Origin of the sequence: Haloquadratum walsbyi J07HQW2 (assembly GCF_000415985.1) — an archaeon.
Classification (GTDB): Archaea; Halobacteriota; Halobacteria; order Halobacteriales; family Haloferacaceae; genus Haloquadratum; species Haloquadratum walsbyi_B.
This window is the reverse complement of the sequence record NZ_KE356561.1, coordinates 3,381,457-3,439,127: the sequence shown is the minus strand read 5'-3', so window position 1 is coordinate 3,439,127 and position 57,671 is coordinate 3,381,457. Positions and strand designations below refer to the sequence as shown.

Here is a 57,671-nt window from a genome sequence, read left to right as displayed (position 1 = left end):
CTATCCAGCAGTCAAAGACTGCCCGATACGATACCATCGTGTATCTCCGAGACGAACTTGACGGATTACGTGACGTGTACGGTAAAAATGTCGGGATATCGACAGGATCCTCTATGAACCACCATAATACCGGACTGAATGAAGCTTCACAGGCGGTCTCTGAGACAAGGTCAGCGGCGACAGATACCACCCAACACGACCAATCTAATGATGAATCCGCTGCCGACCGCGCCGATAGTGTCGGATCATGGGAGAAGACTCGCGAGCGACTCGATGAACGAAAAAACCGGAGAACCTACGCTATTTGTCCGGATTTTCTACGGGGGCTGTTCTTTGCCACACTCGAAGCCGATATCGAGTCAGCTGAGACTCGCCGCGACGATTGTAAATCTCAGTTCGATGAACTGCGGACAGAAGCCCGCGAACAGCGCCATCTCATTGAAGAGGAGGCCTACAACGCCCAGTTGCTCGGTGAAGCATTCGCCGACGACGCTAACGAGACCGCTCGGAGGCTCGAACGGTTACAGACTGATCTGGGCGGGCTATTGGGGGAAAGCCGGGACTACCTACGGGCGAGCGAACAGCGGACCATTGAGACACTCTGTGCAGATCTTCACGAGTATGAACAGTACCTTCGTTCGAAATATAAGCTCACTCAAGCGGTCGAGACAATCGGTCCAAAACTCGAGTCAGCGACAGAGAGTGTCGATACTACTCTCTCTGAGGGTCAGTTGCTCACCACAGATCAAGAAGACGAGATGATGTCGTCTCTAAATGAAATCAGCCAGTCATTGCGAACCGTGCGACAGCAGCTTCGCACGGAGCCGCTCTCAGATGCTGATCTCCGTCAGCTCGACACCATGGTAGAGACGGAAGCCTCGTTGCGCTCTCAGGTGACAGACAACAACCCGAATATTGCACAATCTCGGGTAGCGACGCTGATTGCAGACATCGAGCCGATTATCGAGCGAGTGAACGCCGCTCTCCAAGACGCTCGACAGGAGGGTGCTCCACTTCCGGTTAATTTAGATGAACTCCAGTCGGAAATCGAGAGAGGTCAGTCTCGTCTCGCCGAGTTCCAGGAGACACGTGCACCCGAGTATCTCACTGACCCTCAGAGGGAACAGATTACCACGTTTCAGAGTGAATTACAGGCAGCTGAAACGTTCATCAGAGCTAAGTCTGATTTTGAAGGGGTTTATGAGCGGCTAGAGACAGAGCTGAGAGAGTGTTCTGTGACGATTGATGACACGCTAGATATGGATCACTACCTCACGGACGCCGAAGCTAGGCAATGTCTCGAATCCATCGAGACCGTTCGAACCTCGTTCGAAAACACCTCGCCACGACTGGAACCGCTCGCGGAAGTTGATAAAGCGGCATATGCCGAAATCGATACAACTCTCGATTCGCTCGAATCGCGTGTTCACGAGTATAACGAGCAGTTCCTCAATCAGGAACTCGATCGATTTAATAACACGTTCTCAGGGCTGGGAAATGAAGAGCTGACGCTCAACGATTCACAAAACGTGGCTGTGATGACGAACGAAGTACATAACCGGGTAATTGCAGGTCCAGGGACAGGTAAAACATTTTCACTGGCCTGCCGGGCAAAGTACCTCGTCGACAAGGGGACGCCACCAGACCGAATTTTGGCTCTGTCGTTCAATCGAGACGCTGCAAGTGAGATCTCATCGCGAATCAATGACCTCTTCGGAATCACAAATATCGACGCTCGGACACTCCACTCGATGGGAGGGAAGATAACGCGGAAAGCAAATCCTGACCACACAACGCTGGTGAATGTGCAGCGGATGCGGGAGATTGGGCGATACCGACGCCAGCTTCTGGATGAGGATCCAACGTTCCGACATCACTATGAGCAGTTCCAAGAGGCCTGGCAGAGCGAGCAACTTTCCATGGATCATCAGGAACAGAAGCAGTACGTCGAATCGCTCAAATACAGTTCCTCAAAGACCCGACGTGGAGAAACCCTCGATCCAACAGCTCATCAGGAGCGTGATGCGCATAGAAAGATTGCTGATATGTTATTTGAGTATGGCATCGAGTATAGATACCGACAGTTCGACGCAGCGGTTCGAGAGATGTCCGATGAAACCGTCATCCCCGATTTTACACTCCCAGATCAGAATGTCACGATCGAGTACTATCCATCCTCAAGAGTTCAATCTCAAAAAGATCAGTATAATAAAAAGCAAACGCTGAAATTAAGCCGGCAGGCCCAACAACAGGCACATCCTGACCGGAAAGTGATAGCCATACACGGTGATGATCACAGTCTTGAGACGATTCCGAAGTTGATTCGAGCGAAACTTGACACCCAGGGAGTCGATATGTCTTCTCGCAGAAGTGAGCGCGACCAGATCAACGCTGCGTACACACATGTCAAGACTATAACAGAGGTAGAAGAGGCGTTGAGTGAGTTCGTTAAGAAAGCCAAGAGCACTGGGTTTGAGCCCTCTGATCTCGAACGACTCGACAAAGAGGAAGACCCGATGGTGTATCACTTCAGCCACGCGGCAGCTATTCTCTTGAATGTGTATCAGGATACGTATGATCGATACGATGCACTAGACTATGAGGACATGATTCTTGAAGCCGTGGACCTACTAACCGAAGGAGTGGTTTCTACAGAGTTCAATTATGACCACTTCTTGATTGACGAGTTCCAAGATCTCGATAGGGCGCAAATCCGGATGGTTCAGGAACTACTGAATATAAACGACCGCCCACATCTGTATGCCGTTGGCGACGACTGGCAGAGTATAAATGGGTTCAGAGGAGCTCGACCAGAATATTTCACTGACTTCGAAGACAACTTTAGTCCCGCGGAAACCACAGAGTTGACTGTCAACTATCGGTGCCCTCCGGCGGTCGTCGATGCAAGTAACAGATTAATGTCCGAACGCTCAGGCGTAGTGCCGAAATCACTGGAGGCTGAATCGTCGGCAGAAACAATCCCAACGGTCCACCGCGTCGGTGGGCAAGACGAGTTCCAGTATGTTACCAACGGAGTCCATTGTATTTGTCAGTTAGTCGGTGAGTCGGTGTCTAAAGCCGGGCGCTCTCCCGATGAAATTCTGGTAATCGCACGTAACGAGCGTGGATCACGGTTTATGAGAGAGATTCGGGAAGGTCTAGAGGACCGTGGGATTCCTATCGGAGATTCGGATGGTGTCCGGGTAACAACTGCCCACAGTGCAAAAGGAACTGAGGCGGAACACGTGATCATTGCCAACGCAGCAGCCAATCGGTCCGACGGGTTTCCCAGCACCGGGAACGGCAATCAGCTGACGAAAGTCGTCGATCCACAAGAAACGAAACTAGCTGAGGAACGCCGTCTTTTCTACGTGGCAATTACGCGAACGAAAGATCGACTTGATATCCAGACCGACTCAGCCGCTGTGTCGCCGTTCATCACTGATATCGAGGAATTCATCGAGACAGTTCATGTCCCGTTCAACACAGACTGCGATAGGGTCAATATCGAGTGTGTCGCCAAGAGCACGGCACAACGGAGTAGATGGGAAATCGAACAACTCGGGACTCTGCGACTGAAAAACGGCTATGAATTCAACTACGTTGTCTCAGGTGACGGTGAAAGCGAGTCTGTAGAAACACTCACTCAGGGGACAGCATACCAGCTGAGCGGAATCAAGGTCGACGAATATGACAACCGTCCGCAACTCAAGATAGATGCCGATACCAAGGTGTCCCGTGAGTAGTTGTCCATTCTGTTATTTTGTGTTCGAGGAGAGAATAAACAGAGCAGAATAATATACTTCCGACTGATCACTGTGTTTATAAATTCCTACTATTACTCGTTAGGCTCCAAACTAACCCTTGAGGCTCGACTCATGTAATTCCGCGTGGAGACGTCATCAAAAAGAGGACTATCACCAGTATCAGTCAGTTTCTATCTCACCGCGTGGACTATTATGTAGGATCAGGTGATTTAATATTTACAGGCTGAGTTCCTTCCCCCCGATGAACGGAATGAAATGCAATCAGTAGGCGTACTCAACGCGGATTGTAAGGAGTATTATTCATCGAAGTGAATTAAAATAGAATAATAACAACGATCAGTTCATTATATTGCCGTCACTGCTGAGTCTGGCTGGGATGGTCCAAATCATATCCTCTGTGGAGACTGGCATCATCGATGGTGAGGATCGTGGTGATTCTCTGCTTTACTTTCAAATTCCGTCATGGAGGCGGAACATCCGATGCGAGAGCATAGCAAGTCCGTCCTTGGAGAGCGACCCGACGTAGTGATTTCGGTGGGCGAGTATGTCGAGGAATTTACTTGCGGGCGTAAAGATTCTCAACACGAGCGGCAATCAGTTCCAACTCATTTTGCCGTTCTTCGTCCAAGTCACTCCCACTCAATGGTCCACTGATTTTCGCATTCAGCTGGTCACGCGTGGTTCGGAGCTCAGTCAAGATCTTATCATAGTCGGGGTCAGTGCGTGTGTTGTTTTCGACAAAGTTCTGAATTTCAGTAACCCATTTTTGTGCTTCTGTAACAGAGGTTTGGCTTGCCTGTCGAAGATTTGTCGCCAGTGAAGAGGCGTGAGCCGCCGGTTCGACACCTCGCATCACTCCACCATCTGCCTCCATGTCGAGGAGATCAGCAAGTTGGTCTCTCGAAAGCGTGTCACAATCACGCTCGGCAGTGGCACGGACATCAGTCGTGATACCGAGTGAGACGACACAACTGTTCTCTACAACCAGTTGTTCGCCATTCGTGAGGTCTATGTCACGACTGCGCTGTCGGACCGTCACTGGGTTCGTACTGGTCTGATTATTTATTCGAATCCCTTCATCTATAGACTCGAACTGTACTGGGGCTTCTCCATCGTGCTTTCGAGAGACAGCCGCATCACGAACTCCTAAGTCGATTACCTCCTCACTTGTCTCTGCGACGATACTGTGCGTCCCATCGGCGATCCTGTAGACACCAACTGTCTCGTCGATCGGTACTTGCTGAACAGCGTCGCTCACCGAGGCATCTTGCTTCAATGTCAGATACCGTCTCATGTGTCATCCCAAGCATCTAGACTTGATGCCGTCTCAGCTATTGCAGTCTCGAGATGCGACTGACTAATCGGCACGATGTCATCTGAATCACGAGCCTGCTGAAGTGCCTTTCGTGCCGCTTTCGATGCAATCAGCTCGAGATCGCTCGCCGAGTATCCCTCGGTCTGATCTTTGATTTCCGTCCAATCGATGCTATCGGTGAGTACGGGTCGCTCCCGAAGATGTACTCGAAGGATTGCTGCGCGGGCAGTCGCATCCGGCGGTGGGACCTCAATTCGCTCGTCGAACCGCCGCCACGCTGCCCCATCGATATCGTCCGGGAGATTGGTCGCACCAACAATCACCACATCTTCACCTTTCATTTCAGACATCTCTGTGAGAAACTGCGTGATCATCTGGCTTTCACTCATCGTCTTTTGTGACCCACCACTCCGCTCGCTAGCGATCGCCTCAATCTCGTCAAAAAAGAGTAGACACGGCTGATTATCTCGAGCAACGCGAAACAGTTCTGCCATATTTTCGGCTGCTTCACCGACGAGCGAACTCGTGACTTCCGAGGCTTGCACATTGACATAATTGTATGATAATTCGCCAGCCAGCGCTTCGGTGACATATGTCTTGCCCGTCCCTGGAGGTCCGTGCAATAGAAGTCCGTTCACTATACCCAATTCGTATTCTTCATACAACTCCGGTCGTTCCAGCGGATCGATCACCTGGTCTCGAAGCGTTTGCTTGAGTTCGGTCATCCCGCCGACGTCGCCAAACCCCATCTCCGGCGGCGCCTCAAGATACATATCTGCATCTGTCTCGGACTCTTCATTACCAGCATCCGGAGAGCGTCCCGAGTGTGTTCCCGTCTGGCTGTCGGTCATACCGGGGTTTTCAGTCTCGTCGTCTGCAGATCGTAGGCTTCCGTCCCGACTCAGTTTCTTTGCAGCTTTTGTCAGATTCGACGCGAGGTTGCGTCGCTCTTGAGCCAGCGTGTCTGTCGTTTCGAGCTCCGCTAACTCTTTGAGGGCATCAGCACACTGCTCGTAGTATGTCGCCGCGGTACTGGCTTTGCCATTCTGCCGAGCCGCTTCAGCCTGCTTACGATATCGTTTGTATTCGGATTCAAAATACTCTTTCTGTGCGCTACGCTCTAAAGACATGATAGACTAGTTCAGACATCTGGAGTGCCTTCGAAATCATCTTCAATATCTACCAGCTCCTCTGTCTCGTCGGCTTCCATTGAATTGGCATCCAGTTCGTCTTCAATGTCGACTTGCTCGTCAGAGACACTGCCGGCTGCCATTCGTTCCATCATCTCTAGTTCCTCGCTTGCACCGTCTTCGAGATCATCGTCGAGAATTGGTACGTCGAGTGCCTCCTCAACTTGCTGCATATCTTCCATCTCTAGCCCAAATTCCGCCATCTGATCCATGATTCGTCCCTGTAGCTGGGAAGTATCGGCATCTCGGATGTGTTCGGAGAGGTTGACCTCAGAGTCTGCCGTGTCGAGCACGTCTCGCATTCCTTCGACCGAAATGATCGTTCCAAGCTTGACACTGTTTGCCTTGTACTCTCGCTTCTTCATTTCGTACTTCTTTTTTTCCAGCTTTGCCTTCTTAGCGTATACCCGGCGACGCATCTCGTCGGCCTCAGCACCTTCTCTAAGTAATTTCTGGTACTGCTGATTGTGTTCTTCGAGCTTTTGCTCTGTCTGTCTGAGACCCTGCTCGAGCTTTGCTTTGTCTTTCCGGAGTTCTCTATCGCTATACACGCTCTCGTCCAGCAGTGTCGTCGTACTGTCTGAGCCGAATCGGTCGTTGATCCAATCTGTTATTGACATGTGTTGATGATTGCCCGCCTACATTGACGTGTTGGAAAATGTGACTTCAGCTAGATATCTTTCGCCGGTAGTATAAATATTTCTACCAACTGACTGTCTAGAATTCTCTCCAAAATGGACGAATCACTATACTAGTATTTTGACGAGTTAGTAGATATGCCACTGTCCCCACTCGGATATCCTGGGGACTTGGAGGTAGTTATTTGTAGCTTGGCACTAAATCCAGGGTTGTGTCAAAGATCGACACCCGATACGGTACGATGTGGAGACTAACTCCCTCCCGGGGAGTCGATATGGACAAGAGCGATGGGATCTGATCGATATCTCTACGCAGTCGAATACGAGAGTGATGCAGAGCGCAAGCGAGTCGAGTATCTATTTGATAATTGGGTCGACGGGACTGTCGACCGACCAGAGGGACTCGTTCGCGTCGCAGAGGGCGCAGCTCATGATGAGTTATATAAGCAATTAATCAACAAAGTCCCAGCAGAGCGCGTATCTGCGTACGAACTTGAGTCAGCCGACACCAGCGTCGAACCAATGACGGTCCGGGTGAGTCAGACCATTGCCGCCCCGGTTGAGGCGATTGAGTCGTTCATCCAGTACATGTTTTCCAAAAAAAAGGCTGGACTACAGTCGGCAAAACACAACGAATATGAGGTGTATACTAAGAAGGGGCGCGCCACTGTGTCGTACACGCTCACCGAGGCTGAGGGTAACGTGACTGTTGAGATTAGTATCATCGGTCACGACCCGGCACCAACGTTCCTCAGAGACTTTTTCGAGACCGAACTGACGAATTACGCTGAGAGCCAATCACAACAGCCATGACCGATTGCCAGAGTTACCTCACAGAGCTCACATATACCGCTCAACAGATTCTTGACGAGGACCTCGCTGCACTAGGGCGGATGCCAGAACGCGCACGTATCGAGCGGTACAATGATATCAAGGCGAATGAACAGGAATTGATCTACGAGTATGGGCGGGACTGCCCGGATTTCCTCACCACATCAGAGGAAGACCGCGTTCGTGGTGACTGCCGATTAGCACGGCTATTGATCGCTGCGAGTTTCTATGCCGACGCGACAGTCCCACAGTCACTTGATAATGACTTCATTGAGGCCGAGCTGCAAGCTGTCGTCGACTTCGATCGGTACAAACAGTTTGACATACTTGATCAGGAACAGATCAACAAGCAAATACGTCGCATGGAAGGAGAAGTGTACGAACTCGTTCAGGAGTATACATCGACCCAGATTGGCGACATGGATCAGCTCATCCAGAACCCCAATGTCCAACAAGATGTCATTGATCGGCTCGTTGAGCGGTATGAAGACCGTCACGAGCGAATCCGACAGGGTTTTTTCACTTATGTTGAGGCTCATGGATTAGAGCACATGGTCGAACAGATTGAGTCGGCTGTGGAAGCCGTCGCAGACGCGACCGAAACTCGTGAACAGGTAACCACGGATGTTACCAAAGAGGTCAAGCGACTATCAGAGTCAATTGGAGACGAGTATCTTCAACGAAAAAGTCAAATCGACGCCGAACTCCGTGATATCGAAGCAGAACTCGCAGGGGGAACAGCTGAGGCGACAGAACTCAAAGACCGACTCGATTCGACTGAAGAATTAGGGAGTGTGCCGGTCGACGAACTTGACGCAGGAATCGAACGGGTTCAAGAACTCACAGATAAACTCAATGAGACGAGGCAGGCGCTTGAGACCGCCCGTAAAGAAAGTTCACGCGCAGAGCGACCAGCCACGCGAAAAGAAGCCACACAAATGCTTGATGCCGAGCTAGAAAGAATTGATAATAAGCGAAACGAACTTTATGAGCAAGTTAATCAGCTTCAGCGTGGACGTGAAGAGATGACGGCGTCACGGGACCGGGTTCAACGACGGCAGGCAGAGCTGGAACGACGGATCGACAATCTGAATACTTCTGCCGGTGATATTAACGGGATTCGTGGAGAAAATGTGGTCACTGCGAGCACAGCTGCGCTGTTCGAGATGGATTATATCGGTCGATTTGACACCTCAATTCGGGAAGCCGATTGTATCACGCTCCCAGAGAGAGAGTTTACCGTGCCAGAGGGATACTGGAGTAGTCGAAATGTCCGGCAGAATCAGGAACCACAGATGAAATCGCTGTTAGACGACAAGGAGGAGGAAGACGTGGGTGCGTATCCGACAAACCAGACCTCACGATACGAAGTAACGAAGAGTGCTTACATGGGTCTCAGTCGAACGCGTGAGTTGGTTATCCATGCAAGTGTGTACTCTCACCTCGAAGCGTACGCGACGAATGGATTCGACGGGTTGCCGACTGGTCTCGACGACGTATTAGACATTGTGGGTGAGATTGTTCGAGAAGCAGAGCGTCAACAGGTCCACCATATCGTAGGGATCGCTTCACCAACTGGTTGGACAGACCGGGTTCATGAGCACGTCGATGATACTGAGTTCGCCCGGACACATTACAGCCAGTACGTGAGTGTTTGTTTCGTCGACCTTCGAGACGGGAGTCTGATTTATAATAAATCTGACCCGCTGCTGACCGATAACATTGAGCTGTTTGAGCGGGCGATATCCGCAGAAAAACTTCACAAGTGTGTATCGATAGTCCGGAATGAATATCTTGATTCACTTGGTCGGGATACGGTGTTTGCAGAGGAAATCACGACAGACCACGATTTCGAGTCACACATCGTCAAGCGGGCATTCGATCGTCTGGAGTCGACTGACGCTGCTGAGCAGTTGTACATCGAAGAAGACGGTCTTGCACTCCACAGCACGTAATGGAATCGTGATCTAAGATGTACATAGTCTGAATGTTACCGTATTCCAATTATATATTTTTGAAACTTGATCAAGAATCACATATGGACTGCTGTTCAAGGACAAATTCGGACTATGGTTGATGATATATCGGATTGATTTATTACTCATACTGGTGGCGATTGTCGATCCTGGAAGGGCTGTCACAGAGCGACTGATGATATAATATAGGTACGGTTGTTATTACATTTTGATGAAATAATCATAAATACTATCATTATATCAATTGAAAATTATAATGCAAACCTACTGATATTTCAGACATAGTTATTATTTTCATGATGATTGTATTTATACGGATGTTCTTACGTGATAGAGTCGTTATATCCACATTCAAACATTTCGTTAGCATATGAGACGTAAATTTGCGCACATGCAGGTAGACAGACACGAAAATCGAAAAAAGTAGTTATGAATCGTGCACATGAAAAAGAAATACAAAACCGACTGAGTGCTATCCCGAACAACGTGTATGGAACAACGGTAATTGCGGTCAAGTGAGTCAGCGGTAATCGAATTACTGGTATTAGACAAAACGGCGGGGCGGACTCCAAATACAAAACCAAGATCAACACAGATAGGTGAACTCGAATAGTCGGACACCCCCCGTTTTCGAGTTGTAAATACATATCAGACTCTCATAACACTAGTTTTGTTGAGCAACTGATTCAATTACTTGGATAGTCGGACTGATAGTCGACTCTTCGCAGCCTGGGTTCTCAGAATCACAACTCATTACGAATCCTCGTCACGATCGTCTCTGTATCCTCGGGAAGGGGAGGATACATACACACTCATGACTCTACCATATCTCGACGCCATCAGAATACCAATTGGGGATAATTTAATTGAGAGAGAGCACAGGTGGATGCATGACGATCGATGAGAATATTGTTGTATTATGACGTCAAATTGATATTCCGAATCATATCGACGACAGACTCGCCGCTGAGACCGTCGAAACTCGGTCGACGACACGATGCCATATCATCATCGTATAATACCGTGAACAACCTCGGAGGCATTCTCCCTCTAAGTCTGTAGACTAATCCTCAGCTCAATCATACGCCGTGAGTACGCCTACTGGCGTAGTTCGACATAATCTCAAAGTACATAATGATTTAAATATGACCAAATATCAATGTGATATACTCTCAAATGGCAACTAGTGATCATGCCGATCAATCAGCACATGGCGGTGCCAGCCAAACCAGAATCCTTCATATTTCTGACACACATCTCGGATATAGACAATACCGAAGTGACCTCAGACGAACCGACTTTCTTGCTGCCTTCTCTCAGGGAGTTGATCTAGCTATCGAACACGATGTTGATGCAGTGATTCACACTGGGGATTTGTTCGACATGCGCAACCCGCCTAACACTGTATTGTTAGCCTGCATCAGCACCCTCCACGAGTTGTCTGCTAATGATATCCCCTTCTATGGAATCGTCGGGAATCACGAGCGAAAACAAGATGTTCAGCATCTTGACCTAATCCATGAAACTGATGTGGCTGATCGTCTTGATGACGAGCCAACCGTGATCAATGGTGACGTTGCTCTGTATGGGATTGACAGTGTCCCACAGCCTGTGTGGAACAATCGTGAGTTCGATCTCGCTGAACCGCCGGGTGACTGCTTCAACATATTAACCATGCACGAACTACTTGCGCCACCACTTCCAGAGATTGAAGCCGATCATGAGCTGACCGATGTGCTCAATCGTCTTGATATTGATCTCGATGCGATTGCACTTGGTGACGATCACACGCCTCGAAGTGACCGAGTGGACGGTATCGAGGTTTGGTATCCCGGGTCAACTGAACGAACTGCCAGCGATCAGCAGGACCAACGCTCCGTTCAGTTACTTGAAATTGAGGACGCTACTCTCACACGCACTCGACTCCCACTCGACACACGCCCGTTTCATGACATTCAGGTACAGTTTGATGAGGGCGATATGCTTGAGCACGTAGTAGATGTTCTTAACCAACATAACTTCGCTGATGGTGTCGTGGAAATTACCCTCGCTGGCGAACCGACTGCCACGTCCTCCCGAGACGTTCGAAAGGTTGCACTCGACAAGGGAGCGGCAGTGTGCCAAGTCAAAGATCAGCGTGGGGGACCCGAACTAGACCCAACAGAGGGACCGACAGGTAACGCTGAAAGTATCGACCATCGGATTGAATCGCGTATCGAAAAGCTAGACGTGAGTGCCGTTGTGACCGAGATTGAGTCAGACCTCCGCACGGGTTCCCCAGCAAGCACTGGGCTCGCCGATGATATTCAAGAGGACATAGAGACCGCAATGAATACCGCACACGATGATATCCTCACGACAGAGAGAGGAAATAAATGAAAATTACCTCACTTCGTATTAAGAATATCCGTAGCTATGACAGTGAGACGATTACCTTTCCAGAAGGATCTGTACTCATTCACGGTGAGAATGGTGCTGGCAAGACTTCGTTATTGATGTCCATCTTCGGTGGGCTATACCAGTCAAAAATCACCAGTGCCGGTGCCACTCGTTCAATCTTGATGGGTTCGTCCGTCGCGGCGAGAATAAAGGCGAAATCGAACTTGGTTTTACTGTGGATGGCGTCGAGTATACCGCACTCTGGGAGATATACACGACTTCCACGGCCAGTACCGCTGAACTGCGGTCGCCTGCACTGACCAACCCTGTCTCCGGAGTCCGAGCTGTCGCAAGCAAAGTCACGTCCTTGCTTGGAATGAGTGCCGATGACTTCGTGAATTCTGTGTACGTGCAACAGGGAGGCATTGACCGATTGATCAAAGCAAATAATCGGGCTGAGATGATCGACGGGTTACTCGGGCTAGACCAGATTGACACCTACATTGAGCGTGTGAAACAAGCCCGCCGTGCTGCTGGGCGTGTGGAGGACAACGCAAGTAGCAACGCAGAGTCACGTCGAGATAACATTGATGTGCAGTTTGACCGTGATGTCAGTGAGTTTGAATCCGAAATCGGGCAACTGCAGTCACGTATCAGCACCATCGAGTCAAAAATTACAGAGGGCGAAGACTATCTGGACACGCTCGAAGATCGCCACGATGAGGTGACAAGTCAAATTTCCAGCTACGATGACCTTGCTGAGCAAACTGAAGATTTGAAACAAGAGATCGATGAGTGTAGGGACGAACGGGCACAACACCAGCAGAATCAGTCGAAAGTCTCCGATGAGGTTGATAGCTTGTCCGACCGTCTATCCGAACGCGATTCCGAAATCCAATCCCATGCAGAGGGACTTGACTGGGACGTATCTACACGAGAGGGGGCTATGGACTCACTCGATCAGGCTCGGGACAAAGTATCAACAATTGAGGATAGAGTCATCAACGAACGTGAAACGCTCCAAGATATCAAGTTAGAATTGCAGGATGAACAGCGGGAATTAGGCACACTGGAAGATAATCAACAGGAAATTGAGGAAAAGATTGCGGAGACTGAAGCTGAACTCGAACAGATGGACGAACAAATCGAGCAGTTTTCTGTACGGATCAATGACCTTGCTCCGGATGTCTACGAGCAACTGGTCCGATACGTGCCCACGATCAGCACCGCCGAGAACGTAGATCTGAGTGGGGTCGAGCAAGTGCCGGACTGGGACAAACTTCCTAACGGTGACCCACGCTCACGACTGGACGAGCAGATTTCGTCAGTTGAAGAAGAGCTATCAGAAGAAGAAGACGCTGTCACGAGTCTTCAAACCACTATCAGCACACGTCAGGATCAACTTCAATCAGCCGAGGAGACAGTGCGCACTGAGGAGACCGAAGTTGAGTCTGCTCGTGAAATGGTCGAGAAAAAAGAGTCTACATTATCGGCAACGCGGAGCCGAGCTGAAACGCTGTTTGAAGAATACCAACACCGATGGGATGCACTGACTGACACAGCCGACAGACTCGGCATATCATTAGATGTATCTCTTCAAACCACAAGTGTAGAGAATTTAGATCTGAGCACGACTCCTGCCGCAAAAATGGCGGTTGATAACACCGTTCAACAGGAACGAAACTCGATCCAAGATGATCTTCAGGACGCCAAAGACCAGCGGGTTAATCTAGAGGCTAAACTTCAACAACTGGAAGACGACATCTCGGAGCTGGATAAACTCGGTGACGAGGGCAAGTGTCCACAGTGTCGTCAGCCTGTTGACGGCGATCACGTCTCTGAGGAGATTGCGACTCTCGAAAAAGAACACGACAGGGTTTCGAACCAGCTGGATTCGGTTCGAGATCGGATCGACCGCCTATCATCTGAGGAGAGCTCTGTGAGTGACCTCCAGGCATCTTTGGAGGAATTGACCACGTTCTTCCGGCAAGAAGTGTCAGATGCCACCCGTGAGCTATCGACCGCAAAATCCGAACAGGACCGTGCGGAAAGTCGGTTGGCTGACGCTCAGTCTGACCTGCAAGAAGCAAAGAAAGCTGTCGAGGAGATTCGAGAGCAGATCCAAGACACGGAAACTGACCTGAGAGAGAAACAAAATGTCATTCCGGAATTATCCAGTCAACTTGAGACGCTTCAGGAACTTCGGGGTGACATGAGCCAACTCGTGGAACTATACAACTCCCGTCAACTATACCAAGACGAGGTAGAGAGAATTACGACAGAACTGGAGGAAGAGCTTGAACCACGGGTAAGTGATCTCGATAGCGAGATTGAAGCGAAACGTGAGAATGTTGATGATTTGAAGAATCAAAAGTCAGCACAGGAGGCAACAGTGTCGCAACTCCGCGAGGAAGCGAGCTCAATCGAGCAAAACGAGGTCGATCCACTCGAGACCATCGTAGACCTATACGGCGACCGGGAATCGCTTGCACAGAAGTTGGACAACAAACAGGACAAATTGCAGGAATTGTCAGATAAAGTCAACTCACTGACCGAGGAGATTGCGACCCTCGAGAGTGAACGCGAAGACATACTTGACGAGATGGGTGGGGTGAATGTAGATGAGTTAGAGGAAGCAAAAAAGGATCTTACTCAGAAAATTTCTGAGATTGAGGGGAATCTTGAGAATAAACGGAACGAGCGGAGTAAACTTAACGAACGACGAGTCCAATTGATACAGCAGCGTAATCAATTGCAAGATTTGAAAGCTCGTATCGAAGCGTACGAACAACGGGCTGAGTGGGCGAACCAACGGCACGCTGAGTTTGATCGACTCCTCACAATGTACGAATCGGTGAAGTCTGAACTGCGTTCCGAGTACCTTGCGTACCTCAACCGATACGTCCGCGACGTGTTCGACTCGCTGTACACGAATACCGCATATCAGCGAATCGTCATTGACGAACAAGAGCGCTCTCGAAGTAATCGGCTGGATTATTCAATCAAATTACAACGCGATGACGGAGTGATGGAAGATCCAAGCAACGCATCCGGTGGTGAGCGGGCTCTAATCAATCTCGCGCTTCGGACTGGTCTCTACCGCCTGATTGCTGAGTTGCAGGGCGGGAACACGGCTGAGTTGCCTCCGCTCATCCTAGACGAGCCGACCACGTTCCTTGACGATGAGCATGTCTCACAACTGGAAGGGATGCTCGACACCGTCCAGAGTTGGAATGTCCCGCAGGTGTTCGTTGTCTCACACGACCCGTCGCTGGTAGACGGGGCAGACCACACGTGCGAGGTGGCAATTGACGAGACAACTGACACAAGCTCAGTTACGCTCTCGACTACAAAAACTGCTGTTGAAGACCCTATCACTACGCTAACTGGTGGTGATGACTAGTGGATCAGCGAAGCTTCTCTGTCATTGGTGAGCTGCTCCAAACAGTCGATGTAGCCATTCCAGACGATCTGCCATCGCAAACGGAGCGAGCCCGGTCTGCCTTCGAGCATCTTCATTTTGAAGATGGAACTGTATCTTCAATCGGCGATCCGGCTTACAAGCGGATTTCCATCGGAGAGATTGGCTCGTGGTCCGGCGACCCCTGGGATGACTGCCCGACATACGGTATTGATGCAAGCACTACACGACCGATCGAATACACTAATGGACTGGCTCTGGATATTGCACATGCCAAGCTAGCTGTCTGCGGAGCAGATGCTGACCGGTCAGTTGAGACTGCGAGCCAGATTACAGCTGCAGTGTACTACGATAATCCGGATGCGACCCTTCGGGACGAGACAATCAGCGAGGGTGATATCCATGCCGATCTCGTTCGGTTCCCAACATCGACTGCGTCCACACGTGATATAACCACCTCCTTGTCCACTACCGCACAAAAGTTAGCAGAAGGGGGGCATGCTGCCGACTCACTCGACCAGATAGATGGTCCACTGTTCATTGACGGTTCAGTGCTTCCACTCGGTATCATGTATTGGTTACTGGCAGAGGAAATCGGACAAGACTCCCCTGCAGCTGTGTGGGATTTACCAGAAAAGATCGCAGAAAATTACGTCGAGATCATCGATCAGCAGTATGCGGCTGGTAACCCAGTCATTGGTGTTGTAAAAACAACATCAGCAATTGAAACAGTAGAATCGCTTCGGCAGAAGGTGTCTGCAAATGGACTGACTGACTCTCGCGGTCGTGAACTTCCAGTGCCGTGGACTCGGGACGAGCAATTTTTCGCACAGGTGCTCTATGATGCTCAAGATGAGTATCTGAGTCACTTCACCTTCACTGACTGGTTCGTTTCAGAGGGGCAAGTAATCGGCAACAGTGTACTCCGTTTGCTTGAGCCACTCTCGGACAGCCTGTCACATGGAGAGCCCGAACAGTACCGTCGGGCTTTCTGCTACTGTCGGCTTCCAAAAACTGGTGACATGCTTCGCATCGAAACGCCGTACCTGATGGTACAAGACGAGTCTACACGTCAAGCTGTCAAATGGAAGGCACTCAAGGAGATTGCCGCCCGTCGTGGCGTACCCCGAGCGATTCAGCGGGCAGACACACTCGCACAGATTACGCGGGATAACCGTGAAGACATAGAGGCGATGATCACTACGTCAAATGCAACATTCGAGCACAACGAAGATGGTCGGTGGAGAGATCTTCTTGGAGAGGGAATATTATCATGACTGACGATGTAAATGAACTTCTTGATTCTGACCCATTTAGTAGCAATAGTTCTGAAAGTTCTACCAATCCAGACGTCTCATCACAATCCGATGGTAGCGACACCACTGGTGGAGTGACCGACTCTGGATCTGTGGACACTATGACCAACGGGATGCAGACTGTCTCACCCGAGAAGACGATAGACCACTCCAACTTAGGCATCGGTCACGTACTCGCAAGCAATCAAATTCGTATTTCACGTCAAGGACACAACCTCTCTGTGTTCGTCGTTCCGGACCAACGTGAGACGGTCGAAGTTGGTGACTACGTCCAGATTCCGTACCCTGACGGTGACACCTATCTTTTTGCTGCCGTTGAAGGACTCCGATATGAGCCCTACAGCGACATTGACGACCGGAATGAATCGTACAGCCTCATTGAGTCCGGCAGTGAGATTGATGAGTCTGAGTTTGTCCAGGTGGCCGAGCTAGACCCGCTAGCAATTCTTGATTCTACTGGTGATGATGTGACCCGTCACACGGTCAACCGCGTTCCGAAGCCCAATGCTGTTACCGAATTGTCTCGAAATGACACATACCTACGAACTGGACTTAATATCCCACAGGACGGTCTGTTCGCTGGCTATCTATCGGTCGGTGGAGCTCCAATAAATATCAACGATCAAAAATTCCCGTATTACATCTCGAACCCTGGTATCGATCCGAAGACCAACGATGTCGAAGATGGTGAACCAGCGGTGTTTCGGCACACACTTGTTGCGGGCTCAACAGGCACCGGAAAGACACATTTTGCGAAGAATTTGCTACGACAGCTTGCTGACACGAAGCGGTATCCGGTTGAGGTAAATATCGATGATGCCCCTGACCGAGCACAGGCAGGCATGATCATCTTTGACCCTGAAAACGAATACGGTGAGCTTAGACGAAAAAAACCCCTCATTGGATATCAAAAATGAATTGCGGCAACATGGGGTCGCCTTCGGCGGAATTGATGATCTCGAAATATTCGTCCCTGAGGTTAACAGGACACGGTTACCAGACACAGGTGCCTCACGTGAGCTGTCGATTCCGTTCAGTGTCGTCGACGATGAGCCACAGTTATTGATGCCGTTCGATAATATGTCTGACGTTACTCGTGGTGCGATTGTCTCATGTATCAATGCGTATTTCACTGCTGTCGAGTCACGGTCAGTCAGTGAACCGACCTACGACGATTTTATTAGTTTTCTCGAGGAGCACGACGACGATAGTAGCCAACTCCGCACTGACAACGATATCACGTCACGCACCTGGTCGGCGGTGATGCGGCGGGTGGATCGATCAGAATACAGCGCAGTGTTCGACGCTGGGGGGGCACCATTTACCGAGATGACCGACGCGATGTTCCGTCCCGGTCGTGTGACCGTTATCCCGACGAGTCATATTCGTGGAAAGAAGGAGGAACTCGTCGTTTTGTCATTATTGTCGTATATCATTGAAAACAAGTTGACAGACTATGAGGTTGATTCAGCTGTCAAGGGCACACCATTGTTGGTCGCACTCGATGAAGCTCACACGTTTCTGTCAGAACCGTCAAATACACGTGAGCAATACATCGTGTCAAAAGCTCGGCAGGCTGCCAAGCAGGGACGAAAAGAGTTACTCGGACTGCTTGCAATCACGCAGAACCCCGATGACATTGATGATGAAATACTCAAACAGATCAACACGAATATTTTTCTCCAACTTCGTAGAGAAGTTGTTCAGGACGTTCCGTCAGTCCCGCGTGAGTTTACCAACGAGATCCCGAAGTTTGCCAAAGGACAGGCTATCGTGAAGGCACCAGATGTGGAGGCTGTAGAGGTTCGTGGTCTTCCTCAGTGTGTAACTCGTCACGATAACTAAGATATCTTAGTGCGTTTTCTGAACTATAATTCGCATCGTTTTGGCAAAACTGGTATTCTTCACTCAATGCGTGTATTCGCAATGATAGTAGGTGTTGATGTGTATCTGTGAGATCTGACGCTCAAAACCGTCGGACCCGTGGTTATCGTATATACTTGTGTATATGATTTTTATTCTGGAGAGCCATTGAATTGTGATAGATCGTCGTGCTCACAATGCGGTGCTCCTCTAGCACAGACTCGCTCTGGATGTGAGCCGCGTATCCAACAATGCAGACAGTGATTTCATTGATCACTGCTGATATTCCGGTCATTGCCTTATGTAATAATCTGATTTCGTTCTGTTTAACTGTTACATAAGGTATTGATCGACTGGTGTTTCAAAAACTGAGGATTTTACTTCAGGCACGTTCTCTATGCTTGACTATTAGCGGTAGATATTACACTACCTCCTTACTTCTCGCTCATTTATGACCTGATATACTTACTAAACGGGGGGAGAGAATTATATAAACAAACAAAACCCACCAATTGTCTACGGTGAGCCAATGTTGTGGTTCGGCTCCCAAGTCCATCTGCTCGTGTGGACATATGCCATCTAAGTGAACTACCCCACCCCTACTCACTCACCGCTTTCACGGTTCGTTCCCCGAGGGTGGAGGGTGGGGCTTCCTGATTCGATAACGCGCTTTCCATCCACAACATCAACACTGCCAGATGAGGTGAACATAGGGAGCGCAGTCTCCACAGGCGTTGTGTCTTCGGACTGTCCCAGTCCTAGCTTCTTGAAGCTGCGAGACAGAATATTAATCGCCGCGTTCGCGTCTCTATCCATCTCGAATCCACACGCTGGACACGAGTGTTCTCTCACACATAACGGCTTCTTGGTCTCCACGCTACAAGACGCACATTCTTTCGTCGTCCCTGCTGGCTCAACTTCGACAAAGTGAGTGCCTTCACGCTTGCACTTGTATTCGAGCATCGTGGTGAATGTGTCCCAAGCCGCGAAAGCCGTTTTCCGACTGTTCCCAGACGACTTCAGCATCGACTTCACATCCAAATCCTCGACAGCCACCAAATCGTACTGGGTGGCATAATAGTTCGACAGTTTGTGCAGGAAGTCGTGACATTTCCGTCGAAGCGTCTGATAGTATTCTGCAACTGTCTGTCGCTGTTTCTCCCAGTTGTTCGAGCCCTGCTCTTTTCGCGAGAGAGCCCGTTGCTCGCGTCTGAGACGCTCTCGGTTATCCTGCAGGTCAGGAAATCCGACAGCACGACCGTCAGTGTCTTGAGCGTATTTGAGAATCCCAACATCGATTCCGACACACCGCTGTGGGTCGTCTGGTTTTGCTGGCTCTTCTTTCTCATCGACTGCAAAGGAAGCGTACCACTCACCTGTTGGTTCTCTCTTTAGAGTGACTCTTTTAATATTGACAGTCTCAGATATGTCCCGATGATAGCTAAGAGGAATGTCTGCGAGTTTCGAGAGTGACAGCACAGTCTGACCGTTCTTGTTGTCGAACTCGAAGCCAGACTGCACGTAGGTGAAACTCTGATACTCGCGTGGTGACTTCCAATTGAGACTGCCAACCTTGAGACCGTTCTGTTTGGCACCAGAGAGACGGATGATGTTTTTTGCGACGCGTTTTGCTGCGTCTTGGGAGACGGTTGAGTACAGCTCAGTGAGCTCGTCCCACCACTCCTTCAGGTCAGGCAGTTGTTTAATTACCTTATTCACACGCTGGTTGACTGTTCCAGCTGATTCGGGAATATTATTGAGCTCGTGAAGCGTGTGGTTGTATATCTGCCGACAGGTATCGAGATGATGGTCCAATGTCTCTCGCTGGGACTCAGTCGGATGGATTCGATACCTGTAGGCGTAGTTCATGATATTACTGGTTGTTGCGTTGCTCAATCTTGTCGTCGAGTCTATCGCGAAGGAATGCCGAGAGATTAAGCTGATTCTCCTCGAGCCACTCTGACTGGTCTTCTCTGAGCGTTACCATTGTACGTTCCATCGTGATAGGGAATATATACTCTGTGTATATGATTGCTTCGATGATGACGGCGCTGTATCCCCTCCATACTCACTCGCTTCGCTCGCTCCTTGAGGAAGGGGTCCTAGCGCCTATGATTTGATAACAGAGTATAATTTAGATCATGTTGTCGGATTAAGTATCAATACCGGAGCGTTTGCACACAATCACCCGACAGCGTCTCTGATCCTACAGACGCTGAGAAATATATCGGATTGGACACCCCATTTTCGTGTTGTAATTGAAAACCTCGATATATGACACACCCCTTTTTCGAGTAGTAACAAAAGATGTGAGAGGTAACACCCCCCGTTTTCGAGTAGTAAATACGGTGAAAATTTTCGTGAGATTAGTTATTCCTCCGGAACTGCTTCAACTGCTCGCGCAGATAACCGCGCTGATAGTTGCCTCTTCACAACTTATACTTTCGAATCGTGAGTCCTCGCGGATTGTCGTCATGACCGTCTCGGGGTTCTTGGATAGTTTACTTCCACCTTTGACCAAACACATATTGTCAGTGCTGAAGCTCAGATTATTAGTGGTTATACTTTGAGACTACTCGTTTCTCCAATCCGACTCTCTGATTTCAGCACATCGACGATGATGTCTTCGCTGGCGTCGAAACTGTATTTAAAGAAATTCCCACCTTGCGAACCTTTGTTCACTTCAGAGCGGACAAGAAACGCTTTGAGTGACAGTTGATTCAATCGCCGGTGTAATGTCCGGGGTGACATAACATCTCGATCGATTTGATCTGCAATTCGTTTATATCGGTCATAGATTGTCTTCCGTCGAGCTGGTGTTTTGTCTTCCCGACTGAGCGCTAATACCGTGTATAATACTACATGGCTCTGTGTCGGTAATGCTTCGAGTTCGTCTTTGACGACTCCGCGTTGTACCTGCTGATATGCCTTCTCGACATGTGATTCTGCGATTTCAGAGTCACCATTATCACGCGCGATGAAGCCCGCTTTCGACAGGATATCAATTGCCTCGCGAGCGCTTCCGGTACGCTGTGCGACTTTTGCAGCCGTAAATGGAATGACTGCCTGTGAGAGCACATTATCTCGAAAGGCAGCATCTGCACGTTGTGAGAGTATCTGTACCAGTTCGTCTGCGTTGTACGGCTTAAAATGTATTTCGTGCTCACAGAGTGTTGATTGGACGCGTGCCGACAGTTGATCACGGAATTTGAAATTGTTCGAAATGCCGATTAACCCGATTTTTGTTTCACTAATCTTGTCATTTGTGCGTGCACGTGGAATCTGATACAGGAGTTCATCATCAGAGCCGAGACTGTCGATCTCATCAAGTACAAATAGGACGTGTGTTGCGTCACTGTCGTCAATATGTTCCCACAGTTTGTGATGAATCGTACCACGAGGATAGCCTGACGTGTGGATCTGCTCATCACTTTCACGGAAATTATTCACAAGGTGACAAGCAACCTGATAACTTGTTAGATCCTTGCAGTTGACCCATACGGTCCTCACGGACACGTTATGGAAGTCTTCTTGATCCTCGGAAAGTTCATCAAGAATGATCCTCGTTGCCAGTGTCTTTCCCACGCCGGTGTCACCGTAGACGAAGATGTTTCTTGGACTCGCTCCGTTAGCAACACTCTGTAATATTTCTACGTACGTGGACATCTCATCTTCTCGGGCGACAAGTGTCTCGGGGACGTAGTCATCGGCGAGTGCCTGTTCATCTTCGAACACCGGGTCAGATTGTGTGAAGCGTCCCATACACTCTGTGTGTCACATGAGTATAAATAACCACCGTGTCATCTGTGTCAAGTGTGTCATATGTACTTGCGATTTTAAATACCCCCCTCCCCCCGTTTGGCAAGTGTATTGCTCTGCGAGAACGGTGGAGATACCAGAACGGCGTAGTGTCTATCGTCAGCGATCCAATACAGGATTCGAAAGAATATAAAAAGCCGAGGCGGAGGCGTGCTCACGGCACGCCTCATGTTGTTTGTTTGCTGTTCGTCCCCAGTACTGCTACGTTTATGTAAGTAGGTATATAAAATTATCCATATATAATGGTAATTTTGTGACTAAACCAATGTAAGCGAATCACCGATAGATACGACATAGACACCGACAAAACGATTACTTGCCCTCTCGTAACATTGCACACTCGCCAACTGGGGGGAGGGGGTTATATAAATAAACAAGACACTTTCCACAGGGGTGTACACTAGTATATAAATAATCGATGCATTTGACAGATTTAATGTGGGTGGTTCGCGGCACTATGCCCTACGAAATATCAGAATATACTAAAATATTCGATGTATCAAACTCGATAATATCATAGGTTTCAGTACATATAATATTCTGGTCAGATTTTGACAGTCTTTTCGGCGGTTGGTCTCCTGTGGTTTGTCGGCTAGATCAATGTTGCAGTAAGACTCAACCGCGTGATTGCTGCCATCCACGGCGGAATCTGGGCGAATCAGAACGGTCTCGTGAGGAATCTACACTGTGGTATGGATCGGCGACAATCTGAACACAGTAGCTGATGTCATGGTAGTTTATTTGTCTCGTATAGGTCCCATATGATGATTTTGGAGACGTCCAGATTCGGAATGTGATACGTCATAAGGAAGATTGAGAAATATATTTATTACCTGATAAATTTCATATACCTGATATCCGATGACATTGGAACGCTATTACTTCGTTGCCGACCGGGCACACCCGGAGCATGACAGTGCGACTCTTCACGCTGAACACGACTGCCACCACATTGATTCGTTATCCGAGAACCGACTGGCAGTGATCAGCGGTGATGGAGCGAGGCTTCGCGATGGTGGGCTCTTCCTGCAGTGTCTCAACTGTACAGACGGAGATGATGGAGTAGTCCCCAACTCGTGAATATCGCTCGGAGTGACATACGTGAAGTGTCGCAATCGTTCATACATAGACTGCCGGTTTAGCACAATCTGATTGATGAATAGTTGTTATAATGACATTGATGCCTGACAAAATAACATAACGTAGTGACACAACTGCTTATTATGAGATGGCTATAATTCCTCGAACTCGTCGGCTATTTCATCGAGTATTTTTACAGAGTCAGTATCCCTGTCTTCTGATGGCGTTTCTGAACCTCTTGTCGTTGTGGACTGTTTTTCAAAGTTGGACTGGTCTTGATCCGAATCCGCCTGTCTATTCATAGATATTATACGTGCTGCCGTCGCTTCCCCGACTCCTCGAATTTCTGTTAGTTCATGAGTTGATGCAGAAGCAGCTTCATCGACTGTTCCGAATTTTTCTAATATCCGATTAGCTGTCGGTCTCCATACACCTCGGATTTCGAGCAGTCTCTCAATCTCACCCGACGAGGGGGACTTACTCAGGCTTTTGGAAGAATCAAACGATCCCCCTGAGTCGTCGGTTGATTTGTCTGTTTCAACCTCAGACTGACTCACTGCCTCGTCCTATGAGTCAAAATATGACTGGTAAGCCGGTGCAGGGTATCCGCTGTGTTTGTTTATATCGGTGGTAGTAGGCACACTTTCGACCTTTCCCGCCACCCGTTCGATCTCATCCAGAATCTTTTGCTCAATGTCGAAACCAGCAGCCGCTAGTGCCTCATCCCAACTTCCGAATTCAGTGTAGAAGTCGTTTGGTGAATATTTATCTGGCAGTTCTGTCGACTTTGGAACCCTAGCCGATTGTGGAGTGACTGTAATGTACTGAGCATCTCTTCGCGGGTCTCCTCACTGGGCTTCTCTGGTTTCGTTTCAACCCTCTGTTTAATTCCAGAGTGTTGTATTGCCTCGTCCAATGAGTCAAAATACGATGAGTTATCGAGTGTGAATAAGTTCCGTGTTCATCTATTGCATCGATAGCAGACACATACTCAACCTTGTCTGCTACCTGTCTAAGATCGTCTAACAATATCTGCTCGTTATCGATACCAGCAGCCTCCAGTGCCTCGTCCCAACTCCCGCATTCGGTGTAGAATTCACGTTGTGAGTATTTAGGATCCTCCGGAAGCTCACTCGGCTTTGGAATGCGGTTCAGACGACCATGCAGTGACTGCAGTATCATAAGCAATTCCTCAGACTTTTTTTGATGTGCAGATTTCCATAGAGAGATCAGAGAGTGATGCATCGGATCCTGTTGTATCCGCGGTTGTATTCGTGGTTGTGTCTCTTTGTGCTTCTGGTTGATTCGCTCCACGTATTTTATCAGCTGGGAGAGCAGTCCCCCTCAAATCGACACTAGTGAGGTCGGCACCGGCGAAGGTAGCATTGGAGAGATCGACACTTCTAAGAGTGGCATCTGTGAGATCAGTGTTGATAAGATCAGCATCGGAGAGGTCGGCACCAGTGAGGTGAGTATCCACAAAGCAGACTTCGCTAAGATCAGCACCGACGAGAATAACATTAGAAAGGTATGCCTCACTAAGATCGGCACTGGTGAGGTCAACGCCGGTAAGATCCATTCCGGAGAGGTCACTCCCCTATGTAATATCAGTGTGATCAATTGGGTCGCTTGGGCCGATGTTCATTGTACAGTTGTTGAGTTCAATCTAAGACAAAGTTGTTGTGGCATGTTTGTTTCCGTTTTTGCAGAGTCGACGCTACGATCTTGGATTAAACAATGATTATCCACACAATCATTGACAATCTCCTTCCAGCGGTACCTGTTAACAGTTAATCTTGCGTTGCCCGGAGACTACTGATTTCTTCTTCGATATCCTCAAGAATTCCAACCTGCTTGGTCAGTTGGTCCTCATCTTGCGTATTCTTAATAAATGCAATAAGATTATCAAGATTTGATCCGGGCTCATCGACTATTTCTTCTTTAATCACGTGGGCACCACCTGCTCCATATCGTCGCAGTGTCTCAATCTGTTTTTCTGGTTTGAGAATGACCTCCGCATCATTATGATCGGCGTACGCCAATGCCGCAACAATCACCGATAATTTTTGATTCTGACTGATGTAATTCCACCGGATTTCTCCATTTTCATCAGGGTCCTCGACGTATCGACCTCGTGAGTATCCGACGCTCGCAGCGAAAATCAGTAGACGTGTATTCGACTCGAACGGAGCGTCGCTTCCCTCTCCAAGTTCTGGATATATATCATTTTTTTCATAATAGAATGTCGCCGGCATTAGTATGTCTCTCCTGTTGGAACTATCTCAGTGTATTCATATTTTTGCTCGTCGTGATACTGTAGTTTGTAGCGCTGTCCTGCAATATCTGCAAGTTCACCAGCGACAGCGTCACTCCACTGGCTTTCAGTGACCAACACAACTACCTGTTCAGCCATTTCCGGCAGTTTCTGGCTAACACGTCGTTGATATGTCGGGTCAAGATACCCAAATGGTGAATCCATCAACATTGGATAGATTCCGCCGGTAAAGTACGTCGTATCTTGATCAGATTCGTATTGATTCTTCGCGAGTGAGACCAGTGAGGCAATAAATGAGAGACTCGCTACCTGGCGTTCACCAGTTGACTTTGCAACAAGTTCCTGCTCAGTGTCTCCAACGTCCTTCAAAATTCGGAGAGCATACTCATCGCTAATCCGTGCGTAGTACTCTTTTTCAATAATCGATTGGAATGTCTGATTAACTTTATCATTGACACTTTTTCGAACCTTATCCTGGTACTTTTTGAACAGCGCGTCGATCTGGTCTCGGAGATATCCAGCTGTTCGTGCACGCCGTCGTGCTCGATTAGCGACTTCGTTTTCCTCTCGAGCGTCGCTAATATCCTCTTCAATCTCAGAAAGTGTCTCCTCACAATCATCGATTTCTCTCTCAACACCACCAATGCTCTTACTCAATTCTTCAATATCGCTTTTGAGATCTTGTCGCCTTTCCTCAAGTTTTCCGATATCTTCAGTTTCAATTTCAGAGAGTGTCTCACTAATTTCATCGAGTTGCTCCTGTAATTTTTGTTTGCGGTCACGTTTGGCACTACGCTCTGCAAGTAATTCATCGATATCATCATACAGATCACTCTGTCGCTCACCAATCTCTGAGAGTCGTCCAACAATATTCATTGCAGCCTCCTCAAGTTCTGTTGACCCTGCACGTTCGCGCCATTGAGAGACTTCCTCACGCGCGCCAGATCCATGATGGAGTGGTCGACCACAAATACATTCCTCAATATCGAGGAGATCTTCAACAAATTGCGTTTTGATTTCTGACGGAATCTCACCTTTTCGACGTTTTTCTTGTAGCATTCGTGCTGTTTCCTCGACTGCTGGCATTGCGAAGGGAAGATGCCCAGAGTCTGAAATCACCGATCCAGTCTCATCATCAATATTCTTAATATCCGTGTCTATATTGTCAAGATTAGTCCGCAACCTATCACGCTCTTCCTGAAGTTCTCTGCTATCTTCGAGTTCTGACAGACGTTCTTCAGTCTGGGTGAGTTCCCTTTCAGTTTCCGTGCGTGACTGTTGGAGATTTTCACGCTCATTCTCGAGGGAATCGATTTTACTCTTGATATCTTGTTTTTTCGAGACTAAATCTGAAAGTTCATTACTTCCATATTCATCCATTGTGTCCTCAAACCTTCCCTCAACAGTATCGAGATGTCGAATCGCCCGTTCAAGAATCTCAAGACCCATAATATTCCGAATCGCTGATTGAACCTTCTGTTGTCCATCATCGGCGGTGAGTTCACTTATTGTCTCACCATCAAAAAAGAAGATTTCGCGAAGGCGCTGCGGAAGAATACGCTTGAGTGCTGACGTTGGGTTATTACGTTGTTTATGATTCCCGTGTTCGTCAATGTACTCCAATGTAAGATCTTCATCGACCTGCACCCCAGAGAGGTCGGTCTGTGATCGCTTTTGAAACACTTGCTTCCGCTCGGCTGTGTATTGACGCCCTTGATCCTTGAACTCAAGTTTCACACGCGCAGGAACGCGACTATTCACGCTGGCTTCGTCTAACGCCCGCTCAGTGGCGATCTTATCAGGTTGTGGAAGGGTAAGCTCGTTATAAAATAACCAGAGGAATGTATTTAATAATGTAGTTTTTCCTGCACCATTGTCGCCGTGAACAACAGTGACGTTATTTGATTCCTCCAGTGAGAATGATACCTCTTGAGTTCCGTAAAATTGTCTGAAATTTTCTACTTCGAGCCGCTTGAGTTCCATCAGTCAACCTCCTCTTTAATAATTTGCTCAATATCATTGTTGATCCCTTTTGGACTACCCATGTGAAGTTTATTTTTTTCAGCTTTGAGCACACGTTCCATTATACGATTTATTTGTTTTTTATCGACGGAATCGGGAAGATCATTATCAGTCATGTATTGTATTATATTACATGTCCATAAGATTAAAATTGTTTTTGAGAGTGCGAAGAGATCCTTCTGTTGTTGGAATATTGCTCAGGTTCGCATCAGGGTGATTCTTTGCATTCTGTGTAAATGTTGCGACACGTTGGAGTTCACTCTTGAGAAGTTGTCGTTCAATACTGAACGTATCGGTATAAGAGTTCTCGCTAATTGCTGCTGGCGGTGTGACAATGAAATCATGAATTATTGAGTGGCGTTTATTCTCGTGTGGTCGAAGAATACGGCCACGACGCTGAACGAACTGTCGTGGATTGCTTGAACTGGCGAGCATGAACGCCGTCTGTGTTGCTGGAACGTCGAGACCCTCATCCAAACAGCGAATTGCAATGAGCGCTTGAAGCGAACCATCCTCAAAGTCATTGAGGAGTCGCTCCCGAGTCTTTTGATTTTCTTCATATGTGAACTGGTGGGCGCGGACACCGAGGTCAGTACCAAGAAGTTCTGTCACAATCCGAAGTTGTCGTTTGAGCTCTGTTTCATCATCGTTGGTCGTCTCCGCTATGTCCGAGTCAGCGTCTATCTCAACACGTCCATCGCCACAGTAAATAAGTGAATGATGAATGGACTCAGAACCAATCTCCCTGATGAGAGATTCAAGCGTCTGTATCTTGTTTCGTGCTGTGCCGACTAATCGTGAGCGCCTGATTAGTAATTGTTGAAGCTCTTCATCATCTGTAATGTCGATTGACCCTCCAGTTTGACCACCGCCATCATTATCAGCTAGTATTCGACCAATTGCTTTTGAAACTGCAAGGTATGAATCGGCTTCGTCATCGGTGAGCTCGATAATATGTGGGATATAATAATACTCAGAGAGGTAGCCGTTTGCGATTGCTTCAGCTAATCCATAATCGTAGACAATTCCATTACTGAAATATGATAAGAGCGCATCAGTTCCCTCATCATCATACCATCGTTCTGGTGTTGCTGAAAGTCCAAGTCGAGCCCGCACATCTGTCGGGAGGAATTGTCGAAGGTGTGGTGCCCCCATATGGTGTACCTCGTCTGCAATTAGCATTGTTTCAGTGCCATCGACTCGAGTGAGAATACGCTGAAAATGCTTGGTGGCGAATGTCTTATGAGTCGTAACGACCGTCAAGAGGTCCCGAGCACCACTCGTAAATTCCGTAACTGCCCCAGTAATATCGCTCGTCCATCCTGATCGTGAGCCATATGCACGAAATGGCGTCGCACCGAATTCTTCGAGATCCGCTGTCCACTGATCGACGAGATGAGTGTACGGTGCAGCAACAATGAGTGCTAATCGATCATCTTGTAATGTATAAAGATCAGTGGCGGCAATGAGAGCAGTAATTGTCTTCCCAGTCCCTGTCGCCATATTTAGGATGCCCTGTCCGTGTGAAGACTCCCACGTTCTGACGGCCTCTGATTGGTATTCACGAGGCGTAAGCCAGCCGGGGAGAGTGAGAGATGTCATATGAAATGTATTTAATTACAACTATACTCAAATGTGAAGATGCGAACTGGATTAATAGTTATGCCTGATCAGTCCATACACAATTATATAAAATCACAAGATCTCGCGAAGCATGTGACACAGTGATAATTATAGTCCATTGAGTTCGCGTTCAATCTCATTGAGAATATCAATCTCTGAGGGGTCTGGGGTTGTCTCTTCTGTTGATTCAGTTGTGTCTGTTGTCGTGGTAGCGTCTGAGCCCCCTGTGGATTCGGTAGTACCTGGTCTTGCGTCACCTTTGCTAGGACGCTCGCTGACACGTGTCACAGTGAAGTCCGCAGTTGTACTCAGGTTTCGTGTTGTTTCGTCATTAGAATTTGTCCATAATTTTCCGAGAGCCTCATCAAGAATATACCACTCTCCGGGTGTCCACTCAACAGTTACGTCATGCGTTTCCCAGACATTGAGGTCTGTCTGACTACCAGTGAGATCCTCAATATGAACAGTTTCTCGCCGTCGAGACCTTTCGGTGTCACTCACTGCCCGTACTTTCACCGGTATTGGTCGGTCGAATCGACCATTCGATTCAATTGTGTCGATGGTCGCATATTCGTCAGAAGTAGTTTGAGTGACAGTTGTCGTTTCTGAGAATGCTGCTTCCTGATCACCCCCACTCAATGTCGAATCAGTCACTCCGTCGATATCCCCACTAGATTTATTATCCACAGCATCGCTCGCCTGCTGATTAGGTTCAGGATCCTGTTCGATATCATCATCGGCTACGTCTGTAGCAAGTTCAACTGCTTTTTCCCAGTTGCCAAATCGATTGACGACGGTTGTTGAGGAGACTGCGCCGTGTGTATTCATTTTTGCTCGCGATGGTTCACGACCAAATTGCTCAATCACGTCTACCAAGGCGTCGAGAACTTCGACACGTGTATACTTTCGACGATTACGCGCGACTTCATCAATTTGGTCAATATTCGCTGTATCAAGCGCCCCAGACCACGATCCAAACGCATTTATATATGCATCAGCCGGATAGTCACCACACAGATCAATGAGTTCAGGACGAGGTGATTCGTCGATCGTGGTTGCCAGCATTTGTAAAGAACTGATGAGATCTTGTCTTCGATATTCAGTCTTGTCCGTTTTATTATCCGAGAGGGATTCAAGCGCTGATTGAGCCGTTGATAGTCGCTCGCGTGCAGCTTCGTACTGTTGTTTGTGTGCGTCATCAGCAGCTGACATGCTGAGTTGGGTTTTAATTGTGTCAAGCGTCGTTCGCACTTCTGCAAGTGACTCTCGAGCAGCCACGACATCCTTGACCTCGATATATTGCTCAGTCTTCGTTAATGACTTATGAACGGTGTCCAATGCTGAATTAATATTATCCTGCTGCTCACTACATATCTCCTCCGTAGTGGCAACATATTCTGAGACCATTGAATATCGTTGTTCCGTCTCCCACTTTGTTGGGAGTCCCTGTGCTGTTGCGATATCGACGGCGGTCACATACTGGTCTTTCGCCGTTGTGAACGCATCAAGTGCATTAAGATACTCACCCCGATCTCGGGCTTCAATACCACGGGTGACAGCAGCTTCTGCCTGATCGACATGCTCTCGATGTTTTTCCATTGCAGATGTCTCGACATCGTTGAACGTGCGTGAAATTTGATATTTATTTGCAGCGATACGACGCACAGAATCATCAGTTTCATCAGCGATTGTTGCTGCCCGCTCAAGCATTCCGTATGCGCCCCACAGTTGCCATTCAGCGCGATCAAATAATCCATCCTCAAGCGCTGTTTTAGCATTCTTGCGTGACTTTGTTGCTGACCAAATAAGACCCGTAACCAAGTCTAAATCTCCACGTGCTGATCCCTTGGTTTGCGTCGAGGTCTCAGTTACATCATTGTGCGAGGTTGGCTTTGCCCTTTGCTGTTGTTCATCAATAGTAATGTCGATAGATTGAATCGGATCACACAGGATTCGATACGTTCCTCTGGCATCGCGGAATTCAATATCACCGTCATCTCGCAGCCGTTGAAGTTGCTGTCTAATTTTCGCTCGGATATTATTGTTATCTGGAAAGAGAAGCTTGAGATGTATTTCCATGGCGTCGTAGAGTTCATTCAGCGTCACGACAGCAGTATTAGATGTTGTGCGATACCATCGGAGTTCGTCACGAACAGCGTCTCGCCATGATGGGCTCTTCAGACGAACATCTGCAATATCTCCCGCGTTATCCCATGACCCGAACACATGCTGGTACTGTGTAGCCGTATGTGATCCATGCATGGCTATATGATACGGCGCGACAGGGCGGTCAAGTTGCATATCAATCGCAGTCAGTTCCGTAATGAGCGTCTCTCGCAGTGATTCGGAATCTGCTGTGTTTGATACATCGTCTGCTGATTCTGACTGTCTCTCCCCGCTGGATGCGTTCGTCTCTATGTCTCTCACAGGCTCTGTTTTGCTGGTTGTATCCGAATCAATCGATTCCTCTCTTGATGGTGCGGGTGTCTTCGTTTCAGAGGGCACTGATTCCGGAGACGTGCGCTCGGGTTCTTGCTGCGTCATAATGGTGCAGAGGTCTATCGCTGCGGTGACCGCCTCGGCTAACTGAGTCGTTGCAAAAGTGCTGAGGTCAGTCGCCGCGATAGCTGTCTCAATTGATCCACATGAAGATGCATACCCCGCAGATGGATATACTCCGTATTTGATGACATCTGCTGAGGAAGGAATATGCCCAATCTTCTGTGCGATCTGTTTGATCTCATCATGGAGTATATTTGCTCCCCCGAGCGATTCGATACGACTCGTGATATATGAGTTGAGCTGCTCACTCTCACCATGTATCTGCGTTCGAAATTCCGTGCCTTCGACAGTGCGAGTCACGACTGTGTGCATCGGTGTCCGCCACCAGAGTGATCCGGTTGAGCCGGCAGACTCAATCCTCACGTCTAAGAGATTATCATATGCGAATGACTGTACGACGTCACCGTCAGCACAGCCAGCGATATATAATAAACGGGTGTTGGTGATGAGTACATATGCACGACCATCGATCTCGTCTGGGATTTTCTGCACCGAATTATCAACACCGGTGTCAGCGTCGGTGTTTTTCTCACCGCTGTCGAATTTCACAAGTTTCTCAGCGCGACGGCAATACTGTGGCTGCTCCGACTCGTCCAATAAGTCAATAAGTGGGTCGGTATACAGATATGTCGAGACAACTCCACCAGTTGATGTCAGCTCATCTGGGGTAATATCACCATCAGCACTGGAAACAAGATCCGTTGCTGAACGACCTGACATATCTTTTCTTGTGGTAAGCATGAGAATAATACTGTCGGATGTTCAATGCATCTCGCTCTATCCTGCTAATCGGTATGTATTGATTATATATTGTCACACCGGATGCGTATCATCTACTATCATCTGTGATGAAGGCATCTGAATATGGGAGATTTCCACGTCATATCCACCTGATACAGATAAGCCAATGTTCACGTATTCACACTGAGTGATTCCAGCCGCTGTGTGACATCACTTTGCGATGCAGTGAGATTGCCTCGTCTAATGAGCGTCTCAACGTCATCGCGTTTCATAATGGTCGATGCAAGCGCCGTCTCAACCACTGCCTGTCTTGAGGCGTCTGTCTCTGCGGTATATGCTGTCACCAGCGACTTAAGTGCGGGATTCAGTGACAGTTGATTTTGTTCTGCAGATTGCTCATCTGAGACTAACCGTTGACCTGCGTCATCAGCATCCACCGTTGCAAGTGTCAGTGATTCCTGAAGATGCGATCGGACGCTTTGTGCAGCAAACGTCTCTAAATCATCAGTTGTTGCTATCTCGATAAGCTGACAAAGCCACGCAGGTACTGATATAGTGTCGCCAGAAGCTGAGACAAACGGTGTCGATTGATCAGGTGCGTCTGTATCTCTCTCAGCTACTGCTTCAGGGACTCTCTTGATAATATCATGACCGCTCTCAATAGTGGCGGTATCATCACCGGCACTCGTATCGGTGTATGAATCAGCGGTTGCTGGTCGTTTATGTGACTGCCGTTCAATCGACATCAGTGCTGAGCCATCAATATCTGTTGCACGACTACACAGTGACTCAAGATTTGATTGGATATCATCGTCCTCGGGCCACTCATATTGGTCAGGGCTTGATCTATCGATTGCGTTGACACCGGCGATCTCAAGCGATGACAGTGCGTCCTCGGTCAAATATGTCTCTGGGTCAATTCGAAACACAGGGCGGGCATCAAACGAGTCTCCCCACGCGAGAAGCTGGCTTGCCGTCTCAAGTAGCTCAACACCATCTTCACGAGGAAGTATTGCCCCATCGCGTGTTGGAACACCCATTACATGGAAAAATTGTGCATATTTATTTTCCTGTGGATTGCGGAGGACCCGACCCATTCGCTGGACGAGTGAGCGGCTAAGCCGCCCCCGACTCCGGTTAATACAGACATCTGCAGTCTCGATATCAACGCCTTCTCCAAGCGTCTGTGCAACGCCAATAAGTGCGCCATTGTCTGCGTCTGTATCAAATGCTCTCACTGTTGACAGGGCGTCATCGCTGTCAAGTACTGTAATAAGTGACTCATACGACTCGCCAAGTTGAGACGCTAATTTATCGGTGACATATTCAATTTCACACTCTGTCTCCAGTAACACGACACATTTGTGTTGATTGATATGATCGAGCGTGAGATCGACGACCGTCGAAAGTGCGGGTGAGAGATTATATCGTGTAAGCTGTCGCCCCATCACCGCAGAGGCGAATGAGCGAAACTCTGGATCCGCTTCTTTCAGATCCCGACCGACCGATGATTGTACAAGCGAGCGAGCCTCAGACAATGTAGTAAATGAGATACTATCACCTGAGACGGCGTCAATGTTATTCGTTGATTCACTCTCTATATTGATGCCATCTGGAAGATCAATCCCACTGCCAAATGTCTCGATACCATCACGACACTCTGTGGTAATATTTGCCAACTCTGCTTGATTCCGATATGGTGTGAAGATGACATCCCAGTCAAACTGTGGGATAACACCGGCGCGTTGCCCGTCGCGGAGTGAGAACTGGAATAGTTTTGGGATATCCCGTCGTTCGAGTGTTCGTGCGTTCGTCGAATCGAGTGACCCAGAGAGTGCAAGAACATCTCCATTCATTTCATCAAGTAATCCACCAAATCCAGACCCGCCGAGATAGTGATGCGCTTCATCAAGTATGATGAGATCTGTCTCGGGAACCCCGCGCTCCTGAAGTCGGTTTGGCGTCCAAAAGTGGACATCACCCCATTCGAATGTTGCCGTTCGTTCACCACCTCGTGTTTGTCGTCGTTCTGGAATATTGAGATGTGTGTCAAACTCACGCTGCCATTGATCGAGAATTAGATCTCGATGTGCAATGATGAGAACAGTCGCTCGATCATCAGTCTCATTATCTGGTGTCTGAGATGCATCAAAAATATCCGTATCAGCCGGATGGAGTGATCCGAAATGATGAGCGATTGCTGCGAGTCCAAGGAATGTCTTGCCTGTTGCTGTTGCCATATCAACGTAGCCGCGGCAATCATGCTCAAGCCACGCAGTGAGCGCTGAGCGCTGATGATCCCACAGTTGTGTTACCATCCGTGGTTCGTCGATCCGATTTAGCAGTCCAGTCGTTTCTCTATTAGCAACTGTATCGACGAGAAGAGACACATATGATTCACGACGAGGACGACAAAACACCTCTGAGACAAGTGTAGTCACTGATGCATCCTCTGGGAGTCGGATCGTCCCTAAGTCCGTTGTATCGATATCTCCTGTCTCGGCTGCCGCAACGAGTCTCTTATTCAAGACAGCCTCAACAGCGCGACTTGGGTTCTCAAGATCCGTATAATCTGACTCAGAGAGTTCATCACGAAGACGATTGAGCGACCACGCAACTCGTCCAATATCCGTGGGATCGTGTTGACCCAGCGGAAGTGATGTTTCGCCAATATTGATTCCTGCGGATGCAGCGAGCCCTTGTTGATAGTACTCGCCAGTTTCTGGGGCAAAATCACCCTTTGTCAGCCCTGTACTCCCGATAACGATCCCATCGGCAACAAGTCGAGCGTTTTGATCAATATATGCGGGCCACTGACCTGCTGGAAGGTCTGAGAGCCATTCTGAGTGAAATATCTCACCAGGCGTGTCCTGACGCGTCACGCTATCTGCTATATCATCAATGTTCATTCGCTCTCACTCACTCAATGTTACATATATGTATGAACAAATAAATGTTCGCGTACTTATATGAGATGCTAGAGATGTTATCACCGTCGTCAGCTAGGATGATCGCGGGAGGCGAGTTCACGGATCACCGGCAGTCGTGACTGGTTCGCCTCTCACCTCCAATTGGGAGATTCTACATCTGGTCCAGCGAATTGTAGCATTGTGCAACCAGATGCACACAGTAACAGCGATCCCAAACCGCAGTTAAAGAATATAATTACGCAGTGATTCTCTGAAAACAGTACATTCGGTAGGACCCTGATAACTCAATAAAACGGTGGAACAAATTTGACTGTCCTTCCGGATCTGTCGCATAATAAAGCACTATTGGTATAGTAGTTTTACCCAAGATTTGTGCTCAATTACTTTAACCGAGCAAAGAACCAGCTGAGTCGTTGTGTTTGAAGACCAGACTACCCGAGACGTACCTCATAATGATGATCATTGATTACACGGTATTGTTCAGATTATTTGATTCCATGCGAAGGCGGACGATCTGAGCCACTCGTTTACAGTTTTTGCTTCGGCATTGCTGAAACAGTTTGAGAAGCAGACAGTTTGACGTTTTATTTCTCTAGAGACACGTTTGACAGCATTCCGATTCCCATGTTTTTCGTATCTGAAATCGAAGCCATGTCGATGGCACGCACTTTGTAGTGAGTGCGAGCCATCGACGAGAAACACGGCGTCTTTGACGTCGTGTTTCTCGGAGAGTTCCGTCAGAAACGAATGAGCGAGAATGTTTGTTGTGTCGGTTCAAGTTTTGTATGAAGTAATTCGGTTATCTCAGAATCGACAGCGGCGTACAGCCAATACTGCTCGTCGTTGAGTTGGATCACGGTTTCGTCAACCGCAATGTGATCTGGACACTGACCAGATTCGGGCTGTCGATCGGCTTTGTGAACCAATCATAGATGGTTGATCAAGCACGCTCGATACCGAATATTTCAAGAATATAGACAGGATTCGAAAGCGAGAGTCCCGCAAGATGCAGCTGAATACTGAGCTTCATCAGAAACCGCGGTGTCGCTTCTCGTTCAACAAACTCTAAGTTGATCTCCTCCAAACACTCATTGAGGCGGTCTTTTTTGAGCATAGACTACTCAGAGAACGAGCCGCCTCACTCTTTATACTTATCTGAACACCGCCAGTTGGAAAGGTGAGGATTCGGAGAGGAAAAGACGTGATTATGAGAATGAACAAGGTGAAAAAATACATCTGGCACCGTTATAACCGGGAGACTGAGGCGATTGAGGAAAACAAAGATCAAGACCAAGACCAAGACGACAAGACGAAGACAGAGATATTGTCAACTTGACATCCTCCTCCGCCTGAACTGAGGGCGGGAGGAATCCCGAGCGTTGAGAGTGGCAGGTTTCCAACCATGGTTGCTGTCACTTTACGGGAATCCATCTCACCCAGCCATCGTGATCAGTGGTTGACTGGCGGTGCCAAACTACCGTTACCCCTATCCCCAGTGTCACTGGTTCATTGCTGTTATGTTTGCCAACAGCGAGTCAGTGACACGTCGGCAGACTCAGAGGTAGAGGTATCGTTGTGTTTTCAACTCACTCACACAGACACAGGCACAGGCTTCTAGCCTGTGTGATTCATCAGTGAGCGTTTCGGATACTGTCTCATTACTAGCGGAGAGACCGCCTCCGAAGGTCGGTCGGAATCGCTCCGTTCCGACCTGACCTTGTTCCAATACATGTTATCTAGTTTCTTAGCTGTATTGCATGTCGGATTCAGCCTATCCTGTCCTGTCCTGCGCCGACAGACGCAGGTATTCTCCTCGAATCTGTATAACACTGGATGTGTGGGAAAAAGATGAGTACGATCCAAACAAGAGCCATTTCATATTTCTTACCGAGGAGTTGTTGATCAATGAAACACATTCACAGGGTGATCAAAGAATTGGCGTTGAGGGTGATGGACAGTACTCTGGACCCTTAGCAAAATATGTCGATGACTGGGATGCGCTGTTCGATTATCCAATGAATAATGAGACATCAACTCAGTCTGGAAGCCAGCCCCAACCTGATCAAGATCAGAATACGAATTTGTCCGGATCAGTCGTACAGACTAAGCGTGATCAGGTCAGCGTCAGCGAGGGATTCAAGCAAGATACGTATGAACGAGTTGAGTATCGCTGCCCACTCTCAGGAATAGAGAAACCGGCATTACTCACTATCTCGCATGTGCTTAGCCGATCTGATCACCCAGAGCTAGCTGAAGATATCAAAAATGTACTGTTACTGGATTGGACTCATCACATGGCGTTTGATGCCGCATTATGGACATTTGATGAGTTAGGGCGTATTTGGATTAAAAAGGTCTTGAGACGAAGAGCGACACGCTTCGCAGTTCGCTTATCAGTCGTCATGGAGAGAAATCAGAGAAGCTCTCATTGGTATCGGATAATCATATTGATCGCCACAATAATGATCTCAATTGGTGGCCCCCACAGTGATACCTGACGTACAATCCGGTTTTCAGTTTTTCTCTGTTACATTCACTGCAGTCCGTCACACGGATTATACGTGACTCGCAGTAAGGTAACAATAGAGATCGAAGAATGAGTATGATATCGGACGTTCAACGTGCCAACATACATCCAGCATCGTTCTTCAAAGACAGCATAAACACAAACGCAGACGCAGATACAAACACAGGGAAGTTGAGTCTACTTCGTCCGGCGTTAGTAGTCGCTGCTGTCGCAGTTATTGGGCTTCTCGGTGTGATTCCAACATTGTTAGCTGTCGCGGAGGCAGCACCTGGAGGCGCAGGTATACTATTCGTCGTCACGAGTATAATCGGTAGTTTAGTTGGGACGCTTGGACCATTCATTTCATGGTTGATTGTTGGAGGGTCGTTTTTTTCTTGGCTCGCTCGTGTTTGGCGGTGACGGCGAATTCCGTGATCTGTTAGCAGCCATTGGGTGGGGTTTTGCGCCACGAATAATTGTTCCATTGGTCGGGGGTATCACTGCATTCGTGTTTGTTTCTGGGACGAACTTCTCTGACCCACAGCAGGCTCGACAACTCGCACAAATGACGACAACTGGAACAGTCGGTATGATTAATCATGTGGTGAACGCAGGAACGTTCATTTGGGCTGGGTGGGTGTGGACACACGCGGTCGCGAGGGTCAGAAATATATCAACTCAGAATGCAGCAATTGTGGTCGGAGCGGTCGTTGTGATCCAGATCCTCGTCAATGTGGGTCTTTCAATCCTGAGTGCCTCACTTCTTTAATTGCGTCAAGACGGAGACGTTCGTCCAGTTCAGTTGATTAGTATTAGTTGTATGACGTTGCAAGAAGCTACTCACGCGGTGCTGATACGGACTGGATAGCAATCGACGCAGTATGGAAATCTAGTTCAAAAATTCAAACATTTGTCGTTGCCGGGTCGCTTCTTAGAGTTATTCATCAACCGCAACGTGAGCGATATCTGATAGATCTGAGCGTTGATGGAACTCACAGAGCGTATCGCTCACGATCAAATCTCTCTGTGAATTTATTCTCCAAATGGGTCAGCAAAGTCATTGCGGATGAAGTAGCGCACGTAATTGCCGTACGTGCGGTCGCCCGGATGATCTGCGATCTGTTCATATCGTACAATACCGTCTTCATCAATCACATACGTTGACGCAATGCCAGTTACACCATGAATTGTCTCTTCGGTGCCGCTGAATTGGTCTGCAATTTCACCGTCCGGGTCGGTGAGCAGTTGGATATCGAGATCGTAACGGTCGCGCATTTCAGTGACTGTATCAAGTGTGTCGGTGATGACCGGTAGTATATCAACACTGTCGTTGAACCACAGGTCATATGAAACTTCACTGAACGTCTGAAGCTGCTCGGCACAGAAACTACACCAATGTCCCCGGTTGATCAAGACGACAGTTGGACCATCATCCAAGGTCTCAGTGAGCGATACCTCGCTGCCGGCGGTGCTTCGCGCGCTGAACTCGGGAGCGTCTTTATTGAGTAGCGTCATCTGCTAATTGTTTCTCCAGATGTGAAAAAAACGTATCGAGATAGTGTGGAGTTAATATCCTCCCGCGACTGAAGACGCGGAGATCATTACTACTGACCGGCTCGCCCAAGAAACAACCGAAACCGCGATAATGTCGCTGGGATACGGTGAATAGGTTTCGATCATTATATCCTATGGTATCATTGATCATGAAGACGATGTCTTCACACTTATTTAGTGATATGTATTTGTATCTAAGCGATTTAATTCAGTAATAGCAAAATAGTGAGTAAATATATCAAATAGATGTATGTCTATTCGAGCATCGAATCATACATACCGACTGATCAAATAATAATATCTCTAAATTGAGATTTTTCTTAGTGAAATCAGAGACGTCTAATTTGATCCTCTACGCTAGAGTTGCCAGTGTACGCATATTTATGAACTGTATATAAATAAATCATCGCTCAGATAACAATACTTAATATTTTCATGGGCATGTGTTATTATATGAGCGTTGTCAGCGTCTCAATGCCCGAGGAACTGCTTGAACGAATTGATCAGTTTGCCGATGATCACGGCTATACAGGTCGGAGCGAGGTATTTCGAGAGGCAAGTCGAAATCTGCTGGAAGAATTTGAGGATAAGCGACTCGAAAATCGTGAACTGATGGGCATCGTGACGGTTGTCTTTGATTATGAAACAACGAATGTTGAGGAGAAAATGATGCATCTTCGGCATGAACATGAAGATATTGTCGCTTCAAACTTCCATAGTCACGTTGGTGGTCATCACTGCATGGAACTGTTTGTGCTTGAGGGGTCACTCGAAACAATCTCGACATTCGTCGGTAAGATCCGAGCGACAAAAAATACGCTCACAATCGATTATTCCGTGTTACCAGTTGATGACTTCGGTCCGCTCGCAGAAATGACCTGATTTTCGATACAGATCCACCCCAATTCGATGATCGGTGCAACTATTAGTATACCTCAAATAGGATCTCACGATAGCTAATCTCTATCCTATATCACTGAATTCCCTATTGGCGTGAACTCAAACTCTAACTCCTGATACTCTCTCATTACGATCACTCCACGGATCTATCAACGCTCATTATCGATCAGGCTTATAACTATCACTCTTTATCTCAGCTGACAACGCGAAAATAAGAGTTCTACAGGTGAGTGAACTACCCTACCCTACTCACTCACCGCTTTCACGGTTCGTTCCTTGAGGAAGGGGACTTAGCCTCGTTATTGTTAAAACGTTCATGCCACCATATCCAATAGCTAATTACCCATCTTGAGACGTCGGCTTGCGTAATACATACCATGCGGTAATGAATCCACCAGTAAGTGCTGGGATCCAAAACGCACTCGCACGATAGAGGATTGCTGCAGCACCAGCAACTGCTGCGGTTACCTCTGTTGTTGTCATGAGCGTCCCGGCTAACAGCGTTTCTGCGGCTCCAAGACCGCCTGGCGTCGGCGCAATCGCACCCAGTTTTGCGACCGGGATGACGAGTAACACCGTTGCAAATAGCAAATCAGTGCCGAGTGCTGCGAGTGCAACCCATAGTATTGCCGCAATAAACGCCTGCCCGACCATGCATAATCCAAATACGAGCGCTAACTCTGCTGGTGCGGTTGCAAGCAACTCCAATGCTTCAATGAACTGAACTCCACGTTGTCGAAGTCGCTCCCGTGATGGGACATCAATCCGCGGAAGATGATTAAGCGGTTTTATGATAGCTGACAGCCCTTGACTGCCATTGTCAACGAGAGTGTATCGATACTGCCATAGCAAGCCGGCTGCAAGCACAGTAGCGACAATGACAGCAATGATGCCGAAAACGGCTATATTGAGTGCATGCTCGATAATAAGTCGCCATCCCAAATAACTCGCTGCAAGAAAGCCTAGAAAGATCGATGCAAGCCGGTTTGTTGCGTTCATGACCCCGATTCCTGCCAGCGCTGTTTCGAAATCAGTCCCAAGTGCTCGTTTAATTAACAATGCAGCCGGAGGATTCCCACCAAGTTGTCCGAATGGCGTGATAGTGTTGAGAAATCCAGATGCGTTGACAAGCAACACTGAGACAACAAAACTTCCTGTGTGTCCAAGGCGTCGAAGAATAACATAAAATCCACCGCCCCACAAAATCAGCGGTATAGTGCTGATAAGAAGTAAGAACCCAAATCGCCAGGACGACACGCTCGTCAGCGCGTTCCACAAGGCACTCGGACCAATAAGCCAGATGTATCCTGCGGCGAAAATTACACTAGCGAAGACACATCCTAACACGTGCGATAATCGACGAGGAAGACCAAGCGACCGTAGTGATATACTGTTTGATCCTGTCATCTTATATCCAAATCGCAGAGTCACTATCGGTCAGTACCGTCAGTGAAATCCAGCTAATGTATGTGTATTTCAGCGTACAGATAACAATTACTCTGGTATCTTAGTTTCTTGTAAGTGTACTACAAACTAATATATAGTGTAACCACTGAGTAATATGGATATATCTTTTTGAGCGGATTATATACAATACGATTAGTTCCGCTATCTTATCAGTTGTTGGCAATGTGATCTACTTTATTCAGTCTGACCGGGTGGGACACTGCGGAATCCTTGCCGGTCATTGTTTGTTTGTCAGTGCTCCGATTTCGGCTTTTCTATCTGTTTCTTGACGTTGGTTTCATCTGGAGCGACAGGCTTCACTCGAACCTCTCCGAAGCCGTACTTCGAGTGGTTCCCGACCCGGGTGAGCCCGGACATCGCAGTCTCCACCGGCCGGTCGCCGTCGTAGCCGACGACCACGCCGTGATCGATCGTCTCCAACTCGTACACGTCGCCGCCCTCAATGACCTTCTCCAGGCGGTGGCGCAGCTGCGCTTCGGCATCTACGCTCCACCACCAGGGCACGTCCACGTTGTTCGCCTTCGGGTACTCCGACCGGAGGACGAACGGCGTCACGAGTTCGAGGATGAACGCCTCGCTGTCTTCGAGACGCGAGTAGTCCAACGCCTCCAGGTCCACTACCTGCTTGTCTTTCAGCGTGGTCGTCCCGTAGCCGTAGTTCCGTTTGCCGCCGAACTGGAGGCCGTCAAGCACGTCCTCGCAGAGGGGTAGAACGTTCGGGTCATCGGCGTGCAAGTAGGCGTTTACGTACCAGCGCGTGGTCTGCTGCTGCTTCCGAGCGTCGTCGGGCCGGCCCATGATTGTCTCGTGAGCCAGCGCCGGCATCCCGCTCTGGAACCGGATATCGTGGACGTTCAGGCCGTCGCGGGGTCGGGTATCGAGCAGCCACGGATGGTCGGGATGCCGGAACAGGAACAGGTCGTCGTAGCTTTCGATGTCAGGAAGCGACGACCCCATGTACGGGCGAATGCCCGACTCGCTGTGTTCCTCAGGGAACGTCCCGAACTGGCCGGGAACGAACATCCCGTGACTCGCGTTGATGTGCTGGTGGACGTCGTGCTCCAGTTGCATCCCGAGCGCGTGGTAGATCGCGTTCCCGCTGACGTAGTAGGGGTGCCCGAGGTAGTCCATGTCGAGTTCCCAATGAACCTGCTGGATGCGGGTCACGCGTTCTCCCTCCGGATTTCGAAATCCTCGATGTACTGGAGCGCGGTGCTCCAACTCCAGATCCGCCGGAGGTTCGCATTGAGCACCATGTCGTGCTTGTCGTGATTGACATTGAGCGGGTGCGCAGTCAGGCGCTTCCACGCCGACGCCCACGAGCGCCACAGGCGGCTTCCAAGGCGCGCCCACGGATTCCCGCCCGCGCTCTCGTCGATTCGGAGCGCGAAGCGGTCGCCAGCGTAGACCGTCCGGTGGGGCACGATCTCCTCGGCATCGTCCACGACCAGGAGGAGATCGGCGAATTCGTGACCGGCGCGGTAGTTGTCCAAGAGCGCCGCCACGAGCAGCGTGTGGTACTTCAAGCTCGTGTACGGGTGGTAGATGCTCTCGTTGAAGCCGCTCGCTACGTCCGACGTGAGCCACGCTTGATGCATCGCCTCGGGGTCCGAACCCGTCAGCAGGTCACTGACAGCCTCAGAGAGGCGCGGGCGTGAGAACTCCTCGGGGTCGTAGTGCGACTCCCCGGTGAGCAGCGACAGCCGGTAGTGCGTCTCGTGGTTGTCTACCGTCTGTTCGGGCTTCCCGTTGGGTCGTGAGAGCGCCGACGCGTCGCCGTCCGCGCCGTGCGGGACGGTCTGGTTCACCGGTACGCCGTGGAAGGTGTCGGGCGCGTAGTCGTGCGTTTCGCCGTTCAGCTTGTGAGCATCGTGGCGGTACGCGGCGACCATCCCGTCCTGGCCACCGTCGCCCTGGAAGTCACTGAGGGTGGCATCCTCGGCCATCTACGGCCCCTCCGCGATACGCTCTTCCAGCGCCTCCACGAACGCCGGGCGATACTCTTCGGCCCATTCGTCGTCTTTCTCGTCCATGTTGTTCGTGTTGCTTTTCCCGCGGTCGAAGACGCGCTTCAGTTCGCGCTCCTCGTACAGCGGATTGATGAGATGACAATCGACGATCCCCGCGCCGAAGTTCCGTGCGCCACCGAGCTGGTGCATGAAGTCCGTCTTGTGCCCATTGAGGAAGTCGATGCCTTCGGCAAGTAGGCCGATGAACTCGGGTTTCACCTCTCGGAAGGAGAGGTGCCAGCAGCCGTCCAGATTCGCCACGGCGTCGATCTCTGTGTTCCGGAGCGGTTCGCGGTTGTCCTCCTGGTTTCGGGAGACGACGTTCCGGTTGAGACGCCGGTAGTGGCCCTCTGCTTGCCCCCGCGTGTAGTCCACGCTGGAGCGGACGGGGTTGAATTTGATCGGGCGACGCATCATTTTCCCCGGTTGATTGCCGAAGCCGCCGAAGAGGTCGAAGATCACGCAGCCGTCGTCTTCTTTCGGGTCTCCGACGCACGTGCCCTTCTCGTGATAGCCGTCGTTGAGGTCACGCTCGTAAACATCTTCTTTCATGAAGTTCGCGTTCGACTCCCCGGGATGGCAGGCGGTACCGTCGTTCTCGGAGACGACGCACTCCATCCCGTGACGTAGCCAGCCCGAGAGCGGGAAGGCAGGGATGATGCCGCCGATCTGGTTCTGCGGGTCGTCGTCCTCGTAGTTGCCGTTCGAGGCGTGGTGTCTGTCGGTCATGATGCTGTCCCCGACCACCAGCAGGTCGGTTTGGATTCGCACGAATACGTCGCGGTCGATGTCTTCAATCATGGTTTGGTATTGCAGCTGATTATCGGTCGATTCGGTGGCGCTCGGTCGCCACCCGGATTACCCGTTCGGGGAGTCGAACCCCGTCGTACGCGTTTTCTCCCCGCGGCCTGCCGACGGCCGAGGACATCCCCGGACCGTCGCCGCTGGTGGGTGTGGGTTTCCCGACGTACGCGTCTTGAACCGGGCTCATGAGTCAGATAGGTCTAAACGTCAGTCAGCGAGCGCTGAGCATCGCCTCCACTGCGTCGGTGGAACTCACCGCGACTCCGCCGACCTCGTACTCCGTGAAGATCTGGCCATCATCGGTGCGGACGATCCGGGCCGTCACGCGGGCGTCACTGGTCTGCATCGTTCCTCTCCCGACGACGGTCGAGTTCTTCGGCAGCTTGATGTACCATCGTCGCCAGTTCTCGCGCTTGATCGCTTGTCAGACCGGCTAGCAGACCAGAACGGACGGTTTCCTCTCCTTTCGCTTCGATGTCCAGCCAGACGCCTTCAGACCAGTATCTCACTTGCGCAACTCTCTCGGTATCAAGATGACGTAGAAGACCTTTTCCAGCCGTATTTCACCCGAATTCGAGACGACATAATAGACTTCGTTCAGGGCACGAAGCACGAGGAACTCTTGCCTCTGATGGGGAAGGACCACGTGACCTCCAGGTGATCACACGCGATCTCCGGCAGAAGGCACTGAAGTTCCTCCAGTTCAAGCGCGCCAACAACGTTACTCACGAGAAGCATTTGATGTTCAAGCTGCTCGATGTCGCCTGTCTCCACGGGACGACCATGGAGACATCCCAAGAGGTGATTGAGGGCAAACCTTGGATGTGGAGCAGAGAACCGCCGAAGCGTCGGAACTTCCTCACCCACGTCTCGAAGTCCGACCGTAGGGAAATCATGTCGATGTACCTGGCGGCGAACGAGTCGATGATCCAGTTGCTCGAAGAGGAGTCCGACTACTTCGGGGACACGGTGGAAGTCGCCATCGACGTGACGCCGTGGCCCTGGTTCGGCAAGTACGAAGACGGTGAGATTCCCGAGTGGGTCTCGGGGACGAAGGCGGGACGCAACTACGCTTACGCCTGGAAGTTCGCTACGCTGGCTCTTGTCGGCACAAACACGCCGATCACGGTTGTGTCGCTCCCGGTGAAATTTTACTCCTAACTCTGTTCGCCGAAGGAACTGAGATTGAATAATATTGAGTATATTGCCAACTACTGTTATGATGGGAGCTGATGTCCATATGAATTATACCCTTCAGGTGTAGTTAGTATCATAACCTAGACACGGACTCTCATACACAACTGTCGAAAATATAAGATATATCAACTGTACACCTATCAAAATCTATGGATACCACTCTCGATCGATTACGCATCTGGCTGACAAAGACCCGAGTCTTTGCATCACCCCGAAGCAAGCGGCGCTTCCTGATCCACATATTCGTGCTTGGGTTCGTGTTTGCCATTGCGACTATTTTTATTCAACGCCAATTTAGCTTCCTGACCGATGCGCAGGCTCTGCGTGAGTTTATCCGAGGATATGGTATTTTAGCACCCGGCGCACTAATTGGGTTTCAAGCACTGCAGGTCGTTGCTGCACCGATTCCTGGACAGGTTCTTGCAGTTGTCGCTGGCTATCTCTTCGGCGTATGGTGGGGAACGTTGTACAATATGATTGGAATCACCATCGGAAGCACGATAGCGTTCTGGATATCCCGACGATACGGTCGTGCGTACGTTGAGACCATTATCCACGAAGAGACACTTGCTCGGTTCGATACAGTCAGCAATGATCACGGTCACCCTGCGTTATTTTTCTTTTTTCTGATTCCGGGACTCCCGGATGATATTCTCTGTTTTGTTGGCGGACTTACCAACATTCCACTGTGGCAACTCATCATTCTCGCCGTAATTGGACGGACACCGGCATTCTTCTTCGTCAATGTTGTCGGTGATCTACTTGGCACCGACCAGATTCCAACTGCTACGGTGCTTGCGGTCATTCTTGTTGTGATCTCCGTAGCCGGATATCTGAATCGCGACCCGATTATCCGCTTGTTCGAGGACAGTTCTTGATGAGTGACCATCGTATCGATGTAGTCATTAGTCCGTGTTGAGAGGGATTGTGAACACTGGCAGATCAACGGTACGGACAACCCGTTCTGTTGTGCTGCCCAAGAGTGTATGTTCAAGACCACTCCGACCATGCGTTCCCATGACCACGAGATTAATATCTTCTTTTTCAGCGTACTCACGAATGATCTCATGTGGGACACCAAGCCGAATCGCTTCAGTCGTTGGGATCATCCTTTGTTCAGCTTGATCTAGAATCGGAGTTGTCGGCCTCTCACCTGATTGATCAATTGACTGGATAACCTCATCGCGGTCCATTTCTGTACTGATAGGATTCATTCGGACATCGACTACATACAAAACATGTAGTGTTGCATCATATCTACTTGCGATATCAACGGCATGTTCGACAACCGCGTCCGCTCCCTGGCTACCGTCTGTTGGGACGAGAATTGTTTCATACATTCGCGTTGATGTTTGCTATCGGTCGGTAATAGTGTGTCAGTTACCCACGGCTAAAACCGTGGGCTTCCGCGCTGTTTCCGCTGTGACTTCACGGTTATGTCTCTTTTTAATCTGAGATAGCCTAGAATAGAACAGGCGATATCGTGTATATTGATCAGTATGGCTTGAACTGAGCACAAAATATGATACGTGTAGCATCATAAACAGAAAGTAACACCAGTCATGTCGGACACATCTCGTATTCGAAGTATTGTCCCGATGTTTGGAGGGGCAACAAATTATGTCGACACGCTCGATGCGATTATCGATACGGTCCGGCGTACCCATCCCGATACAGATATGTTTGTGTCATGGCATCGCGAGTACTTCTCTCGTGTTTCAAGCCGAGAGTCAATCCTTCGACGAATCCGGTATCTCGATACGATTGAGATACTCACACAATGCGATGGTCGGTGGTACCGAGGACAAGCAGGTAGAAGATACGATGAGAATCGGGAGATGGAGACGCTCTTTACCATATTATCAAGACGGAATGTTGGACTCCGGAGTCTTCTGTACGCCCTCCGTGAGAGATCGATGACAATCGGGTCGATCAACGACCAACAGCTAAAGACACACCCTGAACTCGGCTGGGATCCCAATCAGACCGATATGGCACTACAACGCGTGAACTGGCTTCGAAGTATGGGTCTTGTTGCTCGACAAGATGAGATATACACGCTCACTAGTGTTGGGAAAACAATCACTGACAATGCAATCGATACATGGAGTGCAGATTATGATCCTGACAACACGACTATAGAGATCGCTGACACAGCAGAGTATACGACAGTCACCACAACACGGTCGGTTGACCCAGAGTTTCGAGCGACTGTGCTACATCAACATGAGAGTGAATGCCCTATTTCAGGTGTTGACCAGCCGGCATTACTCGATGTTGCACATGTGCGTCCATGGGCTGAATATCCAACGTACCGCGGAGATATCAGGAACGTTCTTCCATTGAGTAAAACCCATCATGCGGCGTTTGATAATGCAGTATTCACCATTGATAGGGATTTTCGACTTCGTGTCAATCCAGAATTTGATACCAATAGTACACTTCTTCAGCGGACGATTCTCGATAAGACCGGTGAACAACTCCCACTGTCAGCTAGCGATATTGATCCTGCACATCTCGCTGCTCGTAATGATGAGGTTGGATGGATATAACGCACATCGTATAGCACTCGCCGAGAGACGATGAGATTGTGTCAGTTACCCACGGCTGAAACCGTGGGCTTCCGCGCTGTTCTCGCTGTGAACATAGCAGAGTAACAGGATTGAGGGTCTGATTCTGGATGGGTCACTCACAGAATGCATGTTATTTTACAGTCTATTCAAAACCGAGATATCGTTAGCTCGTGTTTCTCGGGGTTGCACGGGTTGCGGTTGCTTTGAACGATGCAACGATCTGACGCTCCGGTTCGATTTTGAGTCGCTTTCGACTTTCCTCGGTGACAAGGGCATACAGATGATCTTCGGCTTCAACATCGACGGAAACTAGCGAAATCGAATTGCCACGGTCGATACTGTGCACGTGCCCGTCGAATCGGTTTCGAGCACTCATTGCATTCTCTGTTGGCGTCTCATCTGGGTCATGTAGTGTGACTGCATCAGCGCGAAGACTCACCTGTACCGTGTCAGTCTCTGTGGGGACGATTGCCCGCACTGCACCAGCAGCGGTTGACACAGTCCCAAGTTCGCCGGTTCGTGTGATAACAGTCCCATCTAATACTGCTTCGGTGGTTTCTGCAACCGATGAATACCCCATCCGAAGTCGGTCAAATCGAGAGAGTAACTCACGTGCGGTCTTGGTCAGCGTGCTTCCACCGCCATCAGACCCTCCACGCTGTCGTTCAACGAGCGTCCCAAATGCATCTTCGAGTGCGGTGATCCGCTGGTGTGAGCGAGAATATGATCGACCGAGTTCATCGGCGGCTTGATGAATGGACCCAATCTCGTCCACTGTTTCAAGAAGTGAGGCGTCTTTCTGTGTGAATTTCACACTTTCTGCGCGAAGCTGTGCATCGAAGCCTGCTTTCATACTAGGTTAAGATTCGCAGAGAGCAAAACAGTTATGTCAATGTTGGAACAACGGCGATATATCAATGACAACATATCGAACTCGCCGGGCGTTCCTGGCGAGTGGCGCAACTGCAACGGCAGTTGGTCTCGTGGGTTGCACCGGTGGTGATAACGATGACACCACGTTGGCTGCCAATCCAACCGGGAGTTCACTGGCTGACTCGATGACGATTTTTCATGCAGGGTCACTTGCACCGCCGTTCTCAGCTGCCGAGCTGATTTTGAAAATCAATTTGATGTTGATGTAACTCGGGAGGCAAAGGGATCAGTCGCCTCAACACAAAAGATTACCCAACAGAGACGATCGGCGGACGTGCTCGGAACATCTGATTTCCGGCTTATTCGCAACCGAGTGCTTCCCGACTATGGCGATTGGTATGCCATTTTCACGACAAACTCGATGTCAATCCAGTATCGAGAAAACTCTCCCGGCGCAGAGGACATTTCTAAGGATAACTGGTGGGAAGTACTCTCACGGGATGATATTACGATTGGTCATTCAGATCCAGCAATTGATCCCGGTGGTTACCGCGCGGTGATGATGCTACAGTTAGGTGCTGAGGAGTTTGACGGCGAACGACTCTATGATGAATCAACGCTCGACACACTGATGAGCAACACCACAATTCCGACGGGCACCGAGATAAATCTTGAATGGCAACTTGAATCGGGTGACCTCGATTATGTGCTGTATTATCAATCTATTTCGGCTACTTCTGGGCTCCCCTACATCGATCTTCAACCGGAGGTCGACCTCTCACAGGTGACCAACGAGCACGCTCAGCACTATGCGAAAGCTGAAGTCGAGACAAAAAGTGGCACCTTCACCGGCGCACCAATTGCATACGGACTAACTGTACCAAGTAACGCCAGAGCACCAGGTCGTGGCACTCAGTGGGTCAAGCACTTTGCGACCGAACCGGGACAGGCGATACTTGACGAGCAAGGGCTCGCCCCTGTCGACCCGGTTGTTGTCCCTGCGAGTTCTGAGGATGCCGTCCCTGACAGTGTGATGGATGTCGCCAGTGCACAGAGTACACTCGGTCCACTGGAGCCTTGATGATCTATATCAACAGCGTATCGATATCGATGCACGACATATTCAGACTCATATATCATGGCGACAGAGACTGAATCCCAATTCGAGATCACCGCTGTCGGGCGGCTACCATTGGTTGTTTTATTCACGCTCATTCAGCTACTGGTATTTGCTGCTGCCTACTCGATTGGAAAGCCGACCTGGTACGTTTATTTTATCGTGGGCAGCGCAGCGACCACCGCGTACGCACTCGATGGGACTCCATTTACTATTGCAACGGCAACCGCCGGTAGTCTGCTCATGGTTGTACTGAGTCTACCGTTATTCATCTTTCTCGCCAGACAGACTCCATCGCTCATTATCGAGAAGGCACTGGACCCGGATGTCCAACGCGTGCTATATCTCGGGGTGTATGCTCCCTTGTTGGCAGCGCTGCTCAGTCTATTAGGTGGTGTTCCATTAGCACATCTGCTAGCGAAGGGATTCCCCGGTCAGCCACTCGTTGAAAGTCTGGTTGACCTTCCCTTGGTCGTTCCACACTCTGTCGCAGGTATCATCATTTTGTTCGGCTTTGGGAAGGGCGGGGCTTTTCCACAGCTCTCGGTGCTTGGAACGATGGTCGGGATGGTGTTGGCATTAGCGTTCGTCTCAGCCCCGTATGCAGTCAACGCCACCCGCGAGGCGTTCGAAAGCATTGACGATCGACTTGAATATGCCTCCCGAATCCACGGTGCTAATCAGTGGGAGACGTTCCGACGAGTGACCGGTCCGCTCGCTGTTCGGGGAATGATCACTGGCGGTTTGCTCGCGTGGGCTCGCGCCGTCTCTGAATTTGGTGCCGTCGCCGTTGTTGCGTACTCTGTAAGCTTCTTTTACCCCTTCGCAGGCACGGAAGTGACCGCACAGCACGCACCTGTATTTGTATACAACACGTACCTGCAGGGCGGTCTCGAAGAGAGTGGAGCGGTCGCGTTCTTACTCCTAGCGGTCTCAGCAGTAATCTTCCTCATTGTGCGTTATTTGATTGATGATGGAACAGGCGGTGGAATGCCGTGACTCACCTCAGTGCTGATATCCGCTCGACGTTCACTGCCGACGGTGCGGAGCCGTTTACTGTCGATGCCGCGATGGAGGTTGACGCCGGTGAGACCTGTGTTATACTCGGTCCGAGTGGGAGCGGCAAGACATTGCTATTGGAGACGATTGCTGGCTTCCATCAACACACTGGAATAGTGAGAACAAATCGAACGGATATTACAGACCAGCCACCTGAAAAACGAGGATTCGGCTTTGTATTCCAAGATTACGCACTGTTCCCGCACATGACTGTTCGAGACAATGTTAACTACGGTACCCAGTACCGGGAGTCCTCACGTGATGCTGATGCTCTACTCGCTGAACTCGGGGTTGCACATCTCGCAGACAGGAACCCACCGACATTATCAGGTGGAGAGAAACAACGGGTTGCTCTCGCCCGGGCACTTGCAATTCGCCCCTCTGTGATGCTTCTTGATGAGCCGTTGGCAGCACTTGATGTCCCGACCCGGAAGACTCTACGAGATGACCTCGCCGACATACTTACCGACGTGACTGCAGTGTATGTGACGCATAACCGCACAACCGCTCGTGCCATCGCCGACCACATTATCGTGATGCAGCATGGAGATGTTATCCAACGTGGAACGCCTGAGGACGTGTTTGAGCACCCGCAATCGCCAATGGTTGCCCGATTCACCGGATCAAACGTTATCGACCTCTCAACAGCACCTGCTCTGCGTCGCACTCTTGCCAATGATACCAAGCCACAGGCACGCTTCGACGGAAGCAGTCGGAGTCCAATTGATCACGGTAAGAAGAACGCCGACAATAACAATATCAATAATATTGACATCAACGTCACGACCCACGTTGCCATTAGACCTGAGGCGATTACACTTGATGACACCAATGGGGATTTGTCTGGGACCGTCGAGCGCGTCGTACATGAGGATGCAACGAATCGGGTGACGGTCGCATTTGATAATGTAACTATTGAAACGTTTGCTTCCTCACCACCAACTGTCGGCACAGAACTCATGCTATCGTTTCCCCGTGACCGTCTTCATCCCTGTTAGTGAGAGACTCAGTTCCAGTTGTATCAAGAATCTGTTAATTGATACTGATGAAGCGTTCAATCAATCTGATCTGGGCACTCTTAGGTATCTAACACGGATTATAGACCATCATCATGAACTATGCTTCAGTAAGCGGGACTGCATTATTAGATCCTCAACAGCGAGTGAGTTCGCGTTGTGCTACGACATCCGGTTGATATCAGTAAGTAAATATTCATCCGGTAGCCACACTCTAGTATGACGGATCGGGTCGCCGGTAACCTCCAAACACAAGCGACTGTTGAGAACCGTGTTGAATCGGGAGCAGCGCCTGACTGGGTCGCTGCCCACTGGAACAGTTTCCGAGATGGACTTCTCGGCGAGCGGAATGAGTCACCATTTCCTTGCTATTTCGGTGCTGAATCCGTCGCCAACGGCGACCCACTTTACACTGCGGTCTCTTCAACAAGCGATAAGGATGCACTACTAGATCTAGGTCGGACACTAATCTCATATCTCGACATGTATCAGGATTATAACGACCGTGCATCACTAGTCACGTTCTTCAGACCTCCTGAAGAGGATCTCTCAGAAGCCGAGTATAACGAGATACTATGGCATATTCTTCAGTTCCTCCATATCCACGACCCTGAGCCATGGCCTGAAGATATTCCGACGAACCCAGATGATCCCCATTGGGAGTTTTCCTTTGCTGGCGTACCGATGTTCCCGACCTGTCGAGCACCGTTTTATGAGACGCGTAAGAGTCGTTACTGCCCGATTGGTCTCGAAATCACCTTCCAACCACGGGCTTTATTCAAAAATCTTGGAGTGACCGGCGACACCTCTGGCGGACAGCACGCCCGAGATGTCATTCAAGATCGTCTGGAAGATTATGATGGCGTCTGCCCACATGCAGATCTTGGTGACTGGGGTGTTGAGGAAGACCGGGAGTGGCATCAATATATGCTTTCAGAATCCGAGGAACAGACCCCAGATGAGTGTCCGATCAATATTACCCGTGACCACCCAAAGTCAGATCGTCTCCGAGATGAAAAGAAACTCTCGGCCTCCCCCAGATAATCCATGTCGTCCACACAGCCAGTACTGTTGTTAGTTGATTTTCAACAAGGCTTCGACGGTGCTGGATGGGGAACTCGTAATAATCCTGACGCCGAATCGAACGCAGTACGATTATTATCAACCTGGCGAGAGCGTGACTGCCCGGTCGCTCATGTTCGACATAACTCAACCGAATCAGATTCGCCTCTACGAGAAGGTACACCTGGATTTCAATTCAAATCTGAACTCTCTCCAGCAGACGACGAGGCTACATTCGTCAAGCGAGTCAATGGGGCATTCATCGATACCGGGTTACAGCAGTGGCTCGATAATCATGGGTATGATACCCTCATCGTCTGTGGGTTAACAACTGATCACTGTGTATCAACGACGGTCAGAATGGCTGAAAATCGCGGATTCAATACATATGTCATTGCAGATGCAACAGCGACATTTGACCGTCAATTGAGTGATGAACACTTTGATGCCCCAATGGTCCACCGTACGGCACTGGCACACCTCAGTGATGAATTTGCAACGGTCATACCGACCGAGGAAGCAATAGAATTGATCACTCACTCGGAATTGTGGAACGATTCTGAAACGGAGTGAGTTGGACCATCGCTGGTCGCGTGAGGTCGCCCAGTATTTGACATCCTCCTCCGCCTGAACTGAAGGCGGGAGGAATCCCGAGCGTTGAGAGTGGCAGGTTTCCAACCATGGTTGCTGTCACTGTACGGGAACGCATCTCACCCAGCCATCGTGATCAGTTCAAGTTCAGTGGCTGACTGGCAGTGCCAAACTACCGTTACTCCTCTCCTCTCCTATCGTCTCGTCAGTGTCACTGATTCACTGCTGTTATGTTTGGTTTGCCAACAGCGAGTCAGTGACACGGTGGGAGACTCAGAGGGAGAGGTATCGTTGTGTCTCTCACCTCACCTCACCTCACTGACACAGACACAGACACAGGCTTCTCGCCTGCGTGATCCATCGGTGAGCGTTTCGGATACTGTCTCATTACTGGCGGAGAGACCGCCTCCGAAGGTCGGTCGGAATCGCTCCGTTCCGACCTGACCTTGTTCCAATATACGTTATCTAGTTTCTTCACTGTGCTGATAATGGATTCAGCCTATCCTGTCCTGTCCTGCGCCGACAGACGCAGGGATTCTCCTTGAATCTCTATAAATCACGGACTCTCTAGTAGTTCAGTTCGATCTAGACCGTTCTGATATGCGAGCATGCAGTCTATTGCTGTATATCATGAATCGGCGTTGCTGAGTACATGAGAGAGACAGCCACCTCGGCATCGACTGATACATAAGATGAGTGTTCCCGTATTTGGACTTGTGTTTGAGACATCTGACTAGAAATATGTCTGGAAGCGAGATGCTAAAACAGCAATATGGATATCAAATATTCATATATAAACTGACGTTTAAGATTATTAACATGAAGCGCTATGAAATAGTATTAGATGGACCAGACAGCAAACGGGTTCCGTGATACCCACTGCCCTCAATGTGAGTTTGAATATCTGAGGAGATTGTCCCATCTGAGCATAATACTGAACTAATAGACTAGGTGTATAGAAATCGCACAACACTGGATTAAATCAAACAGAGTACACGCGCGACTAGCGCGAAGAGAATCATACAGCCTCAGACGTTCATCGTATAGGTATCTTAATCTTAATCTAGTGTACCTACAACACGACTAACGGGTATAATTTAAAACGTCGTGCAAACTCATGTTCAAGATTACCTGGTTCAGCACAACGTGGGGTTGATGCATCAACAAAATTGAGTCTCTGCGCTTACTGCCCTCGGTCGACCTTGAGATATGCTTCGCGTATCTCTGGTCGTTCGAGTATCTTCTCCGCATCGCCATCGAATCGCGTAGACCCGTTTTCTAGAACGAATACATGATCTGAGTGCTTGACCCCTGTTTTGACATTCTGCTCAATCATCAAGATGGTGACACCACGGGCATTTATATCCTCAATCTTTTCGAAGATCATGTCGATTGCCTTCGGTGCAAGACCGGCAGTTGGTTCATCGAGCATGAGAAGGTCGGGATCAAGCATCATCCCCCGGCCGAGCTCGACCATCTGTTGTTGACCACCACTGAGATTTCCTGCAGGGGTGTCCGCGTACTCCTGAAGTGCAGGGAATATATCAAACACATCCTCGATTGCGGCGTCAGTATCGTGGGTGCTACCTGCGACGTACGCTCCCAATTCGAGATTATCTCTAACAGTCATATCTGGGAATGCAGCATTCCGTTGGAGCACATAAGAGATGCCAGATTTTAGTAGCTGCTTTTGACTTCTGCTTGTTATGTCCTCACCATCATATGTAATCGTGCCACGGTTCGGGGACAGCAGCCCGTATACCGTTTTGAATAATGTTGATTTGCCTGCACCGTTTGGACCAATAACACAGACTATCTCCTCATCATCGACAGTGAGAGAAGCTCCCCTGAGAACCAGAAACCCATCATATCCTGCATGTACATCTTCGACTGATAGTAGTGTCATTATATTATTCTCCGAAGTACGCCTCCAAGACGTCCGGGTCATCCAGTGCAACGTCAGGCGGTCCTTCGGTGAGGTTCATCCCATTATTAAGGACGTATACATAGTCACTTAGCGTGTGGATGACGTCCATATCGTGTTCAATAATACAAAACGTCGCCCCATCATGATTCAAATCAATAATGGTATCGATGATATCGTCGACCAGGTTTGGGTTGACACCGGCAGTCGGCTCATCTAGCATGACGATTTCCGGGTTCTGCATGAGTGCCGCTGCGATTGTAAGCAATTTTTTTTGTCCGGTTGAGAGTTCGCCAGCTTTCCGATCGCGAAGATCCCAAAGTCCAACCTGCCTCACGAGGTCGTTCATACGCTCGGTCGCCTCAGCACTATTGAATAGCGTCGTTACAATGTTTTCATCCTCATGATCCTGGTTTGCGACCATGTTTTCTCGGACAGTCAATCCAGGGAAAACACGTGCTTGCTGGAATGCTCTAGAGACACCCTTCCGGACGATTCGAGAAGTAAACTCACCAGTAATATCTGTCTTCTTATCGAGATATATCTCTCCATCCGTCGGTTCATGAACGCCCATGATACAATTAAATAGCGTCGATTTGCCGGCACCGTTTGGTCCGATTATGCCGACGATTTCTCTCTCTCTAATTTCAAGTGAAACACCATCGAGAGCAGCGACACCCGGAAATTCCTTACGAAGACCATCAATTTCCAACACTGACTCTGAGTTCACTCGTTGTGTCTCAGTCATCATCTGCCCCACTCCCAACGCCTGATTTTTGCTCGTCCGTATTAGTCCTGATACTGCTGATGACAGGACGGCGCCCTATGAGACCGTTTGGTCTGTAGACCGCGACAAGAATGAGCACCGTTCCGAAAATAACCCAACTAAGTCCAGTTTGGGTTCCGCCCAGCAACGTGCGAGTGTACTCTCGAGTGAGGATGTAGACGACTGCCCCAACGATTGGTCCTAATACCGTTCCAAGTCCACCAATCACCGGGATTAACACGAACTCAACGTTACGTATAAGTTCCAACAGTATTCGCGGTTCAATAAATAGCACATACTGCGCGAACAGTCCACCACCAACACCAGCGACGAACGAACTAAGCCCCATCGCATACATCTTATACCAGAACGCACTTATTCCGGCGTTCTCGGCGAGTTCCTGATCGATATCGATTGCCTTGAGATAGATACCGAGCTTCGAGGTATGGAGCCGATAGACGAGCAGGGTTGTTCCGAGCGCGAAGGTCCACATGACATAGAAATA

General features: G+C 49.3%; 50 protein-coding genes and 3 pseudogenes (1 of these 53 running past the window's edge). 24 read left to right on the top strand and 29 right to left on the bottom strand.

Going from position 1 to position 57,671, the window contains the following annotated elements; all coding sequences use genetic code 11:
• Positions 1–3,746, top strand: partial view of a UvrD-helicase domain-containing protein gene (locus tag J07HQW2_RS19280; RefSeq protein ID WP_021056696.1) — the 3' portion only. The gene continues 835 nt to the left of window position 1, outside the view; only the last 3,746 of its 4,581 coding nucleotides appear in the window; its start codon lies off the left edge, out of view; it ends in the stop codon at positions 3,744–3,746.
• A 577-nt stretch (positions 3,747–4,323) separates the two neighbouring features.
• Here J07HQW2_RS19280 and J07HQW2_RS15940 read toward each other — a convergent pair.
• Genes J07HQW2_RS15940 through J07HQW2_RS15930 form a run of 3 tightly spaced genes read right to left on the bottom strand, consistent with a single transcriptional unit; the run spans position 4,324 to position 6,892 of the window.
• Positions 4,324–5,061: a hypothetical protein gene (locus J07HQW2_RS15940; RefSeq protein ID WP_021056694.1), complete on the bottom strand. Its 738-nt coding sequence runs from the start codon at positions 5,059–5,061 to the stop codon at positions 4,324–4,326.
• A complete protein-coding gene (locus tag J07HQW2_RS15935) occupies positions 5,058–6,212 on the bottom strand; it encodes an ATP-binding protein (RefSeq protein WP_021056693.1) in 1,155 nt (384 codons plus the stop codon). Before J07HQW2_RS15935 ends, J07HQW2_RS15940 begins: the two co-directional genes overlap by 4 nt.
• An 11-nt stretch (positions 6,213–6,223) precedes the next feature.
• Positions 6,224–6,892, bottom strand: a complete 669-nt coding sequence (locus J07HQW2_RS15930) for a hypothetical protein (RefSeq protein ID WP_021056692.1) — start codon at positions 6,890–6,892, stop codon at positions 6,224–6,226.
• 306 nt (positions 6,893–7,198) lie between these two features.
• On the opposite strand from J07HQW2_RS15930, the gene J07HQW2_RS15925 reads away from it, so the two are divergent.
• From J07HQW2_RS15925 to J07HQW2_RS19270, 8 genes are all read left to right on the top strand, one after another.
• Complete coding sequence (locus J07HQW2_RS15925; RefSeq protein ID WP_021056691.1) at positions 7,199–7,723, top strand: hypothetical protein; 525 nt, start codon at positions 7,199–7,201, stop codon at positions 7,721–7,723.
• On the top strand, positions 7,720–9,696 hold the full coding sequence (locus J07HQW2_RS15920; RefSeq protein ID WP_021056690.1) for a coiled-coil domain-containing protein: 1,977 nt from the start codon (positions 7,720–7,722) through the stop codon (positions 9,694–9,696). The genes J07HQW2_RS15925 and J07HQW2_RS15920 overlap by 4 nt, the downstream gene beginning before the upstream one ends.
• 1,197 nt (positions 9,697–10,893) lie before the next feature.
• Positions 10,894–12,096, top strand: coding sequence for a metallophosphoesterase family protein (locus tag J07HQW2_RS15915; RefSeq protein ID WP_021056688.1), 1,203 nt, complete (start codon positions 10,894–10,896; stop codon positions 12,094–12,096).
• The gene (locus J07HQW2_RS20140; protein ID WP_394324617.1) at positions 12,093–12,416 is read left to right on the top strand and encodes an AAA family ATPase; all 324 of its coding nucleotides are present in this window, start codon (positions 12,093–12,095) and stop codon (positions 12,414–12,416) included. Before J07HQW2_RS15915 ends, J07HQW2_RS20140 begins: the two co-directional genes overlap by 4 nt.
• The gene (locus tag J07HQW2_RS15910) at positions 12,332–15,499 is read left to right on the top strand and encodes an ATPase involved in DNA repair (protein WP_021056687.1); all 3,168 of its coding nucleotides are present in this window, start codon (positions 12,332–12,334) and stop codon (positions 15,497–15,499) included. The genes J07HQW2_RS20140 and J07HQW2_RS15910 overlap by 85 nt, the downstream gene beginning before the upstream one ends.
• Positions 15,499–16,794, top strand: coding sequence for a DNA double-strand break repair nuclease NurA (locus tag J07HQW2_RS15905; protein ID WP_021056686.1), 1,296 nt, complete (start codon positions 15,499–15,501; stop codon positions 16,792–16,794). Before J07HQW2_RS15910 ends, J07HQW2_RS15905 begins: the two co-directional genes overlap by 1 nt.
• Positions 16,791–17,750, top strand: a complete 960-nt coding sequence (locus tag J07HQW2_RS19275) for a helicase HerA domain-containing protein (RefSeq protein ID WP_021056685.1) — start codon at positions 16,791–16,793, stop codon at positions 17,748–17,750. Before J07HQW2_RS15905 ends, J07HQW2_RS19275 begins: the two co-directional genes overlap by 4 nt.
• Positions 17,707–18,678 (top strand): ATP-binding protein, encoded by a 972-nt coding sequence (locus J07HQW2_RS19270; protein ID WP_021056684.1) that lies wholly within the window; start codon positions 17,707–17,709, stop codon positions 18,676–18,678. Before J07HQW2_RS19275 ends, J07HQW2_RS19270 begins: the two co-directional genes overlap by 44 nt.
• 621 nt (positions 18,679–19,299) lie before the next feature.
• On the opposite strand, the gene J07HQW2_RS15895 is transcribed toward J07HQW2_RS19270, so the two are convergent.
• Entirely contained in the window at positions 19,300–20,565 is a 1,266-nt protein-coding gene (locus J07HQW2_RS15895) for an RNA-guided endonuclease InsQ/TnpB family protein (RefSeq protein ID WP_021056682.1), read from the bottom strand.
• Between the two features lie 690 nt (positions 20,566–21,255).
• Positions 21,256–22,458: a Cdc6/Cdc18 family protein gene (locus J07HQW2_RS15890; RefSeq protein ID WP_021056680.1), complete on the bottom strand. Its 1,203-nt coding sequence runs from the start codon at positions 22,456–22,458 to the stop codon at positions 21,256–21,258.
• Between the two features lie 918 nt (positions 22,459–23,376).
• On the opposite strand from J07HQW2_RS15890, the gene J07HQW2_RS15885 reads away from it, so the two are divergent.
• Complete coding sequence (locus tag J07HQW2_RS15885; RefSeq protein WP_021056679.1) at positions 23,377–23,595, top strand: hypothetical protein; 219 nt, start codon at positions 23,377–23,379, stop codon at positions 23,593–23,595.
• A 152-nt stretch (positions 23,596–23,747) separates the two neighbouring features.
• On the opposite strand, the gene J07HQW2_RS15880 is transcribed toward J07HQW2_RS15885, so the two are convergent.
• The 12 genes and pseudogenes from J07HQW2_RS15880 to J07HQW2_RS19255 all read right to left on the bottom strand — a co-directional run bounded on the left by J07HQW2_RS15880 (position 23,748) and on the right by J07HQW2_RS19255 (position 37,474).
• Positions 23,748–24,152 carry a helix-hairpin-helix domain-containing protein gene (locus J07HQW2_RS15880; protein WP_021056678.1) on the bottom strand — a complete coding sequence of 135 codons (405 nt, stop codon included), beginning with the start codon at positions 24,150–24,152 and terminating at the stop codon, positions 23,748–23,750.
• A 9-nt stretch (positions 24,153–24,161) separates the two neighbouring features.
• Entirely contained in the window at positions 24,162–24,416 is a 255-nt protein-coding gene (locus J07HQW2_RS20135) for a homing endonuclease associated repeat-containing protein (RefSeq protein ID WP_394324650.1), read from the bottom strand.
• Positions 24,391–24,777, bottom strand: a complete 387-nt coding sequence (locus J07HQW2_RS20130; protein ID WP_048075350.1) for a homing endonuclease associated repeat-containing protein — start codon at positions 24,775–24,777, stop codon at positions 24,391–24,393. The genes J07HQW2_RS20135 and J07HQW2_RS20130 overlap by 26 nt, the downstream gene beginning before the upstream one ends.
• A 10-nt stretch (positions 24,778–24,787) precedes the next feature.
• Positions 24,788–25,180 (bottom strand): annotated as a pseudogene (locus J07HQW2_RS15870) (pentapeptide repeat-containing protein); the annotation flags it as partial.
• 205 nt (positions 25,181–25,385) lie between these two features.
• Entirely contained in the window at positions 25,386–25,850 is a 465-nt protein-coding gene (locus J07HQW2_RS15865; RefSeq protein WP_021056675.1) for a hypothetical protein, read from the bottom strand.
• Complete coding sequence (locus J07HQW2_RS15860; protein WP_021056674.1) at positions 25,850–27,853, bottom strand: AAA family ATPase; 2,004 nt, start codon at positions 27,851–27,853, stop codon at positions 25,850–25,852. The genes J07HQW2_RS15865 and J07HQW2_RS15860 overlap by 1 nt, the downstream gene beginning before the upstream one ends.
• The gene (locus tag J07HQW2_RS19265; RefSeq protein ID WP_021056673.1) at positions 27,853–28,008 is read right to left on the bottom strand and encodes a hypothetical protein; all 156 of its coding nucleotides are present in this window, start codon (positions 28,006–28,008) and stop codon (positions 27,853–27,855) included. The genes J07HQW2_RS15860 and J07HQW2_RS19265 overlap by 1 nt, the downstream gene beginning before the upstream one ends.
• Before the next feature lie 13 nt (positions 28,009–28,021).
• Entirely contained in the window at positions 28,022–29,494 is a 1,473-nt protein-coding gene (locus tag J07HQW2_RS15855; RefSeq protein ID WP_021056672.1) for a DEAD/DEAH box helicase family protein, read from the bottom strand.
• Between the two features lie 129 nt (positions 29,495–29,623).
• The gene (locus J07HQW2_RS15850) at positions 29,624–32,797 is read right to left on the bottom strand and encodes a homing endonuclease associated repeat-containing protein (protein ID WP_048075349.1); all 3,174 of its coding nucleotides are present in this window, start codon (positions 32,795–32,797) and stop codon (positions 29,624–29,626) included.
• A 191-nt stretch (positions 32,798–32,988) separates the two neighbouring features.
• Positions 32,989–35,727, bottom strand: a complete 2,739-nt coding sequence (locus J07HQW2_RS15845; RefSeq protein WP_021056670.1) for a DEAD/DEAH box helicase — start codon at positions 35,725–35,727, stop codon at positions 32,989–32,991.
• 501 nt (positions 35,728–36,228) lie between these two features.
• Positions 36,229–36,862 (bottom strand): annotated as a pseudogene (locus tag J07HQW2_RS19260) (IS6 family transposase).
• A 441-nt stretch (positions 36,863–37,303) separates the two neighbouring features.
• Positions 37,304–37,474, bottom strand: coding sequence for a hypothetical protein (locus tag J07HQW2_RS19255; protein ID WP_303704259.1), 171 nt, complete (start codon positions 37,472–37,474; stop codon positions 37,304–37,306).
• 109 nt (positions 37,475–37,583) lie between these two features.
• On the opposite strand from J07HQW2_RS19255, the gene J07HQW2_RS15835 reads away from it, so the two are divergent.
• From J07HQW2_RS15835 to J07HQW2_RS15825, 3 genes are all read left to right on the top strand, one after another.
• Positions 37,584–38,246, top strand: coding sequence for an HNH endonuclease (locus J07HQW2_RS15835; protein WP_021056668.1), 663 nt, complete (start codon positions 37,584–37,586; stop codon positions 38,244–38,246).
• A gap of 104 nt (positions 38,247–38,350) precedes the next feature.
• Positions 38,351–38,674, top strand: coding sequence for a hypothetical protein (locus J07HQW2_RS15830; protein WP_048075348.1), 324 nt, complete (start codon positions 38,351–38,353; stop codon positions 38,672–38,674).
• Positions 38,631–39,023 carry a YIP1 family protein gene (locus J07HQW2_RS15825; protein WP_303704258.1) on the top strand — a complete coding sequence of 131 codons (393 nt, stop codon included), beginning with the start codon at positions 38,631–38,633 and terminating at the stop codon, positions 39,021–39,023. The genes J07HQW2_RS15830 and J07HQW2_RS15825 overlap by 44 nt, the downstream gene beginning before the upstream one ends.
• Positions 39,024–39,286: 263 nt before the next feature.
• Here the strand turns inward: J07HQW2_RS15825 and J07HQW2_RS15820 are convergent, their stop codons facing one another.
• Entirely contained in the window at positions 39,287–39,769 is a 483-nt protein-coding gene (locus J07HQW2_RS15820; RefSeq protein WP_021056665.1) for a peroxiredoxin family protein, read from the bottom strand.
• A gap of 492 nt (positions 39,770–40,261) precedes the next feature.
• On the opposite strand from J07HQW2_RS15820, the gene J07HQW2_RS15815 reads away from it, so the two are divergent.
• Positions 40,262–40,690 (top strand): CopG family ribbon-helix-helix protein, encoded by a 429-nt coding sequence (locus J07HQW2_RS15815; RefSeq protein WP_011571480.1) that lies wholly within the window; start codon positions 40,262–40,264, stop codon positions 40,688–40,690.
• A gap of 357 nt (positions 40,691–41,047) precedes the next feature.
• Here J07HQW2_RS15815 and J07HQW2_RS15810 read toward each other — a convergent pair whose 3' ends face one another.
• The 6 genes from J07HQW2_RS15810 to J07HQW2_RS19245 all read right to left on the bottom strand — a co-directional run bounded on the left by J07HQW2_RS15810 (position 41,048) and on the right by J07HQW2_RS19245 (position 45,497).
• Positions 41,048–42,115, bottom strand: coding sequence for a lysylphosphatidylglycerol synthase transmembrane domain-containing protein (locus J07HQW2_RS15810; RefSeq protein ID WP_021056662.1), 1,068 nt, complete (start codon positions 42,113–42,115; stop codon positions 41,048–41,050).
• Positions 42,116–42,406: 291 nt separating this feature from the next.
• Positions 42,407–43,342, bottom strand: a complete 936-nt coding sequence (locus J07HQW2_RS15805) for a hypothetical protein (RefSeq protein WP_048075347.1) — start codon at positions 43,340–43,342, stop codon at positions 42,407–42,409.
• Positions 43,339–44,121, bottom strand: coding sequence for a DUF8168 family protein (locus J07HQW2_RS15800; RefSeq protein WP_048075346.1), 783 nt, complete (start codon positions 44,119–44,121; stop codon positions 43,339–43,341). Before J07HQW2_RS15800 ends, J07HQW2_RS15805 begins: the two co-directional genes overlap by 4 nt.
• Positions 44,122–44,985: a hypothetical protein gene (locus J07HQW2_RS15795; protein WP_048075345.1), complete on the bottom strand. Its 864-nt coding sequence runs from the start codon at positions 44,983–44,985 to the stop codon at positions 44,122–44,124.
• A 214-nt stretch (positions 44,986–45,199) separates the two neighbouring features.
• Positions 45,200–45,334: a hypothetical protein gene (locus tag J07HQW2_RS19250; RefSeq protein ID WP_303704257.1), complete on the bottom strand. Its 135-nt coding sequence runs from the start codon at positions 45,332–45,334 to the stop codon at positions 45,200–45,202.
• Complete coding sequence (locus J07HQW2_RS19245) at positions 45,321–45,497, bottom strand: hypothetical protein (protein WP_303704256.1); 177 nt, start codon at positions 45,495–45,497, stop codon at positions 45,321–45,323. The genes J07HQW2_RS19250 and J07HQW2_RS19245 overlap by 14 nt, the downstream gene beginning before the upstream one ends.
• A gap of 148 nt (positions 45,498–45,645) precedes the next feature.
• On the opposite strand from J07HQW2_RS19245, the gene J07HQW2_RS15785 reads away from it, so the two are divergent.
• Together J07HQW2_RS15785 and J07HQW2_RS15780 are read left to right on the top strand one after the other, a co-directional pair.
• Positions 45,646–46,149, top strand: coding sequence for a hypothetical protein (locus J07HQW2_RS15785; RefSeq protein ID WP_048075344.1), 504 nt, complete (start codon positions 45,646–45,648; stop codon positions 46,147–46,149).
• A 185-nt stretch (positions 46,150–46,334) separates the two neighbouring features.
• Positions 46,335–47,063, top strand: a complete 729-nt coding sequence (locus J07HQW2_RS15780) for a TVP38/TMEM64 family protein (protein ID WP_021056654.1) — start codon at positions 46,335–46,337, stop codon at positions 47,061–47,063.
• A gap of 27 nt (positions 47,064–47,090) precedes the next feature.
• Here J07HQW2_RS15780 and J07HQW2_RS15775 read toward each other — a convergent pair whose 3' ends face one another.
• Entirely contained in the window at positions 47,091–47,525 is a 435-nt protein-coding gene (locus tag J07HQW2_RS15775; RefSeq protein ID WP_021056653.1) for a universal stress protein, read from the bottom strand.
• A 222-nt stretch (positions 47,526–47,747) separates the two neighbouring features.
• Between J07HQW2_RS15775 and J07HQW2_RS15770 the strand changes: the two genes are divergently transcribed.
• Positions 47,748–48,737, top strand: coding sequence for an HNH endonuclease signature motif containing protein (locus J07HQW2_RS15770; RefSeq protein ID WP_021056652.1), 990 nt, complete (start codon positions 47,748–47,750; stop codon positions 48,735–48,737).
• Positions 48,738–48,921: 184 nt separating this feature from the next.
• Here J07HQW2_RS15770 and J07HQW2_RS15765 read toward each other — a convergent pair whose 3' ends face one another.
• Positions 48,922–49,611, bottom strand: a complete 690-nt coding sequence (locus tag J07HQW2_RS15765; RefSeq protein WP_021056651.1) for a TOBE domain-containing protein — start codon at positions 49,609–49,611, stop codon at positions 48,922–48,924.
• Between the two features lie 64 nt (positions 49,612–49,675).
• Here J07HQW2_RS15765 and J07HQW2_RS19240 point away from each other — a divergent pair, with 64 nt between their 5' ends.
• The 7 genes and pseudogenes from J07HQW2_RS19240 to J07HQW2_RS19235 all read left to right on the top strand — a co-directional run bounded on the left by J07HQW2_RS19240 (position 49,676) and on the right by J07HQW2_RS19235 (position 54,920).
• Complete coding sequence (locus J07HQW2_RS19240) at positions 49,676–49,900, top strand: hypothetical protein (protein WP_021056650.1); 225 nt, start codon at positions 49,676–49,678, stop codon at positions 49,898–49,900.
• Positions 49,901–49,908: 8 nt separating this feature from the next.
• Positions 49,909–50,712 (top strand): annotated as a pseudogene (locus tag J07HQW2_RS15760) (extracellular solute-binding protein); the annotation flags it as partial.
• A 57-nt stretch (positions 50,713–50,769) separates the two neighbouring features.
• Positions 50,770–51,747 carry an ABC transporter permease gene (locus tag J07HQW2_RS15755; RefSeq protein WP_021056648.1) on the top strand — a complete coding sequence of 326 codons (978 nt, stop codon included), beginning with the start codon at positions 50,770–50,772 and terminating at the stop codon, positions 51,745–51,747.
• Positions 51,744–52,805: an ABC transporter ATP-binding protein gene (locus J07HQW2_RS15750; RefSeq protein WP_021056647.1), complete on the top strand. Its 1,062-nt coding sequence runs from the start codon at positions 51,744–51,746 to the stop codon at positions 52,803–52,805. Before J07HQW2_RS15755 ends, J07HQW2_RS15750 begins: the two co-directional genes overlap by 4 nt.
• A 237-nt stretch (positions 52,806–53,042) precedes the next feature.
• Positions 53,043–53,867: a YqcI/YcgG family protein gene (locus J07HQW2_RS15745; protein WP_021056646.1), complete on the top strand. Its 825-nt coding sequence runs from the start codon at positions 53,043–53,045 to the stop codon at positions 53,865–53,867.
• Positions 53,868–53,870: 3 nt separating this feature from the next.
• A complete protein-coding gene (locus J07HQW2_RS15740) occupies positions 53,871–54,458 on the top strand; it encodes a cysteine hydrolase family protein (protein WP_021056645.1) in 588 nt (195 codons plus the stop codon).
• Positions 54,459–54,740: 282 nt separating this feature from the next.
• Positions 54,741–54,920, top strand: coding sequence for a hypothetical protein (locus J07HQW2_RS19235; protein WP_303704255.1), 180 nt, complete (start codon positions 54,741–54,743; stop codon positions 54,918–54,920).
• 739 nt (positions 54,921–55,659) lie between these two features.
• On the opposite strand, the gene J07HQW2_RS15735 is transcribed toward J07HQW2_RS19235, so the two are convergent.
• The 3 genes from J07HQW2_RS15735 to J07HQW2_RS15725 all read right to left on the bottom strand — a co-directional run.
• Positions 55,660–56,382: an ABC transporter ATP-binding protein gene (locus tag J07HQW2_RS15735; RefSeq protein ID WP_021056643.1), complete on the bottom strand. Its 723-nt coding sequence runs from the start codon at positions 56,380–56,382 to the stop codon at positions 55,660–55,662.
• Positions 56,383–56,386: 4 nt separating this feature from the next.
• Entirely contained in the window at positions 56,387–57,151 is a 765-nt protein-coding gene (locus J07HQW2_RS15730; RefSeq protein WP_303704254.1) for an ABC transporter ATP-binding protein, read from the bottom strand.
• Positions 57,141–57,671 (bottom strand): branched-chain amino acid ABC transporter permease (locus J07HQW2_RS15725; RefSeq protein ID WP_021056641.1); only part of this gene is annotated, 531 nt, incomplete at its 5' end. The genes J07HQW2_RS15725 and J07HQW2_RS15730, both read right to left, overlap by 11 nt.

Coding starts and splice junctions, on each gene's coding strand:
- J07HQW2_RS15940 (WP_021056694.1), bottom strand. CDS start 5,061: ATGAGACGGTATCTGACATTGAAGCAAGATGCCTCGGTGAGCGACGCT.
- J07HQW2_RS15935 (WP_021056693.1), bottom strand. CDS start 6,212: ATGTCTTTAGAGCGTAGCGCACAGAAAGAGTATTTTGAATCCGAATAC.
- J07HQW2_RS15930 (WP_021056692.1), bottom strand. CDS start 6,892: ATGTCAATAACAGATTGGATCAACGACCGATTCGGCTCAGACAGTACG.
- J07HQW2_RS15925 (WP_021056691.1), top strand. CDS start 7,199: ATGGGATCTGATCGATATCTCTACGCAGTCGAATACGAGAGTGATGCA.
- J07HQW2_RS15920 (WP_021056690.1), top strand. CDS start 7,720: ATGACCGATTGCCAGAGTTACCTCACAGAGCTCACATATACCGCTCAA.
- J07HQW2_RS15915 (WP_021056688.1), top strand. CDS start 10,894: ATGGCAACTAGTGATCATGCCGATCAATCAGCACATGGCGGTGCCAGC.
- J07HQW2_RS20140 (WP_394324617.1), top strand. CDS start 12,093: ATGAAAATTACCTCACTTCGTATTAAGAATATCCGTAGCTATGACAGT.
- J07HQW2_RS19275 (WP_021056685.1), top strand. CDS start 16,791: ATGACTGACGATGTAAATGAACTTCTTGATTCTGACCCATTTAGTAGC.
- J07HQW2_RS15895 (WP_021056682.1), bottom strand. CDS start 20,565: ATGAACTACGCCTACAGGTATCGAATCCATCCGACTGAGTCCCAGCGA.
- J07HQW2_RS15890 (WP_021056680.1), bottom strand. CDS start 22,458: ATGGGACGCTTCACACAATCTGACCCGGTGTTCGAAGATGAACAGGCA.
- J07HQW2_RS15885 (WP_021056679.1), top strand. CDS start 23,377: ATGACATTGGAACGCTATTACTTCGTTGCCGACCGGGCACACCCGGAG.
- J07HQW2_RS20130 (WP_048075350.1), bottom strand. CDS start 24,777: ATGATACTGCAGTCACTGCATGGTCGTCTGAACCGCATTCCAAAGCCG.
- J07HQW2_RS15865 (WP_021056675.1), bottom strand. CDS start 25,850: ATGCCGGCGACATTCTATTATGAAAAAAATGATATATATCCAGAACTT.
- J07HQW2_RS15860 (WP_021056674.1), bottom strand. CDS start 27,853: ATGGAACTCAAGCGGCTCGAAGTAGAAAATTTCAGACAATTTTACGGA.
- J07HQW2_RS19265 (WP_021056673.1), bottom strand. CDS start 28,008: ATGACTGATAATGATCTTCCCGATTCCGTCGATAAAAAACAAATAAAT.
- J07HQW2_RS15855 (WP_021056672.1), bottom strand. CDS start 29,494: ATGACATCTCTCACTCTCCCCGGCTGGCTTACGCCTCGTGAATACCAA.
- J07HQW2_RS15850 (WP_048075349.1), bottom strand. CDS start 32,797: ATGTCAGGTCGTTCAGCAACGGATCTTGTTTCCAGTGCTGATGGTGAT.
- J07HQW2_RS15845 (WP_021056670.1), bottom strand. CDS start 35,727: ATGAACATTGATGATATAGCAGATAGCGTGACGCGTCAGGACACGCCT.
- J07HQW2_RS15830 (WP_048075348.1), top strand. CDS start 38,351: ATGATATCGGACGTTCAACGTGCCAACATACATCCAGCATCGTTCTTC.
- J07HQW2_RS15820 (WP_021056665.1), bottom strand. CDS start 39,769: ATGACGCTACTCAATAAAGACGCTCCCGAGTTCAGCGCGCGAAGCACC.
- J07HQW2_RS15815 (WP_011571480.1), top strand. CDS start 40,262: ATGAGCGTTGTCAGCGTCTCAATGCCCGAGGAACTGCTTGAACGAATT.
- J07HQW2_RS15810 (WP_021056662.1), bottom strand. CDS start 42,115: ATGACAGGATCAAACAGTATATCACTACGGTCGCTTGGTCTTCCTCGT.
- J07HQW2_RS15800 (WP_048075346.1), bottom strand. CDS start 44,121: ATGGCCGAGGATGCCACCCTCAGTGACTTCCAGGGCGACGGTGGCCAG.
- J07HQW2_RS15795 (WP_048075345.1), bottom strand. CDS start 44,985: ATGATTGAAGACATCGACCGCGACGTATTCGTGCGAATCCAAACCGAC.
- J07HQW2_RS19250 (WP_303704257.1), bottom strand. CDS start 45,334: ATGCAGACCAGTGACGCCCGCGTGACGGCCCGGATCGTCCGCACCGAT.
- J07HQW2_RS15780 (WP_021056654.1), top strand. CDS start 46,335: ATGGATACCACTCTCGATCGATTACGCATCTGGCTGACAAAGACCCGA.
- J07HQW2_RS15775 (WP_021056653.1), bottom strand. CDS start 47,525: ATGTATGAAACAATTCTCGTCCCAACAGACGGTAGCCAGGGAGCGGAC.
- J07HQW2_RS15770 (WP_021056652.1), top strand. CDS start 47,748: ATGTCGGACACATCTCGTATTCGAAGTATTGTCCCGATGTTTGGAGGG.
- J07HQW2_RS15765 (WP_021056651.1), bottom strand. CDS start 49,611: ATGAAAGCAGGCTTCGATGCACAGCTTCGCGCAGAAAGTGTGAAATTC.
- J07HQW2_RS19240 (WP_021056650.1), top strand. CDS start 49,676: ATGACAACATATCGAACTCGCCGGGCGTTCCTGGCGAGTGGCGCAACT.
- J07HQW2_RS15755 (WP_021056648.1), top strand. CDS start 50,770: ATGGCGACAGAGACTGAATCCCAATTCGAGATCACCGCTGTCGGGCGG.
- J07HQW2_RS15745 (WP_021056646.1), top strand. CDS start 53,043: ATGACGGATCGGGTCGCCGGTAACCTCCAAACACAAGCGACTGTTGAG.
- J07HQW2_RS15740 (WP_021056645.1), top strand. CDS start 53,871: ATGTCGTCCACACAGCCAGTACTGTTGTTAGTTGATTTTCAACAAGGC.
- J07HQW2_RS15735 (WP_021056643.1), bottom strand. CDS start 56,382: ATGACACTACTATCAGTCGAAGATGTACATGCAGGATATGATGGGTTT.
- J07HQW2_RS15730 (WP_303704254.1), bottom strand. CDS start 57,151: ATGATGACTGAGACACAACGAGTGAACTCAGAGTCAGTGTTGGAAATT.